Origin of the sequence: Specibacter cremeus (assembly GCF_003946885.1) — a bacterium.
Taxonomy (GTDB): Bacteria; Actinomycetota; Actinomycetes; order Actinomycetales; family Micrococcaceae; genus Specibacter; species Specibacter cremeus.
Genome location: NZ_RWKQ01000003.1, coordinates 1 through 55,324 on the forward strand (window position 1 = coordinate 1; position 55,324 = coordinate 55,324).

Genomic DNA, 55,324 nt, shown 5'->3' on the forward strand with positions numbered 1-55,324 from the left:
CAAACCACTACTGGCACACGCACCTAGACAGCATGGTCCTCATAGCTGCCGCCACGGTAGATGTCCTCGAATGTGTCCAAGGTCTTCGTCAATCCGTGACGGGCCACCATGTCGTGGCTGGCGGCGCCCATGGCCGCCCGGTCCTCGGGTGAGAGCCGGAAGATCGTTGTGATCTTCGCAGCCAGATCGTCGCTGTCATTGGGCCTGAACAGGTAGCCGTTGACGCCGTCCTCGACCAGGTGCGGCAGGGCCATGGCGTTGGCCAGCACCACCGGCGTCGAAGCGCTCATCGCCTCCAGCGACACGAGTGACTGCAGCTCGGCCGTACCGGGCATGACGAACAGGTCCGCCTTGATGTACGCGTTCCGCAGCTCCTCGTCGCTGACCAGTCCGTGGAACCTCACCCGGTCCCCCAGCCCCCGCTTGGCGGCCAGCGCCTTCAGCGCCTCCTTGACCTCGCCACCGCCGATCACCTCGAGGTGGATGTCCAGGTCCCGCGGCGTCTTGGCGATGGCCTCGATCAACACGTCGACGTGCTTCTCCTCGGCCAGGCGGCCCACGAACAGCACTGTCGGGTGCGCATTCTGCTCCACGACTTCCCCGGGCGCCAGCTCATAGTTGCTGGCCTCGATGCCGTTGGACAGCGGCAGCACCTTGCGCAGGAACGCGTGCTCGTGCATGGCCTTCGCGGCCAGCGGGGTCGGCGTCGTGACGACGTCGGCGCGGCCCATGACCTTGCCCATGTCGCGCCAGGACACCCGGCCCACGATGTCCTTCAACCACTGAGGGAACGGCAGGAACGGGTTCAGGTTCTCCGGCATGAAGTGATTCGTGGCAACGATGCGAATGCCGCGACGCTGCGCCTCGTACACCACGTGCTCACCGATCATGTAATGGCTTTGCACGTGCACCACATCCGGCCGGATGATGTCGAACAACCGGCTGATGTCCTTCTTGATCTCCCACGGCAGCGCGACGCGGAAGTATTCGTGCGTGGGCACGGACCGTGACCGCAGCCGGTGCACGGTCGCCTCGTCCCGGTGCTCGGTGAACATGGGCCCGGGGTCGGCCCGGACGGCCAGCACGTGCACGTTGTGTCCGCGGGCGGTCATGCCCTGGGCCAGCCGGAAGCCGAACTGCGCCGCGCCGTTGATGTGCGGCGGGTACGTGTCGGCGGCGATCAGGATCGTCAGCGGCCGCGTCGCCGCGTCAGGGGACGCGGCTGCCTGCGGATTGTCGCCCGGTGTTGAGGTCACGGATCAAACTCCTGGTGGATTCGTCGCACCCTTGCTGCCCGTACTTATTGCCCAACGTGACATGCGCGCCCGGGGCGGGTGCCGTCGTCGTGCTTTCAGGCAGCGCGCAAAGGCGCATGCTGGCTCCGCGGTCGGCGGGCGGTGGCCCTACGGTTTCGCGGTCTTGCGCTGGTCGGTCTTGGCCTCGGCCCGACGCTGGACCACGTCGGGATGATGCCTGGACAGCGCAACGACACCCACGATAGCAAGCAATGCCGCGCAGCCCATGGAAATCGCGGTCACGGCGGGCACGTCGGGACGCAGCTCTCCAAGGATGGTGATGCCGATGCCGATGCCGACCATCGGGTCGATCACGGTCAGCCCGGCGATGACCAGGTCGGGTGGGCCGCCGGCATAGGCGCTTTGCACGCACCAGCTGCCCAGCCCGCCGGCGACGGCGATCGCGATGACCGAATACCACTGCACGTTGAGCAGGAACAGGCCGTTCGGGTCGAACACCTGGCGGGAGATGATGCGTGTGAGCACCGCGACGAACCCGAACAACACGCCGGCGGAGAGGATGTAGAAAAATGCGCGGACCCGGTGCTTGAACAGCACCAGCACGGACCCGATGATGAGCACGACGACGGCGAGCAACAGTACCACTGTCAGCTCCTCTGCCGTCGTGACGTGGGTGCTCTCACGCACCACGCTCACGGCCAGCAGCACGAACAGGGCGCTGCCGGCCACGCAGGCGGAGATCGCCACGACCGTGGCGCGGTTGAGCCGGATGCCCTGGTCCCGGGAGTTGACGATCGTGGTGATGACCAGGGCGATGGCGCCGATGGGCTGGATGACGGTCAGCGTGCCCAGGGTCAGTGCCACCACGTTCAACGCCATGCCGGCGCCGAGCAGCAGCAGGCCCAGCACCCAGCGCGGGCTGCGCAGCAGGCGCATGAAGCCGGATTTCCCCAGGGCCAGGCCGCCGGTGTTGTTTTTGACCGCGCTGGACTGGCGTTGCGCGCCGAACGCGAGGAAGAACGCCGCGGCGACCGCGCAGGACACGGCCAGCCAGGTCATGCGGTGACCTCGCGGTGCTTGCGCAGAATGGCGACGAAGTAGTTGTACGCGGCGACGAGGTGGCACGCCATGCCGACCAGCAGGAACACCCACGCGAGCGTGGTGGTGAACTGCGAGTCGAGGGCCTTGGCCAGCAGCAGCATGGGTGTGCCGATGAGCAGGGTCGCCGTGCGTGTCTTGCCGATCCGGCTGACCGGCAGGTCGGGGTGCCAGTGGAACAGGGACAGGCTCGTCACCAGCAGGACGGCGTCGGGGATGACGAGCAGCAGCAACAGCCACAGGGGCGCGATGCCCGTCACGACGAGCGTGATGGCGACGGTGATCAGGGCCGCCCGGTCGGCCAGCGGGTCCAGGATCCTGCCCAGCACCGAGGTTTGGTGGAACTTGCGGGCCACGAAGCCGTCGATCCAGTCGGTGCCGCCCATCAACGCCAGCACGACGACGCCCCACCCGTACTCCTGCCGCCCGGCGACAAGCCACACGAACAGGGGGACGCCGCAAAAGCGGACGACCGTGATGATGTTGGGGACGGTGAAGATGGCGCGCGACGGGGCGGCCGAGGCGTCGGGGCCGGCTGGCATGGGCGGCCTAGGAGCGCAGCAGCTTGCGCAGCAGCACGATGACGGCTGTGGCGGCGCCGGCCAGGACGCCCAGGGACACCCAGTGCCCCTTCGCACCGTCGAGCACCTGCCAGACCGGGCCGGACTTCAGCCTCGACGTGACAGCCTCGCGGGCCTGGTCACCGAAGTAGGCGGCCTGCCGCCTCACGTCGGCCTGGGCCAACAGTTCGGTGCGCAGGACGAGCAGGTGGTGGCGCCGGGCGTCGGTGCGCTTCTTGAGCTCCGCCTCGGTGGCCGCCGGGCCGTGCTCGGCGGCCTTGGCTTCGCGCTCGGCCTTCGCCTTGGCCGCATCGGCGGCCTTGCGGGCCTTGCGCGCCTTGATCTCCTCCTTCGTGAGCTGTTCGGGCTCCAGCGTGGCCGGGTCGAACAGTTCCCCCTCCTTGAGGACGCCCAGGTCATAGCGGATGCCGTGCAATGCGGCGGACGGCTTGAGCGGCAGCGCCTTCTCCAGTTTCCGGGCCCCGACCAGCGCGCAGGCGGCCAGGATCACGAGGAACGCGGCCGAGACAAGGAGAGCGGACAACCACAGCGGCATGACGGTGGCCAGTCCGGCGATCGCGGCGACGACCAGGCCGATGACCAGCAGGCACAGGAATACGAGCGCCACGGCCAGGAACGCGGCCGCCACTCCCGCGCGCTTGCCCTTGTGCCGTAGCTCCTCCTTTGCGAGGGACAGCTGATCGTTGGCCTGTAGCGGCAGCAGGCGGGCGGCCGTCTTCATGGTATCGAGCAGCCCCGCAAGGCCCTGGGTCGCCGTTCCAGTCGTGCCATGACCGTTGTGACTGGCACTTGCCATGCGGACCGCCTCCATACGTGGGTTTCGCACTGTGCACGGCCAGCGGCCGGACAGCGGCCCGCAGGAGCATTCCCCCGCCGAACCATACGGACAAAATTACCATCCAACTCGTGACCGTGCCTTGCGCCGGCCGGCGGGATAGCGCATAGGATTTAACCCGGCGCCGATGCACTGTCGATCGACGCCGGGTTTCCCCATGAGTGTCTGACGCAGTATCCCAGTGCCGTGATCACAGGCACACCCGCAGTCGCACCAACACGCACCAGCAAATCCCCCCGGCACCGACGCCTTCGCACCCTTCCACGCCCATTTCACGCCACCAGCTCCTTGAGGACCCCAACGTGACCACCACCGCGAGCCACACCACCTCCCCGGGGGATTCGCTCAGCCGCCGCCAGAAGCTCGTCTACGTCCTGGTCCTGGGCCTGCTGACGGCCCTGGGCCCGTTCACCGTGGACCTGTACCTGCCGGCCTTCCCGATCATCAAGGAGGAGTTGGGAGTCAGCGCCACGGCCGTGCAGCTGACACTGGCCGCCACCACCATCGGCTTCGCCGCGGGTCAGCTGATCGTGGGTCCGTTCAGCGACAAGTTCGGCCGGCGCATGCCGTTGATCCTGGCCACGGCGGTGCACGTGCTGGCCTCGATCGGCGCCGCCATGGCACCCGATATCACGTGGCTGGGCATCTTCCGCGCCCTGCAGGGCATCGGCGCGGCCGGCGGCGGCGTCGTGGCCATGGCCATGATCCGCGACCTGTTCTCCGGCTACCAGCTGGTGCGCATGTTCTCCCGCATGTCGCTGGTCAACGGCATGGCCCCGATCCTGGCCCCGGTGATCGGCTCCCAGCTGCTGGGCATCATGGACTGGCCCGGCATCTTCTGGTTCCTGGCCGGTTACGGCTTCCTGGTGGTCGCCGCGGCCACGACGTTCATCATCGAAACGCTGCCGCCGGCCCGTCGGGCGAACGACGGCGAATCGGTCGCCTCCCGCTACAAGGCGGTGTTCTCCGACCGCATCTACGTGGGCACGCTGCTGATCGGCGGGTTGAACTTCGCCGCCCTGTTCACGTACCTGTCCGCGTCGACGTTCCTGTTCCAGGGCACCTACGGTTTCTCGCCGCAGGGCTACGGCCTGCTGTTCGCCATCAACTCGGTGGGGGTCGTGGCCGGTGTGCAGGTGGCCGCACGGCTCATGCGCCACCTGGGCTCCCAATGGGTCATGGTGTGGGCCACCGCGGCACAGGTGGTGGCGGCCGCCGCCATGGTGGTGTTCGACCAGCTCGGGTTCGGGTTGTGGGGTGTCATCGTGCCGCTGTGGTTCTTCATCGCGGCCACGGGCTTCATGTTCCCGACCATCCAGGTGCAGGCGTTGGCGCGGCACGGCAGGCAGGCCGGCACGGCCGCGTCCCTGCTCGGTGCGGCGACGTTCGGCTTCGCCGGCGTGATCACGCCCGTGGTGGGACTGATTGGGGTCAGGACGGCGACGCCCATGGGCATCATCATGGGCGGCTGCGTGCTGCTGGGCATCGCCTGCCTGTGGTTGATCGTGCGGCCGCGAATGGTGCCGGCCATCTGACCGGCCGCCCGAATCGGCCGGGGTGGTCACCAGGGCACACCCACCGCGGCGGCCGCCCTACATGTTCCGGAATTCATCGACGCCGCGCAATGCGTCGACAAAGTTCTCCGCCAGGTCCGCCGGGGCATCTTCTGCGCACAAGGCCATGAGCTTGCGGGTCAGCGCGATCTCCGGAACCTCCACCTCCACCACACCGGCGGGGCATTCGGTCATGGCCAGCTGGGGAACCATGGCCACACCATGGCCGGCGGCGATCAGGCGCAGGGTCGCGTTGAAGTCATCGCTGGAGGCCACCACGCGCGGATGCAGGCCCGCATTGGCCAAGACAAAGTCAAAGACATTGGCGTCGCTTGATCCGCGCAGGTGCAGGATCCACGGGACGTCATTCAATGCCTCCAGGCTCATGCGGGACCCGTGCGCGAATCCCCAACCGGCCGGCACCACCACCTTGTAGGGGTCCTCCCCCAGCCAGTGCCGACTCACCCCCTGCGGCAGCGCCAGGCCCGACTCCCCCACCTGGTAGACGATTCCGACGTCGAGCTCGCCGCCCACCCGCAGCCCGGGGACAACGGCGCTTGGCTCGCCAATGGAGATCTTGACCTGGACTGAGGGAACCTGCCAGTGCGGCATTTCCACGATCTGCGACAGCACGAATGTCGCCACCGAGGGAAACGCCCCCACGCGCAGCTCACGCACGGCACTACCGCCGGCGGCCAAACCCGCGGCCAGCAGGTTGTCGGCATCGCGGAGCAGCTTCAACGCCTGCTGGCCCATGGCGTGCGCAGCCTGCGTCGGATGGACGCTGCGGGCACTGCGCACAAACAGCCGAATGTTGGTGGCCTTCTCCAGTGCCGACATTTGCTGGGACACCGCGGACGCCGTGTAGCCAAGCCTGTTTCCGGCTGCCGTAAAGGAGCCAAGTCGGACCACTTCAACGAGCGTGCGCAGGTGGTTTAGGTTGAGCATAAGTATCCCTTGAAGTGAGCCTCGTGAACGATCGGTGTGGTTCACATCATATGTGCCCAATTTTCTCTTATGGTTGTTTGAGTCGTGGCAAATTCTTCCGCAGGCCGGTTCCCCGCGCGACACATTTTCACCTCCCATTGCATCATGAAGGATTAGGAATGCTTGAGCAACGTCTCTTCGTCAACGCCCAGTTTCACACGCTGTGGGCTCACCAGCCGCGGGTGTCAGCCGTTCTGACCCGCGGCGAGCGCATCGTGGCGATGGGCAGCCGGGAGGACCTTGCGGCGCATTCCACCGGCACCACGGAAACCATAGACCTCGACGGGGCCACCGTCATCCCCGGCCTGACGGATGCACACATCCACACCGCAAACTTTGCCCGCGAAATTGCAGCCCTGGACCTGCGCGGCACCCGCGATCTCGCGGACGCACTCGAACGCGTGCACAGCTACAGTGACGCCTGCCCCACCACAGCCTGGGTCTTTGGCGGACGCTGGGACTTCAATGCATGGGCGGTGCCCGTCCAGCCAAACCGTCACGACCTCGACGCCGTCACTGGTGGCCGCCCGGCGGCGCTGCCAAGCATCGACGGCCACACCATTTGGGCCAACTCGGCTGCCCTGGCCGCCGTCGGCATTGACGCCTCCACCCCCAACCCCGTGGGCGGGGAAATCGTCCGCGACGCCCACGGCGAACCCACGGGCATCCTGCGCGAAGCCGCCGGCGACAAGCTCGTGGACATCATGCACAGCGCCGAGGCCGGGGACCTTGGCACCCAGCTGATCGAGGCACAGCGGCGGTTGCTGGCCGTGGGGCTCACGGGCGTCCATGACTTCGACGGCGAGGACGCGCTGGCCTCCTACCGTGGCATGCGCGAGTCCGGACAGCTGGCCATCCGGGTGCACAAGGCCATCCCCATGATGGCCCTGGACCAGGCCATCGACGAGGGCCGGGCCACGGGCGACGGCGACGTGTGGCTGCGCACCGGCCCCGTCAAGCTGTTCTCCGACGGCGCGCTCGGCTCCCACAGCTGCCACATGAACGCCCCGTTCCCCGGCGAGGACGGCAACACCGGAATCGAGGTCATCCCCTACGGGGACCTGCGTGAATTGGTGCGCCGCGCCGCCGGTTCCGGGATCGGTGTCGCCACGCATGCGATCGGCGACCGGGCCAACGAGCTGGTGCTGGACGCCTATGCCGACCTGGCCAGGAACCCCCTGGACCCCCCGGCCAGCATGATGCGTCCCGCATCCCGGCTTCGCCACCGGATCGAGCATGCCCAGCACCTTCGCCCCGGCGACATCGCCCGCATGGCCCAGCTCGGCGTCATCCCCTCCATGCAGCCCACGCACTGCACCACGGACATTCCGCTGGCCTCCACCCTTCTGGCCGGGCGCGACCTGGCATCCTATGCCTGGCGTTCGCTGCTGGATGCAGGGGCGATCCCCGCCTTTGGTTCCGACGCGCCGGTGGAGCACCCGGACCCGATGTACGGCATCCATGCGGCCGTCACCCGGCAAAACGGCAGCCACGAACCCGACGGAGGCTGGCAGCCGGGCGAGTGCGTCACCGTGTCCGAGGCCATTGAGGCTTTCACCGCCGGTGCGGCCTACGCCTCCGGGGAGGAAGCTCACAAGGGACGACTGCGGCCGGGTATGCTGGCCGACTTCACGGCACTTGCCGCCGATCCGTTCACTGTGGCCACGTCCGAGCTGCGGGACATGCCCGTGCAGTCCACCACGGTGGGCGGAGTGGTGCGCTACCGCCGCAACCAATAACCACAATGCCCGGCCCTTTCCACTGTCCCCACCCCACGCCAAGGAGAACCACCATGAAAAACTTCCTTCCCCGCCCCTCCGCCAACCACCTGCGCACCGGCGCGCTGGCTTCCACGGCCCTGCTGGCCGTTCTTGCACTGACGGGCTGTGGAGGCCAGAGCCTGTCTTCCGCGAACCCCGCAACGCACGACGCCGGTGCCGGCTTCACCGCCGTCCCGGCACCGTCGGAGGACCTGGCCAAGAGCGTGATCGACGCCGTCAAGGCCGATCCGGCTTTGACGGCCAGCCTGCCGGCAGCCATCCAGGGCGCAGGCATCAAGATGACAACGTCCGAGGGCTACCCGCCCATGGAAATGTTTGCCACTGACGGCAAGACCCTCATTGGCGTGGACCCGTCGATGGGCCGGGCCATCGCCAACAAGCTGGGGGTGCCGCTGACCATCAACAATGAGGACTTCAACTCGCAGATTCCCGGCATCACGACCGGCCGCTACGACTGGATCATGTCGTCCATGACGGACAACGCCGAACGCCGCAAAACCGTCACCTTCGCTGACTACGTCCGTTCCGGCAACGGGTGGGTGGTCAAGGCCGGCAACCCGTCGGGCATGAGCGATGCCGCCAGCGCCTGCGGCAAGACGATCGCCGTGGTGGACAACGGCTCCTCGCTGACCTTGGCCGAATCCTATGACGCATCATGCACGGCGGCGGGCAAGAAGGGCGTGAACATCCTCAAGTTCCCCGGCGACCAGGAGGCGATCCTGCAGGTGCGCAACGGCCGCGCGGACGCCGGAATCAACGACTACCCGGTGGCCGCCTACCGAGCACAGACGTCCAACGGCGCGCTGGAAGCCGTGGCCATCAAGGGCGACGAAAGCCCGTGGGGCATTGCCATGAAACCGGAAAACAAGGAACTGGTCACAGCGGTTCAAAAAGCCTTGCAGGAACTGATCGACGACGGCAGCTACGCCAAGGTCCTCGCCGCCTGGAACGTCTCGAAGATGGCGGTTGGCACAGCCACCGTCAATGACGGCAAGTAAGGACCGTGATGAGAACATCCTCCCGGCCCAAGGAACTCAGCGGCCCCGACGGCACCCCCGTGCCCGTCGTCGCACTCAAGCACCGCGACCGCTGGATCGTCGGGACCCTGGCCCTGGTCGTCTTCGCCTGGCTGCTGTCCACCCTCGCCACCAACCCCAACATTCGGTGGAACAAGGTGGCGGAGTACCTGTTCTTCCCGAAGATCATCGACGGCATCTGGGTCACCCTGACCATCTCCGTGCTGGCCACGGTCCTGGGGCTGGTGCTCGGCATTTTGCTGGCGATCATGAAGCTCTCGCACAACCCCGTATTAAACTGGCTGTCCACGCTCTACATCTGGTTCTTCAGGGGCACCCCGGCGCTGGTCCAGCTCATCTTTTGGTACAACCTGGCGTTCCTGTTTCCGCGGCTTGTCATCGAAATTCCGTTCACCAACATCGGCTACTTCTGGAACACCAATGATGTGATGACCGGATTCAACTCGGCCCTCCTGGGCCTGGGCCTGAACCTTGCGGCGTACTTTGCCGAGACCGTACGCGCCGGCATCCAGGCCGTCGACAAGGGCCAGACCGAGGCCGCGTACGCCCTGGGCATGACGCCCGTGAAGCGCATGCGCGTAATCGTCCTGCCGCAGGCACTGCGCATCATCATTCCGCCCACCGGCAACGAGTTCATCTCGATGCTGAAAACCACGTCCCTGGTATACGTGGTGGCGGGCAATGACCTGATGACCAACGCCAGCCAGATTTACAAGCAAAACAACCTCATCATGGAGCTGCTGATCGTGGCATCCCTGTGGTACATGGTGATGACAGCCATCGCCACATTCTTCCAGTCCAAGCTGGAGGCCCGCTACGGCGCCGAAGCCGTGCGCCTGGTGCGCCGGCCCGGGTTTGTGCAGCGGGCGTTCTTGAAGCGCACGGCACAGCCCGCCATGGGCACTGCAGGAATCACGTTGACGGCAGATGACTCTGTCACGGCCGGGAAGGACCTCACATGAGCAACAAACTGCACGTGGAAGCCAACGGGGTCACCAAGTCCTACGGCACCCACCTGGTGCTGGCCGGAGTGGACTTCACGGTCAAGGCGGGCGAGGTCAGCTGCATCGTGGGACCGTCCGGTTCCGGCAAGTCCACATTCCTGCGCTGCCTCAACGCCCTTGAGTCCTACGACGACGGGACGCTGCTGGTGGAGGACCGGCACGTGGGGTACGAATACCGGGACGGCCGCTACTACGAATGGAACACGAAGCAGTTTGCCCAGTTCCGGTCGCGGATCGGCATGGTGTTCCAGCGCTTCAACCTGTTCGGACACCTGAGCGCCGAGGAAAACGTGGCCTGCGCGCTGGTCCAGGTGCGCGGCGTGGCAAAGTCAGCCGCCAGTATCCGCGCCCGGGAGGAGCTGGCCCGGGTGGGCCTGGCCGAACACTCGCACAAGCGCCCTCACCAGCTCTCCGGCGGCCAGCAGCAGCGCGTTGCGATCGCCCGGGCCCTGGCCATGGACCCCGAGATCATGCTTTTTGACGAGCCGACGTCGGCCCTGGACCCGGAGCTCGTTGACGAAGTGCTCGAGGCCATGAAGGAGCTGGCCCGTCAAGGCATGACGATGGTGGTGGTCACGCACGAGATGGGCTTTGCCTGCGAGGTGGCCGACACCGTGCATTTCTTCGACGCGGGCGTCATTGTCGAGTCCGGGACCCCGGCCGATGTGCTGGGCAACCCGCAGCGCGACCGCACGAAGGCGTTTCTGGCCAAGGTGCTCTAAAGCGCGTTTTCCACCCGCACCATGGCAAAAGCCCCGCACTCATGATGAGCGCGGGGCTTTTGCCGCAGAAAGTCAGCTGCCGGCCGGCCAGTCACCACGGCCGTGCGCCGGGGCCGACCCCATGGTTCTAAGCACCCTTGCAGGCGGCGCGCAGGCTGCCCTTGGGGGAATGAGCGCCGAACTTCTTGGACCACGTGATTTGCCCGTTTTGGAAATTCCGCACGCACCGTCCGTCACCCCTGGAAACTGCGCCGCAAGCAGGCGTTTATTCACGTGTTTCCCCAATCAAGTTTTCAGTGGCTTCTGCCACAAATACGTGGCCGGCAGCATCAACCGGCAGTCCTGCCGTCGTGGGAAACAAAAATCCCCGCACTCGTGGGAGTGCGGGGATTTTAGTTTTCGCTCCCCCGGCTGGACTTGAACCAGCAACCCTTCGATTAACAGTCGAATGCTCTGCCAATTGAGCTACAGGGGATCGCGCAGGAACAACGATAACAAAGGTTCGGCCGGTTGTGAAATCGGCGCCCCGGACCGGGTTCCGGCGCCTCAGGACACCCTCAGCTGCCGTCGCCGCGCAGTGCCCGGCGGCTGATTTCCAGCTGCATGAGCTCCTGTTGGAGGTGTTGGTAGGCGTCCGGGTCGGCGGCCGGATCCATGCGCTGCAGGGCGCCGAGGCGTTCGGCCTTCAGGCGGGTGATCTGCATCTCGAACAGTCCGCGCAGGATGTCCTTGCAGTAGCGGCGCAGCGTGTCGGGATTGGAGGCCGGCAGCGGGCTCAGGGCCAATTCGGCCAGCAGCGGCGTCAGTTCCTCGGGCAGGTGGCCGCGCACCATGTCCAGCCACTGGTTCGAGGCGGCGGGCACATGCCCGGCGGCGACAATGCCCCGGTGCACGGCCCGGTAGGCGGGCACCGCGAATTCGGAGGCGCCAAAGTGCTGCCAGTCCCCTTGGCTCAACAAGCCGGGCTGCTGCAGCACCACCTCCAGCGCCTCGCGTTCCATCCGAACCACCGGATCGTTCGGATCGGGGCGGACGTAGACGGGCTCCGGCACGGTCGCCTGGGCGTCCGGCGCCGACCCCCGCCCGTCCGCGGCGCGCCCGTCCGCGGCACGCCTGTCTCCGGTGCGTCCATCACCGGATCCCGGGTGGCCGGCACCCTGGTGGTCGCGGCGTTCGGCGGTCTTGACGGCCCGCAGGACCTCGTTCGGGTCGGCGATGCCGAGCCAGCCGGCCAGTTCCTGGCTGTAGCCGAGCCGGGTGGAGCCGTCACGGATCCGCGCCACCACCGGCGCCGACGCGCGCAGGCCCTGCACACGCCCCTCCACCGTGGAGAGGTCGAACCGGGCCAGTGTGGAGCGGATGGCGAACTCGAACAGCGGGCGCCGGGACCGGATCAGGGAGTGGACGGCGTCGTCGCCGCGGCGCTGGCGCAGCTCGCACGGATCGGCACCGGTCGGTTCCACCGCCACATATGTTTGGGCCACAAACCGCTGGTCTTCGTTGAACGCCTTCAGCGCCGCCTTCTGGCCGGCCGCGTCGCCGTCGAACGTGAACACCACCTCGCCGCCGGTGCCGTCGTCGGAGAGCAACCGGCGGGCCACCTTGATGTGGTCGGCGCCGAACGCCGTGCCACACGTGGCCACGGCCGTGTCCACGCCCGCCAGGTGGCAGGCCATCACGTCCGTGTAGCCCTCCACGACGACCAGCTGCCGCTTGCCGGCGATGTGCCGCTTGGCCAGGTCGATGCCGTACAACACCTGGGATTTCTTGTAGAGGACCGTCTCCGGCGTGTTCAGGTACTTGGGGCCCTGGTCGTCCTCGAAGAGTTTGCGCGCGCCGAAGCCGATCGTGTCGCCGGCAATGTCGCGGATGGGCCAGATGAGCCGGCCGCGGAACCGGTCATAGATGCGGTTCTGTCCGCCTGCGTTGGAGCTTTCGGAGAACATGCCCGTGAGCTTGAGCTCCTCCTGCGTGAACCCGCGCCCGGACAGGTGCTTGAGTAGCCCGTCCCAACCCTGCGGGGCGAAGCCGACGCCGAACGTCTCGGCCGCCATGCGGTCGAAGCCGCGTTCCATGAGGAATTGCCGGCCGGCCGCCGCCGCCGCCGTCTGCAGCTGGTCCCGGAAGAATTCGGCCGCGATCTTGTGGGCGTCGAGCAGCCGCTGCCGCCGGCCGACCTCCTCGCGCCGCGGACCGCTGCCACCATCCTCGTAATGCAGCTCGTAGCCGATCCGCCCGGCCAGCTTCTCCACGGCCTCGCCAAACGGGATGTGGTCGATTTTCTGGATGAAGGAGATGACGTCGCCGCTCTCCTGGCAGCCGAAGCAGTGGAAGAAACCCATCTGCGGGCGGACGTGGAACGACGGGCTGCGCTCGTCATGGAACGGGCACAGGCCCTTGAACGAGCCGATCCCGGCCGATTTGAGCGTGACGTAGGCATCGACGACTTCCTTCAGGTCCGTGCGCGCCCGCACCTCGTCAATGTCCTCACGTTTGATCAGCCCAGCCACAGAACGAGTTTACGTGCGAACCCCGACACCGGGCGCGGGTGGGCAGAATCACCTTGCCGATGCCCGGTTTCAAGACACGGCGCCGATAAACTTGACACGGGCCCCAACGGCGTGGCATCCACGTCCCAAACGCCCATCACGACCCAAGGACCCCGCACATGTTGTTGACCCCCGCCCGGAACCACGTCGGCACCGACATCCTCATGGCCCGCCACGGGCACGCCATCTCGTCGCTGCGCCTGGACCGACGGCACGGGCAGGTGGTGGCCGTGCTGGCCGACGGCACCATGGATGCGGCCCCGAACCTCATCGCCCCGGGCCTGCGCATGCCCGGCGCCCCCGAACCGCTGGACGCCGAAGACAAGAAGTTCCTGCGCCTGAGCGGCCTCGCCGCGCTGGCACTCGCCGCGATCGGCGCCGGCGTCGTCGCGATTCTGACGACCACGATGGACCCGGCCCTGCTGGCCCAGCTCACCGAGCAGATGAACTCCCTGCCCATGCCCTGACGCCCCTGCCCTGACACCGTCGGGCTGCTGCGCAAGCCCCGCTACAACAGCGTGCGGTGCGTTCCCACCAGCCGCTCATGCAGGGCCAGTGCCGACCCGTCCGTCAACGACGCGATCTGGTCGATGACGACGCGAAGGCGCGCGCCGTCGTCGTCCGCGTCTTCCCAGTCGGCGGCGAACATGGTTTCCAGGTGCCGCGGTCCGGTGGCGCTGAGCACGGCGACCAGTTCGCCGAGCACGTCCTGCTGGCGCTGGTAGATGGGCTGGCGGTGGTCGGTGGTCATGACGAACGTCGTGGCCAGGCCCTTCATGACCGCGATTTCCAGCGTGGTTTCCTCGGGCACGACGACGTCGGCCGCGTACCGCGTCAACCGTTGCGGCCCATAGATGGCCCGGGTTGCGGCGACCGCATTCTGGCAGAAGCGGCCGATCAGCTGGCTGGTCATGTCCTTCAGCGCCGCCATGGAGGCCCGGCTGCCGTCCGCGTGCCGCACCCACACATCCGTGCCCTCGAGCCGGGCCAGCGCGGCGTCGATGGCGGCCGGGTCGGTGTGCGGCAGGTACCACTGGCGCGTGTAGCCGACGACGCGGCTGCGCTGGTCCGCGCTGTCCAGCCACTTGAGCTGGACATGCCCGGCCACGATGGCGTCCTCGACGTCGTGGACGGAGTAGGAGATGTCGTCGGCGAGGTCCATGACCTGTGCCTCGATGCAGGTGCGGCCGGCCGGGGCGCCGTCGCGCAGCCAGGCGAACACGGGCAGGTCGTCGGCGTAGGCGCCGAACTTGCTGGTCCGGTCACCGCGGATGAGCGGGGCATCGGCCGCCAGCCACGGATACTTGCTGGAGGCATCGAGGGAGGCGCGGGACAGGTTGAGCCCGGCCGAGCCGCCGTCGGGGGTGAGCACCTTCGATTCGAGCCGGGTGAGCAGCCGCAGCGTCTGGGCGTTGCCCTCGAAGCCGCCGATGTCATGGGCCAGCTGGTTGAGCACGGATTCGCCGTTGTGGCCGAATGGCGGATGGCCCAGGTCGTGGGACAGGCAGGCGGTGTCCACCACGTCCGGGTCGCAGCCCAGGACGCGGCCGATCTCGCGGCCCACCTGCGCCACCTCGAGGCTGTGCGTGAGCCGTGTCCGCACGAAATCGTCGGTGTCCGGGGCCACCACCTGGGTTTTTGCACCCAGGCGGCGCAGTGCGGACGAGTGCAGCACGCGGGCGCGGTCGCGTTCGAATACGGAGCGGACCGTCGATTTCGGCGCCTCCTCGACCCAGCGCTGGGTGTCGTGGGCGTTGTAGTAGGTCTCGGCGGCCTGCGCGGGGGTGGACATGCCCCCAGTTTAGGGGTTGGAGCGGCACGGGTTGGGGTGCTGTCCGGAAAACCCTCGCGTCACCCGGGGTGGCCGGGTGACGCACCCGCACCACCGGCTGGGGAAGACCTGGCAGGCCGCATGATGGCCACGGCCGCGGGGATGCTGCCAATGAGCAGCAGAGCCAGGGCAAGACCGCCGACGGCGACGCGCCCGGTGCCGTGGAAGGCAAAGGCGGCGATCGTGAGGGGGCTGCTGGCGATCAGGGCCCCGGCCGCCCAGGCGGGAATGAGCCGGGCCCGGCGCAGGGCGATGCCGAACATGACGTAGGCGACCAGGTGGCAGGCCACATAGACGATGAGATAGCCACCCATCACGGCGTCGTTCGTGAACCGGTCCAGAAGCCCCGCATACATGGTGGGCCCGGGCATGCCGGCCATGGCGATGGCCAGGTCGTCGAGGGCGGCCAAGGCCGAGAACGGCAGCCAACCGACCACGCCGAGAATGCCGGCGATCGTGGCCTGCCAGGGTGTGTGCCGGTAGGCAAGATACCCCAGGGCCACGGCGCCCAGCGGCAGCAGGTAGGAGGCGGCCACGAAGGCGATCACATGCACGGCGTTGGCAGCCGGGTTGGCGGTGGCATTGGCGTCGAGGGTTGCCGCACCCGTGCCGTGGATGGCCGGGGCCAGCAGCCCGCCGACCAGATAGCCCAGGGGCCCGCCCACGATCGCGACGGCGCCGACAATGCGCAGCAGTCGCTCGTGTCCGGGCATCTCCGGCGCCCTCATGGGGTCTCGTCGAGGAACCGGAGCAGGAACGGCAGCGTGGCGCACATCGGTCCGAGGTCGTCGCCGCTGGCGTAGACCTCGCCCAAGTAGTCCCCGTGGGCGCCCGGCACGATCATCAGCCGGCTTCGCGGGATTGCGTGGGACATTCGCACCGCGTGTTCGGGCCTGATCACGTCACGGTCCGCGACCAGCACCAGCGTCGGGGTGGCGATGGTGCCGAGCTGCTCGTCTGTCCAGCCGGGAAAGCTCAGCATCCGCTGGCTGTCGAGCACGAATAGTCGCTCCAGGTGTCGCGGGTCAGGATTGAGCCGGCGATCAATGTCCTTATAGACCTCGGGCATATCCTCGACCGTCGCATCCTGAAGCCCCTCCCAGAAGCCGTCGATCATGGCGTCGCGGGTAAAGAACGTCGAGGCGGCGATCAGCCGGTGCACCAGCGCCGGATGTTCCATGGCCAGAGCGAGCGCCGTGTGCCCGCCGGCGCTGAAACCAAGCACGTCGGCGCTCGGCACATCCAGCTGCCGCAGGACGGCTGCGACATCCTGGGCCGAGTGTTCCGCGGTGAGCGGTCGGTCAATGGGGGCCGTGTGGCCGTGGCCCTCCTCCTCGACGGCGATGACCTGACGCGTTTCGGCAAGAACGGGAATGAGGTGGCGGAAATTCGAGTCGATGGTCGACCCGCCGCCATGGACCAACAGCAGCGGCACCCGGCCCGGTCGGGTGTCGCCGTGCACCTCGTAGTACATCCGGAGCGGACCGTTCTGTGCATAACCGCGTGCGAAAGTCACGCGCCCACCCTAACCACCAGTAGCGGCCGTTTGGCAAGAGTCATGCGCCGGCCGCTCCAGCCAGCCGCGGTGGGGGTGTCCAGTTTGCATCAAGAGTTGAATCCGTTGAGAGTCCGGGGGCCTGCGAGCTCTACATCTCGACAGCGTGGCTATCCATGTAAGTGCCAGGATGCTGGCCGGTTCGGTCGGGCGAGTCAAGCGGTTCGGTCGGGCGAGTCAAGCGGTTCTGCAGATCAGGGCGGTGTTGCCGCGGTGTTGCCGCCCAACACCACCCTGATCTGCGGAAACGCGCCGCCCCCAGGCGACAACAGTGGGTTCCGTCGTCGGATTCCGCCCTCGAACGAGTCTGACACACACCGAGGGAGTGGGTGTTCCGGGGCCTTCAGCGCGGCAACCGAAGGCTGCTTCCACACTGGCACTTACATGGATAGCCACTTTCGACAAACAAGTCCTGTAGTGTCCTTCAAAACTAAGGGGGCACCGGTGGATCATCGCAAACGAACCATGATCCGGACGGCAATGTCGGTTATGGCCGGCGTGATGGCGGCCGCCGCGTTGGCATCCTGCGCCGTGGTTGGCGCGATTCCGGAGACCAGCGCGGTCCAGGCCCGGGCCACGGAGTATGCCAAGGCGGCCGGGATCAACATTTCTCCGGTGGTCTTCACCCGGTCCACGGCACCCGCAGGCAGCCCGGCGACCACGGTGGACGGGAGCCGCGACGTTCGCTGCTACTTCCTGGCCGACCTGACGACCACCCATCGGGACCCCGCCGCGGCCGGCGTAATCATCCCGCCGTACGTGAGCGTTGCGGGCCTCACCACCGCCGACGCTTCCTCACCGGCCGATGCGGCCAAGGCCTGCGCCCAATCGTGGGACACCGGCTTCATGAATCCGGCCGGCATCACCAACGACCTCATCCCCCAGGGATTTGCGAGCCCGACCGCCAGCACGCCCGCGCCGAATGGCGCCACGAGAGACAAAAACGGCAACTTGCTGCCGCCGAAACCAATCAACCTGCCCGGACAGCCTCCCATCACGCTGGAGGTACGTGGGTACTACATCCCGCCGCTGATGACCTGCGTGGTTGACGGTGCCGCCGCCGTGATCCCCGGTCCGGGTGAAGTCTGCGCCACGCTGGGCATCCCGGCCCTCAAGAAGTGACGGACAGGTCTCGACAGGCTCGACCAACGACGGACTCGACCAACGACGGGCTCGACCAACGGGGCCTATCCGCCGGAGACGTCCAGTTCAGCCCCGGCGAGTTCCACCTGCTGGGCGCCGCTCATGTACCGGTCCTTGAGCCAGCCGTCGGGCAGGGCGGTGCGCTTGGGCGTGCCGGCCCGCCCGCGCGGACCCTCGGCGTCCACGCCGGGGTACGGGACATCCATGTCGAGCTGGTCGAGCAGTCCGCGCAGCACCTCGAGGGTGGGCACGGTGGCCAGTTTGGTGCGCAGGTCGCTGCCCACCACATACCCCTTGAAGTACCAGGCCATGTGTTTGCGGATGTCGCGCAGCGCCTTGTTCTCATCATCGAACGTGTCGATGAGCAGCTCGGCGTGCCGGTAGACGGCCGCCGCAACCTCGCGCAACCCCGGCCGGTGCCGGGCGTCGCTGCCCTCGAACGCGGCCATCAGGTCGCCGAACAGCCACGGCCGGCCCTGGCAGCCGCGCCCGACCACCACGCCGTCGACGCCGGTCTGCCGGACCATGGCGATAGCGTCCTCGGCACTCCAGATGTCGCCGTTGCCCAGCACGGGCACGTCCGGCAGGGTCTCCCGCAGCCGGGCGATCGCGGACCAGTCGGCCTTGCCCGAATAGAACTGGCTGGCTGTGCGCCCGTGCAGGGCCACCGCCGCCACGCCGCTGTCGCGCGCGATCCGCCCGGCCTCCAGGTAGGTCAGGTGGTCGTCGTCGATGCCCTTGCGCATCTTGATCGTCAGCGGGATGTTGCCGGCGGACGCCTCGCGCACGGCCGTCTGGACGATCGAGGTGAACAGGTCGATCTTCCACGGCAGCGCCGCTCCCCCGCCGCGCCGGGTCACCTTCGCGACCGGGCAGCCGAAGTTCAGGTCGATGTGGTCGGCGCGGTCCTCCTCGACCAGCATGCGCACGGCCTGGCCCACGGTGACCGGGTCCACGCCGTACAACTGGACGGAGCGAATCTTCTCGTCGTCGTCGTGGCTGATGATGCGCAGCGATTCGGGCGTGCGCTCCACCAGCGCCCGGGACGTGACCATCTCCGAGACGAACACGCCGCCGCCATGCTCGCGACACAGCCGCCGGAACGCCGTGTTCGTGATCCCGGCCATGGGTGCCAGCACCACGGGGGTGTCCACCGTGATGTTGCCGAGCCGCAGCGGTGGCAACTCGAGCTTGGTGCTGCTGGCGGGGATGTCTGTAACGGTCACCCGTCCATTCTCTCAAAAGCGTCCAAATCCGGCTCCCCCGACTGATGTGCGGTGCGCCCCCGATGATCGACCGAGATCGGGCGGGCGGGCCTGGGCCCACGGCCGCGGGGGTCCCGGAAAAGCAGGCGGCACGGTGGCCAGCTCGCATGATTTAGACTCGCTAGTCAGGGGCGCCGCCCCGGAGGCAGCCACGGAACCACCGAAGACCAACCCAGGAGCACCCGCCATGCCAACTATGTCCAGGACGAAGCGGGCCATCCTGGATGCGGCCCTGGAGCTGGGCGCCCGCAACGGCATCTCGGGCACCACCATGGACGACGTGGCCGAGCGCGCCGGCGTGGCCAAGGGCAGCGTCTATTACAACTTCGCGTCCAAGGACAAGCTCTTCGAGGAGCTGCTCACCTCCGGGGTGGCCTCGCTGTCCGCGGTCTTGCATGAGGCCCGCGTCTCGGCGGGCGGCTGGGCCGGCGTGGAGGACATGGTGCGCTCCATGCTGGCGTTGATCGCCGGCAACCGGTCCCTGGCCAAGCTCATGGCTGCCGAGATCTTCCGCACCGACCGGGCCTGGCAACAGACCCTGTTCGTCCTCCGGCGCGAGGCATTGACCGAATTCGTCGAGGCGATCCGCCCGCTCGCACCGGCCGACGACGGGCAGCGCCTGCTCATGGCCTCGAGCATCTTCGGCGCCACGCTCATGGGTGGGCTGGAGTGGTTGCTTTTCAGCCCGGAACGCCCGCTGGACGAGGTCGCCGCCGCCATCCTGTACCCGTTCACGGGCAGGCTGGCCGGAAAAACCGGCTAGAACCTGCGGCTAGGGTCTGTCTTGTGAATCATCGGAGCCAGAGGATGGTGGCGGCGAGGAGGATTTCGGAGCAGTAGGTAGGCGGCGCGTTTGGCGTAGCGGGTGGCGAGGTCGCGGAACTGCTTGAGCCGGTTGAAGCAGCGTTCGACGACGTTGCGCTGCCGTTATTCCTCCGGGTCGAAGGCGGGCGGCCGCCCGTCGGCGCAGCGCCGCCCGGGTGGAGGGATGCGAGTAGGCCTTGTCCGCCAGGACCGCCTCGGGCCGGGACCGGGCCGGCCGCCACCTTCCCTGCGGATGCTGATCCCGTCCAGCAGCGGCAGCAGCTGCGGGTTGTCCCCGTCCTGGCCCGGGGTGAGGATCACGCCCATCGGCAGGCCCCACCCGTCCACGGCCAGGTGGATCTTGCTGCTCAGCCCGCCCCGGGAACGCCCACTCCCGTCGCCGTCCACTGCGATGGCTTCGTTTCCGGGCTGGCAGCCCCCTTTTTTCGGGCCCCGGCGGCGTGCCGGTGGGCACGCACGATCGTGGAGTCGATGCTGAGGATCCACTCGACCTCACCGATGGCGTCGTCCTTGACGACCGCCTCGTCCAGGATCCGCTGCCAGGTCCCGTCCAGGGTCCATCGGCGCAGCCGCTCGTGCGCGGTCTTCCAGGGTCCGTAGCGGTCGGGCAGGTCCCGCCAGGGCGCGCCGGTGCGCGGCTTGAACAGGATCGCGTTGATCACCTGGCGGTGGTCCCGCCACTGCCCGCCCCGCCCGGAGACCGGCAGCGGCGGTTCGATCCTCGCCCACGCCCTGTCCGTCAGTTCTCCTCGGCCCACCATGCGACAGGTTTAACACACCCCGTGAATGATTCACAGGACAGACCCTAGCCCGGAAACTCCCGCTATGAAACAGGCCCGCGGGGAGCGAACATGATCACAGCCACCCCCGCAACACAGATCAGAGATCCGATGACATCCCAGCGGTCGGGCCGGAACCCGTCGAAGGCCATTCCCCACACCAGGGACCCCGCGACGAAAACACCGCCATAAGCGGCCAGGATCCGCCCGAAGTGCGCGTCGGGCTGCAAGGTCGCAACGAAACCGTACAGGCCCAGGGCAACGATCCCGATCCCGGCCCACCACCAGGCACGGCCCTCCCGAACCGCCTGCCACACCATCCACGCGCCGCCTATCTCGGCGACAGCAGCCAGAATGAACAGCAGCACCGACTTTGCAATGGTCATGATCCTCATCATGCCGCACGTTCGGAGACATCCCACGGCGGCCCGAACCTTGGTTGCGGGACGGGTCCTTCATTGGCATTCCAACGTGACTGCACACCCGGGCGCCTACCCTGTGACTGTTAATTGGCGGTTAAATAGCGGCTTGGTTTGGCGGTTTTTCGGTCCCGTTTAGGGATCGCCCGCCGACAAGACGGTCACCCCAAAGCGAATGGGGACCTGGGTTCGTACGTTCCAGGGCTGGCCGTAGGTGTCCACTTTACAAGCGTTGTTCCACCAAAATCGTGTCCCGCCGGAAGCCGGCCTTGTCGTGATGGAGCAGTCTGGGATGGTTCTCGGGGAAGATGGACGCCTGGTGCGTCCACTAGCCGAGGCCCCTCCCCGCTCCTACGGCGAAACGCCCCGCCCGCCGATGCAGTCAACCGCCGCGGCTCCACGCCACGGGGAGACGGCCGCACGGCCCGTAGGCTTGGATTCCATGAGGCCTGGCAGGCGCGGATAGGCTCGAACCATGCTCAGCACCATCGCCGGCGCCGCTGGCATGTTCGCGGGAACGAACATCGATGACATCATCGTTTTGACCACACTGTTTCTGGCGTCGGCCGGCGGCAGCCCCCGACCATGGCACATTGTCCTCGGGCAATATCTCGGCTTCAGCGCGCTGATCGGGCTGAGCGTCGTGGCCGCCCTTGGGCTGGCCATCATCCCCGATGAATGGGTGGGTCTGCTCGGTGCGGTGCCACTGGCCATTGGCCTTCTCGGACTGGTCCGGGCCTTGCGCCGGAAAGATGAAGGTGAACGCAAGAGCGCCTTCGCCGGGATCGGGCTGGCCGGGATCATCGGCATCACCGTATCCAACGGGGCCGATAACATCGCCGTCTACGCGCCGGTGTTCCGCACCATGGCGCCGCCCGAGACCGTGCTGACCATCCTGGTTTTTCTTGTCCTCGTTGCGGTCTGGTGTGTGCTGGGCCGGCTCATCGGCACGCACAAGAAGGTCTCAGACACCCTCAAGAGCGTGGAGCACTGGCTCGTCCCGTCCGTCTTCATCGGGTTGGGACTGATCATCCTCCTCAGCTCCGGCTCGCTGGCTCGTCTGATCGGCCTGACCGCGTAGCCGGGGTGGCCGGGCGCCGCTTCTAGACAGCCAGGTGCGCTTTTGCGGCTCAAACCAATGCAGCAACAGACTGACCGTAATCGGCAGTTTCCGTGCAACGTATCGGACGGCGGCGACGCGCCCGGCAAAACATGCACGAAACCGTTTGTGACTATTTCCTTCGTTTGGCGGTTTTAGCTGATGCCAATGACGAGGGTGGACCGGGCCGCTTCGATGACGTCATCGGTGATCGTGTCGAGTTCGTTGATTTTCATAGCGCGTTCGACCTGGGTGAAGAGCCTGTCGAGATGCCGGGTCCGCTCGGGAACCATCGCCTACTGACGGCCCTCCAGCAGCGCCTCGAACTCGGCCGTGGTGCCCACGTACCACTCAGAGATCATCTTCGGCTTGCCGTCCACCCAGCCCAATTGGCGCAGGTACCGGTACGGGCGGCCGTGAATGACCTTCTTATACAAACTCGCCATGCTTTAGGTCATGGGCCAACTCGGAGGCAAAATCAAGCACAGAACCGGCGTGTCACAAGGGAAAGCGGCTCATTGGCCCGGTGAACAGCCCCCAAAAATCCACGATCCTCGGAAACTCAAGCTAGAGCAGCCAGCCGTTCTCTTCCGCGATGTGCACGGCCTCGGCCCGCGTCCTGGCCCCCGTTTTGCCCATGGCGCTGGACAGGTAGTTGCGCACCGTGCCCTCCGAGAGGAATGTGGCCGTCGCGATCCCGGCCACCGTCCCGCCCTGGCTGGCCGCCCGCAGCACGTCGGTCTCCCGCTCGGTCAGGGGGCTCTCGCCGTTTGTGAGGGTCTCCGCCGCCAGCGTCGGATCGACGACGCGCAGCCCGGCCGCGACCTTGCGCACCGCATCGGCCAGCTGCCGGGCCGGGGTGTCCTTGACGACGAACCCGGAGGCACCTGCCTGCATGGCGCGGCGCAGGTAGCCGGGCCGGCCGAACGTGGTCACCATGAGCACGCGGCAGTCGGGTGCCGCGGCGCGCACGGCGGCCGCCGCGGCGATGCCGTCCAGCCCCGGCATCTCGACGTCGAGCAGGGCCACGTCGGCGCCGTAGTGGACGACGGCGTCGCTCACCTCATCGCCGCGGCCCACCTCCGCGACGACTTCGATGTCGTTTTCCAGCCCGAGCAGGGCGGCGAGCGCGCCGCGCACCAGGGCCTGGTCGTCGGCGATGACAAGTCGGATCATGCTCGAAGCCTAGCCTGCGCCGGTGATTGAGCTTGTCGAGACCGGGTGATTTCGGCAAGCTCAACCACCGGGTTTCGGCAAGCTCAACCACCGGGTTTCGACAAGCTCAACCACCGGGTTTCGACAGGCTCAACCACCGGGGCCGATCACAGCTGCAACCTCAGCCGGTAGCCGCCCAGCGTGGAACGGCCCACCTCCAGCGTCCCGGCCGCGGCCGCGACGCGCTCGGCCAGGCCGGCCAGGCCGTTGCCGCCCGACGTCCCGGCGACGGGGGCGGCGGGACCGGTGCCGTCGTCGTCGATCTGCAGGAAAGCGGCACCAAGGGTCACCACGCATCGGCCCGCGCCGGCGTGCCGGATCACGTTGGTGACGCCCTCCCGCAGCACCCAGCCGAACAGTTCCCGGTTCCGGGCCGGCACCACGTCCGCGGCGCCGGGCAGGTCCGCGTCGATGCCGGCGGCGACCAGTGCCGTGCGCGCATTGGCCAGTTCGGAGAGAATGTTGACGCCGCGGTAGCCGCTGACGGTGGCGCGCACGTCGTCGAGCGCGCCGCGGGCCAGGTCCTCCAGGTCGGCGACCTCGGCGGCCGCCTTCTCCGGTGCCGTCTCCAGCAGCCGTCCGGCCAATTCCGCCTTGACCGCGATGACCGTCAGGGAATGGCCGAGGATGTCGTGCATGTCGCGGGCCACCCGGTTGCGTTCTTCCTTGACGGCCAGTTCGGCCAGCTGGTGCTGGGTCAGGCGCAGCACGCGCACGGCCTCGCGCTGGCGGGCGAACGCGGCCACCATGGCGCCGACGCTCACGATCACGGCCGGCTGGTTCAGCGCCTCCGTAAACGGGGCCCCGCCGCCGAGCCCCACGGCCAGGGCCGCGACCCCGAGGAACAGGAGCGTGGCCGTGGTGATGCGCCGGCTGTTGCCCTGCATGCCGCCGGCGACGGAAACGAAAATCCACAGCCAGGTTCCGGCCGCCCCGAACCCCCGATAGGCCAGGAACGGCAGGCTGAGCGCGAACAGCAGGGCCAGCCACCCGATGCGGACGGGAACGGTCCGCCCCCAGCTCAGCGGCGGCACGATGACGAAGACGGCCAGGAACGCCAGCGCATTGGCCAGCACCAGGGCGCGTTCCCCAGCCGTCATGCCCGAATGGACGATTCCCGGCACCACGGTCACCAGCCACACGGTCACGGCGACCGCGGCGCCGAAGAACCAGCGGCGCGGGCCCCGCTGCCGCCAGGCCCCCCGCAGCGGGTAGCCGGTGACCGAATAGATGGAGAGGGTGGGGTCCGTATCCGCGCGCGGGCGGCCCCCGAGCCGCGCGTCGTCCTGCGTGCCGGCGCCCGGGATGCCCTGGCGCCAAAACCCACGACCCGCGCCCGGTGAGCCGGCGGCGGAAGGCGGCGGGCCGGCGTCGTTCATTCGATCGCCGCTTCGATCACCGTGCCGTTGGCGGATGGACATGGTCCCACCTTAATGCGTGAACAGCGGCGCGGACGCCCCAGTGGACGCCCGCGCCTCGATCGTAAAGCGGCTCAGACCCGCTTGGTGTCGCGGCGGAACGCGAGCGCGGAGCCGATGGTGAAGACGGCCAGCCACACGACGACGTTCACGATCCACATCCAGTCGAAGTCGCCCGTCAGCGGGCTGCGGGCCAGCTGGCCAAGCCCGTATGTGGGCACGAACTTGGCGATGTCCCCGAACGTTTTGCCCATGACGGAGATCGGGACGAACAGCCCGCCCAGCATGGCCAGCACGGCCAGGATGGGCCCGAGCAGCTGCATCACGTTCGCCGACGGCACCAGGTAGCCCATGAACAGGCCCAGCGCGGCGAACGTCAGGGACCCGAGCCAGGCGACCAGGCCGGCGACCAGCCAGATCTGCCACTCCATCCGGATGCCGAACGCGGCGCCCACCAGGAACTCGGTCACCACCGACAGCAGTGCCAGTGACAGCGACGAGATCGCCTTCACGGCGATGTACGCCGCCGGCTGCAGCGGGGTCAGGCGCAGCTGGCGGCTCCAGCCCAGTGCCCGTTCGACGGCGACCATGCTGCCTGCCGCCGTGGCCGCCGTCATGGCGCCGTACACGGCCAGGCTGATGAGGATGTAGCCGCCATAGGATTGCCCGTTGGGCAGGTGCTGGTCCTTGTTGGACAGGCCGAAGAGCAGGAAGAACACGGCCGGCATGAGCAGCGTGAAGATCACGGTGCGCTTGTTGCGCATGAGCCGCTTGATCTCGATGCGCACGAACGTCGGGTTCAGCCCGCCGGCGGCGGGGACGCGCCGGTCCAGGGAGACCCGGTCGGTGGTGGTGATGGCACTCATGTCAGTGTCCTTCGGTTGGTGCGGGCGCGTCGTCGCCGGTCAGGGCGACGAACGCGTCCTCAAGGTTGTTGGAGGTGATCTCAAGGTCGACGGCGGCCGTGTGGCCCAGCAGGTAGCGGGCGACGGCGTCGGAGTCCTTGGTGTGGATGCTGATGCGGCCCGCCCGGACGCTCACCGAGTCCACCCCGGGCAGTGCGGCCAGGGCGGGCTGGTCGGCATGGTCGAGCCGGGCCGTGACGGTGCGCCCGGCGGCCAGGTTCTTGATCTCCGCGGCGCTGCCGTCGGCGACGATGCGCCCACGGCGCACCAGGACGATCCGGTCCGCGTAGCTGTCGGCCTCCTCCAGGTAGTGCGTGGCGAACACCACCGTGCGGCCGCGGGCCGCATCCTGCCGGATGGCCGTCCAGAAATCGCGCCGGCCCTCGACGTCCATGCCGGTGGTCGGTTCGTCCAGGATCAGCAGGCCCGGGTCGGAGAGCAGGGCCATGGCGAAACGCAGCCGCTGCTGCTGCCCGCCGGAGCACTTCTCGACCAGGCGCCCGGCGATTTCGGCGATGCCGGCCCGCTCCAGCACCTCGTCAACGGGGCGGGTATCGGCGAACAGCGTCGCCGTCAGTTCGAGCGTCTCCCGGACGGAAAGGTCCTTGAGCAGCCCGCCGGTCTGCATGACGGCGGACACCTGGCCGCGGGCGATGGCGCCCCGCGGGGTGTTGCCGTAAATGCTCACCGTGCCGCTGTCCGGGACCGAGAGCCCCAGCAGCATGTCGATGGTGGTGGTCTTGCCGGCCCCGTTCGGGCCCAGGAACGCGACGATCTCCCCGGGCTTGATGGCCAGGCTGACGCCGTCGACCGCCTTCACGGTCTTCGCGGACGCCGCGCCTTTCGAGATGCCGCCTTTCGAGGTGCCGCCAAACGACTTGTGCAGGTCGACGGCGTCGACGGCGAGGGGCGCGGTGGTGGCGCCGGCGGTGGCCGGCCGGGTGGATGTCTGGGTGTTGTTCATGATGGTCCTTTGCTCGAGGGTGCGGGCAGGGTTAGACGGCCGAAACCGGGACGGGCTGCTGCTGGGCCGCGGCGCGGGCCAGGGTGGCGACGCGCTGGGCGGCGAGCGTGATGCCCAGGTAGAGCAGGAGGGACGCGGTCCCCAGCCCGGCGGCCGCGGCCTGCGTGCCGGCCGGTGCAAGGATGGTGCCGAGCCGGTCAACGCCCAGGTGGATGGCCAGTCCGGCCATCCACAGGACGACCGTCACCCAGTTGCCCTGGCGCATCAGCCGGCCCTCGGCGCGCCAGACGCGCACCAGCCGGCCGCGCCACCAGCCGAACACGGCCGCCGAGGCGAGCCCGATGACCATGGCCGCCCAGGCCTGGGCCGGGATGGCGGACTTTGCCGCCAGGTTGCCGATCTGGACCAGCCCGGCCGCCGCCAGCACGAGCATCAGCGCGTACGGCCGCTGTTCGGCGATGGGCCGGGCCTGGAGCTGGCGGTACAGGATCCAGGCGAGGGCGGCGATCGCGAGGAGGATGGTGAGAATGCCTGACTGGTTCATGACGTGCTTCCTGTGTTCGGTCTGGCCGGCCGTGCGGGCCGATACCTTCATGCTCCCCTCGCGGGCCCCGCTTGACCGCACACGTTCGTCACCTGCTGCCCATGACATTTGTCACCGGCCGGCCGGCGCCCATTGCCCGCTTCCCCGTCTTCCCCACACAATGGACCATGACGGTCTACCTGCGATCACTGGAGACGGCGGTTCCGCCCACGGTCCTGGTCCAGCCCGAGGCACGGGACGTGTTCGCCGCCCAGCCGGGGTTGACCCGGCTGGGCCAGCGCCTGGTCCGGGCCTGTTTCGACGCCTCCGCCATCGACACGCGGCACACGGCCGTGGCGGAGATGCGCGCCGACGACGACTCCGCCGATCCCGTGTTCTTCAACGCCCGCACCCGCCTGCTGCTGACTCCGAGCACGAAGGCGCGCAATGACGTATTCGTGCCGGAGGCGACGAAACTGTTCGTCGAGGCGGCCGGCAAGGCATTGGCGGCCTGCGACGGCGTGGACGCCGCCGACGTCACGCATGTCATCACGGTGTCCTGCACGGGCTTCTTCAATCCCGGCCCCGACTACAAGGTGGTGCGGGCACTCGGCCTGGACCCGGGCGTGCAGCGCTACCACCTCGGCTTCATGGGCTGCTACGCCGCGTTCCCCGCCCTGCGCGCCGCCAAGGCGTTCTGCGAGGCCGACCCGTCCGCCGTCGTGCTGGTCGCCGTCGCCGAACTGTGCTCCCTGCACGTGCGCACGTCCAACGACCCGGACACGATCCTGGGTTCGTCGCTGTTCGCGGACGGCGCGGCGGCCGGCATCGTCACGGCCCACGCCCCCGCGGTCGGCGCCACCGCCCTGGCCCTGGACCACTTCGAAACCACACTGACGCCGGTGGGTGAGGAGTCCATGGCCTGGAACATCGGCGACCACGGCTTCGAAATGGTGCTGGGGACATACGTGCCGCACATCATCGACGAGCACATCGTCGGCGCGCTGGCCCCGCTGCTGGCCCACGAGCCGGAGCTGACCGGGCGGCCCTATCTGGACATCACGCATTGGGGCATCCATCCGGGCGGGCGCAGCATCCTGGACAAGGTCGAGGCGAAACTCCAGCTCACCGAGTCCCAGCTGGAGCCGGCCCGCGAGGTGCTGCGCCGATTCGGCAACATGAGCAGCGCCACCGTCCTGTTCGTGCTCAAGCACATCCTCGACCTGCCGGCCATGGCGCCCGCCGAGCGCGTGTGCGCCATGGCCTTCGGGCCGGGCCTGACCGTGGAGACCGGGCTGTTCACCAAGCTGGCGCCGGCCCGTCGCTGATGGCCGGGGGTGGGGCGCCGTCCGGGCCGTTCCCGGTTCCCCACGGGTTGCGCGCCCGGGCCGTGGACGCCGTGGAGGAGATGGACCGGCCGGACTGCGACCCGCGCCGGCTCGAGCGCACGTACGCGCAGTTCCGCGTGGTGAACGCCGTCGTGGCCGGGTGGCGGCGGCTGTACGCGACCCGGCTGCGCCCGCTGCTGGCGGGAACCGCGAATCCCACGCTGCTGGACGTCGGCTGCGGCGGCGGCGACGTGGCCCGGGCGCTGGCCCGCTGGGCGGCGCGGGACCGGCTGCGGCTGGACATCACGGCCGTCGATCCGGACGGCCGTGCGCTGGCCTTCGCCGCCCGGCAGCCGCCGCTGCCGGGGCTGGTGTTCCGACGGGCCGGCACGGCCGAGCTGGTCGCCGAGGGCGCCCGGTTCGACGTGGTCGTCTCCAATCACGTGCTGCATCACCTGGACGAGGCCGCACTCCGGCAGCTGCTGGTCGATTCGGAAGAGCTGTGCCGGGGCGCCGCATTCCACAGCGACATCTCCCGCAGCCCCGCCGCCTATGCGTTGTTTTCCGCCGGCACGCTGCCGTTCTTCCCCGGTTCCTACATCCGCCGCGACGGGTTGACCTCGATCCGGCGCAGTTACACGGCCGCGGAATTGCGCGCGGCCGTCCCGCCGGACTGGACGGTGGAACGGGACGGGCCGTTCCGCAACCTGCTCGTTTTCCGTGCCGAGTCCGGCCCCGATGCTTGACGTCGTGATTGTCGGCGGCGGGCCGGTGGGCCTGTGCCTGGCCGCCCTGTTGCTGCGTGAGCGCCACAGCGTCCGGGTGCTGGAGCGGCGGGGTGCACCCGGCACCGATTCGCGCGCCATCGGCATCCACCCGCCGGCTTTGCACGTCCTGCGGGACGCCGGCGTGCACGACGCCCTGCTGCGTGAAGGAGTCCGGGTTCCCGGGGGTGTGGCCCGCAGCCGCGGCGGCGTCGTGGGCTCCGTCTCCTTCGCCGCCAGCACGCCCGCCAACCCGTTCGTGCTGACCATCCCGCAGGCACGAACCGAGGCATTGTTGGCCCGCCGCGTCGACGCACTCGATCCCCGGGCCCTGGTCCGTGGCGCCGTGGTGGTGGGGCTCGACGACGGCGGGCAGGTCACCGTCTCCGCGGGAGGCCGCGGGATGACGTACCGGGCCCGCCTGGTCGTGGGCGCCGACGGCGCCCGGTCGACCGTCCGGGCCGTGGCCGGCATACGGGTGCGCGGCAGGGACTACCCGGACAGCTACCTGATGGGCGACTTCGCGGACACGGGCGACGACGGCGTCCTGGCCGTGCTGTACCTGGAGGCGGGCGGCATCGTCGAATCCTTTCCGCTGCCCGGGGGCATGCGGCGCTGGGTGGCCCACACGGACACCACCTTGCACGGGGCCACGGCCGCGCAGCTGGCCACGCTGATACGACGCCGGACCGGCGTGTCGCTTGAGCCGGAAACGAACACGATGCTCAGCCCGTTCACCACCCGGGTCCGGCGCGCGGAACGGATGGTGAGCGGCCGGATCATCCTGATCGGCGACGCCGCCCACGAGATCAGCCCCATCGGCGGACTCGGCATGAACCTGGGCTGGCTGGACGCCGCGGCGCTGGCCCCCGTCATTGGGGCGGCACTGGCCGGCCACGACCCCGGCCCCCTGCTGGCGGCGTTCGACCGGACCCGCCGCCGGGCGGCCGGCCGGGCGGTGCGCCAGTCCGCGCTGAACATGGCGTTGGGCCGCCCACTGCCGGGGCCCGTGCTGGCCGCCCGCAACGCCGTGCTGCGGCAGGCATTCGGCGCGCCGTGGCTGAACACCCTGGCCGCGCGCAGGTTCAGCATGCAATGAGCGGGCCCCGTGGCGGTGCGGGCTACTCCCCCAGCACCAGGGTTTCATGGCGGACCGTCGCCGTGCCGGCCGCTATCAGTGGCTCGACGACGGCGGCCACGGCCGCCGCGGAGTCGTCCAGTTCCAGCCGCACCGGGTGCTGGTGCGCGATCAACGCCAGCAGGTCCCGCAACGCGGCGGGGGCATCCTCGCCGGCCAGGGCCGGTTCCACACCCAGGAACACCTCGGAGGGGACGTCCGGATCGCCCTGGCTGTAGCTGATGGCAAACGCCTGGATCCGGCCCGGCCGGCTCGGCGCAACGGCCTGGCCGAACGCGCTGGCCGGTTCGGCCCGCAACACGATCGCCCCGTGCGCCCCCGTGAGGTCGTCGAGGAACAGGCGCTGCACCGTCCCTGGGGCCAGCGGCCCGGTGGGGTCCCAGGCGTGCACGGCCTCGTAGTAGCGGCCCACCACGTCGGTCAGCTCCACGGACCCGGTGGCCAGGTCCTGGATGCGAGCCGTGGCGGCCTCCTCGGACCCGTCCCCGAAGACCGGCAACGTCAGGGCGCCCGGTCCCACCACCACGAGCCGGCTGCGCTGCAACGCCTTGAACCCGCACGCGCCGGCGAACGCCGCGCCGGCGGTGCCGGGCGCGACCTTGGTGCGCAGCGCCGTCGTACCGGCCAGCCCGGCGGCAACGGCGGCGTCGGCCTCGGCACGGAGCATGGCCAACAGCGTGGCCCCGACCCCGGCCCGCCGGTGGTCGCGCGCCACCTCGACATACGCCCACAGCCGTTGCGGATGCAGCGCGGTGGAGTAGACGACGGCGGCGGCCACCGGGATGCCCTGGTCCTCGGCGACGATGGTGCGCCGCCACGGGTTGGCATCGGCGGCCGGCGCCAGCGCGCCCCGGAACTGCGTGTCCGTGGGCGACGCGGGGTCGCCCCAGATCTCCAGCAGCGCCAGGTCGTCGCCGTCGCGCCATGGCCGGTACGTCAGCTCAGCCATGCGCGCCTAGGCGCCCAGCAGGCGCGCGGCCAGGTAGGCCTGCACCTTGTCCAGGGAGACGCGCTCCTGGCTCATGGTGTCGCGTTCGCGGATCGTGACCGCCGCGTCCTCCAGCGTGTCGAAGTCGACCGTGATGCAATAGGGCGTGCCGATCTCGTCCTGGCGGCGGTAGCGGCGCCCGATCGCCCCGGCGTCGTCGAAGTCGATGTTCCAGTGCTTGCGCAGCCGGTTCGCCAGCTCCTTCGCCTTCGGGGACAGCTCCTCGTTCCGGCTCAAGGGGAGCACCGCGGCCTTGATCGGGGCCAGGCGCGGATCCAGCCTCAGTACGGTGCGCTTGTCGACGCCGCCCTTCGCGTTGGGCGCCTCGTCCTCGGTGTAGGCGTCCACCAGGAACGCCATCATGGACCGGGTCAGGCCGAACGACGGCTCGATCACGAACGGGGTGAAGCGCTCGCCCGTGGCCTGGTTGAAATAGGACAGCTCGGTGCCGGAGGCCTTCGAGTGCGAGCCGAGGTCGTAATCGGTGCGGTTCGCCACGCCCATGAGCTCACCCCATTCGGAGCCCTGGAAGCCGAACTTGTACTCGAAGTCGATGGTGCCGGCCGAGTAGTGCGCGCGCTCGTCCTCGGGGACGTCGAACTGGCGCATGTTCTCCGGGTTGATCCCCAGGTCGATGAACCAGGCCCAGCAGGCGTCAACCCAGTGCTGGAACCATTCGGGGGCGTCCTCGGGGGCGGTGAAGAACTCGATCTCCATCTGCTCGAATTCGCGGGTGCGGAAGATGAAGTTGCCGGGCGTGATCTCGTTGCGGAATGCCTTGCCGATCTGGCCGATGCCGAACGGCGGCTTCTTCCGGGCCGTGGTCAGCACGTTGTTGAAGTTCACGAAGATGCCCTGCGCCGTTTCGGGGCGCATGTAGTGCATGCCGGCGTCGTTGTCGACGGGGCCGAGGAACGTCTTGACCAGGCCGGAGAACATCTGCGGCTCAGTCCACTGCCCCTTGGTGCCGCAGTCGGGGCAGGTGATCTCATCCATGCCGTCCTGCGGGTCGCGGCCCTTCTTCACCACGAACGCATCGATCAGGTGATCCTGGCGGTGGCGCTTGTGGCAGTTGGTGCACTCGACCAGCGGGTCGGTGAACGTGGCGACGTGACCGGAGGCCTCCCACACGGCCTTGGGCAGGATGATGGCGGAATCCAGGCCCACCATGTCCTCGCGCCCGCGCACGAAGGTCTGCCACCATTCGCGCTTGATGTTCTCCTTCAGCTCCGTGCCCAGCGGCCCGTAGTCCCAGGCCGAGCGTGAACCGCCGTAGATCTCACCGGCCTGGAACACGAATCCGCGTCGCTTGGCGAGTGAGATGACCTGGTCAAGTTTGGACTGGGGCGCCACTGAGTACTCCTATAGTTCACGAGGCCGCTGGGTGCGGTCCGTCCGGTGATCCAGCCTACCGGCCCGCCTGCCGGCATGCCCATTTCGGCGCCCGTTACGGACTTCCGCGCCCGTTACGGAAGAGGCGGTTCCGGCCGCAGCACGACGCAGGTGGGGCTGCCGACGGACAACCGGTGCACGGGTTCCGGGCCGGGCACACCGTCAGCATCCAGGGCCAGGATGCTGACGGTGTGCGACCGCTCGTTGGCGACGAGGATCCGGCCCTGCGCGACGGCGAAGTGGCGCGGCCACGCGCCGCCGCAGGGCACCGAGCCCAGGCGCCGCGGCGGTTCCCCGGCCGCCAGCCCGGACACGTCGAGGGTGACGATCGTGTCCGCGCCCCGGACGGACGCATACAGCCGGGACCCGCTCAACTCGACATGGGACGGGAGGGAGCCGGCCGAGGCCAACGGCACGCGGTGCAGCCAATGCCACGTTCCCTCCCCGGCCGGACCGGTTTCACGGCGCAGCACGTGCAGGTTCGAATCGAGCTCCCCGGCCACCAGCAGGAAATCTCCCTGGAGGGCCACATGCCGTGGGCCGGTCCCCGGGGGCAGCCGGGCGGAGTCCAGCAGCCGGGCCGTGTCGATGGCGTACTCGTCGACCCGGTCCGCGCCCAGGTCGCTGACCAACAGCGTGCCCCAGGGGGTGACCGTGGCCTGGTGGGCGTGCGAGTCGTCCTGCCGCCCCGGTACCGGCCCGGACCCGGGATTGGCCAGCAGCACGGGGTCGGCGCCGTCCGGGGACAGGATGACCGCCGTGCCGGAGGAGTAGTTCGCCACGAACACCCGGTCGTGCTCCGCCACGACATGGCAGGGGTCGGCGCCGCCGGTCGGGACCCGCCAAAGGATGGCCAGCGTGGTGGGGTCCAGCGCCACCAGCTGCCCGTCGCTGACCTCCTCGACGGCGTAGAGCACGTCGCCGGCGTCGGCCAGGAACGAGGGGTTGCGCACCCCGGCGCTGGTGCGGGTCGCGACCGGGTCCGGCAGGCCGCCGTCGTCCATGGGGAAGAGGCTCACGCCGGCCCCGGACCCGGGATCGGTATAGGAGCCCACCAGCAGCGCCGCCATGCCCGAAGTAGTCATGGCACAACGCTAGTACCACCGCGGGCGCCCCGGCACCGGATACGGCAGAATGGACGCATGACTTCCCCCGTAGACCTGCCCATCCGCGACGACATGATCCGGCTCGGCCAACTGCTGAAGCTGGCCAGCCTGGTGGAGGACGGCGTCGAAGCGGCGGAGCTGATCCGCAACGGCATGGTCAAGGTCAACGGCGACATCGAGGAACGCCGTGGCCGCCAATTGCACGACGGCGACACCGTCACCGTGGGTGCCCAGACGGTGCGGATCCGCACGGGGTCGTAGCCGGCCTATGCGTCCGCCAGTGGGAGGGCGACCTGCCCGATGTCGACTTCGTCCTCGGCAACGTGCCTGCCCTCGGCAGCGTCGCGCGACTCCACCACGACGAGTTCCGCGGCGACACCAAGTCCGGCGGCAAAGGCGGGGAACTTGTCGTGCAAGTCAACCAATACCCGGGTGCCACCGGACCCCCTCGCCGGCCCCATCACCACCGCGATCACGGACTCTTGTGTGTGAGCGACAGCAGCAGCCGCGACGTGGAGATCACGCGCCGCAATACTGAGCGTCAACTCGTCAACCGGGTCCCCCACCTCTTCAAGCAGTGCCTTGCGGAATCGTGCCGCCTCGATGTCCACATTGTCGTAGGCCAACCTGTCGGACACGGGTCGCGTTCCTTTCATCAGGGAACCAGGATGCTGGCAATTGTACGCTTCTCCTCCGGCCCCACCCAGGGAGCGGTGCTCAGGTGCTTCAGGACGCTCAGTCCGCTCTGCCTTCGGCGGGGATCCGTCGAATGCAGGTTGTCTGCGGCCCAAATGAACTCCCGCCACCATTGGTCGCGGCCCGTGAATTCGCGAAACCGGATGTCGTCCAGCTTTTCCTTCCGCCGCGCTTCGGTGAGGTTGGCCCTGTACAGCTTGTTCGCGTGGGCCCGGGTCTGGCTGCCTTGGCGGGCAGCGATCACGGCGGCGATGATTGCCGCCCCCAGCGCAAGCACGGAGGAAATGATCGCTGCCCAGACCTGCGGGGCGGCCAGCAAGTCATCGACGGCGCCCGCCACCTCGATGGAAACCATGCCCGAATGCTACGCCATGGCGCGCTTCGCGATGCCGTGATCGACCGCACCGGTGATTTCGACAGGCTGATTTCGATGCTCAATCACCGGTGGTCGAGCTTGTCGAGACCCTTCACCTGATTTTGACAGGCTCAATTACCGGGCCGGGGTGAGGACCTTCATCGACAGGAATTCCCGTACGTGCGCCATCTCCTGGGCGCTGATCCCGTGCCACATGCCCGTGTAGAGGACCTTCGTCAACGTGGTGTGGTCCCGCAGCCAGGCATTCGTGTACTCGACCGACTCGGCCGGGATCACCGGGTCGGCCTGGTCGCGTCCCCAGAAGATCTCCGGCCTGGCGGCCTGGACGGCGGCATCGTCGAAGTATGGGTCGGCGCCGGCGTCGACGACGAACCCGGACAAGCCGACGACGGCGGTATAGGCGTCCGGGCGTCGGCGCAGCAGCGAGGTGGCCAGGCACATGCCCTGCGAGAAGCCCAACAAGGTCACGGACGAGTGCGCCCCGCGAACCGACTCCAGCCAGGCGTCGACGGTGTTGACGGTGACCTTCACCGCGTCGAGCGAATAGGACAGGTCGTTGCGCAACGGGAACCAGGCGTACCCGGGACCGGCCTGCTGGCCGGCGCGCACCGAGGCCACCGTGAACTCGCCGGGCAGTTGGGCGGCCAGCCCGAACAGGTCGGCCTCGTCGGCGCCGTAGCCGTGGAACATGACCAGCAGCGGCGTGCCGGCGCGCTCGGATTCGGGGCGCGACCAAAGGACCGTGGGGATTTCACTCATGGCCACCATCCTTTCACGCCGGAAAACTGCGCTCGCGTAGGCGGGCGCCGTCGGGCAGGATGGGATCCGTGACTGATGAACGAATCCAGAACAATGGCGGACCCCAACCCGGGCGGCATCCCTGGACCCGGTACGTGGCCATGGGCGACTCCTTCACCGAAGGCATCGGCGACCCCGAGCCCGGCAGCCCGGGCGGGCACCGCGGCTGGGCCGACCGCGTGGCCGAGCAGCTGAGCCTGGGCCGGGACGACTTCCGCTACGCCAACCTGGCCATCCGGGGGCGGTTGTTGCAGGGCATCCTGGATGAGCAGCTGGAACCGGGCCTGGCGTTGAACCCGGACCTGATCAGCATCTCCGCCGGCGGCAACGACCTGCTCCGCCCGGGTTCCGACCCTGACGTGCTGGCCGAGAAGCTCGACGCCGCCGTGGGCCGCATGACCGGTGCCGGCGCCACGGTGGTGCTGTTCAACGGGCCGGACATCGGCGACACGCCAGTGCTGGGCATGGTCCGGGGCCGGGTGGCCATCTACAACGAGAACCTGCGCACCGTGGCCGCCCGGCACGACGCCGTCATCGCCGACATGTGGTCGCTGCGACAACTCAAGAACCCGCAGATGTGGGCCGAGGACCGGCTGCATTTCTCGCCGCTGGGTCACCACACGATCGCGATCATGGTGCTCGACGCACTGAACGTGCCCCATACGCTGGCCCCGCTGGTGCCCGACCCGCTGCCCGCCAAGTCGTGGACGGAGGCCCGCAGCGAGGACCTCGTCTGGGCCAAGGATTTCCTGGCCCCGTGGGTGTTGCGCCGGCTGCGGCACCGCTCCTCCGGCGACGGCATCCTGCCCAAGCGGCCCACGCCGGGGCCCGTGACCAGCCCGGCGTTCGGTCCCGGCATGCCGCCGGGCGCCGCCGAGTGACCGGCCGGCTGGACGGCGGATTGGCCCGTCGCATCCCGGCCCCCCGGGCTTAGGATGGAAGCATCTAGTGAAACGGACCGAGGTGTACGGTGTTGGGCGCAATCGGACTGGCGGTGCTGCCGGCGGCGGCAGGCGATCCGGCATGGCTGCCGGCACTGTGGCCGCTGCTCATCCTGCTGGTCATCGTCATCGGCACCATCAACAACCGAATGACGCGCCGGCGCCGGCAACCGGGTCCGCCACAGCCTCCCATTGGCCGTCCCGGGTACGGGCAGCCGGTGCGCCGCCAGCCCGTGAGGCCGCAACAAATACAGCAGCAACCCGGGCCGCCGGCGGTCATCGCACCCAACGCGCCATTCCGCGGCACACTGCTCAACGGCATCCCGATCCCCGGCTCGGCGCCCAGGCGGACCGGGCACGCCGAATCGGCATCCATGCAGCGGATGCTGATCGAGCAGGACCTCAAGGGCCGGCTGGACGCCCTGGACACGGCCCGGCGCAGCGGCCGGATCACGGCCGAGCAGTACGCGTCCCAACGCGAGGCGATTTTCCGGACCTTGTGACCGGGTCTCGCCAAGCACCGGGCCCAGACTCGACCACCGGTGATTGAGCTTGCCGAAATCACCGGGGTCTCGACAGGCTCGACCACCGAGACGGTCTCGACCACCGGAGACGTCAGGCGGTGAAGAACGCCCGTCCCAGCAGTTCACCGACGACGGCGGCCTCGGTGAGGAACCCGTCGTGGCCAATGTCGGAGTCGATGTACTGCACGGCCACGGCCCCGGGCAGCGCCGCCGCCAGTGCCTCCGACTGGGCCGGCAGGTACAGCCTGTCGCTGGTCACGGCCGCCACCAGGAACTCGACGCCGGCGGCCGCCGCCAACGCCTCCTCGAGACCGCCCCGGTCACGGGCCACGTCATGGCTCATGAGCGCCTCGGTGATGGCGATGTAGCTGTTCGCGTCAAAGCGGCCCACGAGCTTGCGGGCCTGGTGGTCCAGGTAGCTTTCCACCTGGTACCGGTCCGCGGCACTCACGCCGTCACCGGCCGCGGCGAACCGGCCGTGGCTGACCGGGTTCTCCCCCGCCTGCCCGACGCGGCCGAACCGGGCGTCCAGCTCGTTCTCGGACCGGTAGGTGATGTGGGCTATCCGCCGGGCCAGGCCCAGGCCCGCAGTGGGCGCCACGCCGTCGTAATAGTCCCCGCCGGCGAAGTGCGGGTCCTGCCGGATGGCGAGCACCTGCGCCTGGGCGAAGGCGATCTGCTCGGCCGTGCTCGCCGCGCAGGATGCGACGACGGCGCAGCGGGCCACCCGGTCCGGGTATGTTGCGGCCCACTCGAGCGCCCGGGCGCCGCCCATGGACCCGCCGATCACCGCGAACCAGGCGTCGATGCCGAGCTGGTCGGCCAGCCGCGCCTCCGCCCGGACCGAGTCGCGGATCGTCACGAACGGGAAACGCGACCCGTACGGCCGGCCGTCGGCGGCGATGCTGGACGGGCCGGTGCTGCCGTAGCAGCCGCCGACCATGTTCGCGGCGACGACGAAGTACTTGTCCGTGTCGATGACCATGCCGGGGCCGACCAGCCCCTCCCACCAGCCGTCCTCCTCCGAGTCGCCCCGGCTGACGTGCGTGCTGCCGGTCAGCGCGTGCTGGATGAGCACGGCGTTGGAGGCGTCCGCGTTGAGCGCGCCCCAGCACTCGAACGCCAGCGTCACCTGCGGCAGCACGCCGCCGGCCTCCAACGGGATGTCCCCGACGGTGATCGAGCGCAGCACGCCGCCGCCCTGCCCGACGGGCGCGGACCAGGCCGGGCCGTCGGGCTCGGCCGGCCCGTCCACATCGACATCGGGAGAAATCACGTCTTGCTGCACAATCCTCACGCCGATTTGGCTGCCCGGAACCCGGCCTCGAGGTCGGCGATGATGTCGGCCACATTTTCAATGCCCACGGACAGGCGGACCAGGCCGGGGCGCACGCCGGCGGCCAGCTGCTGTTCCGGGCTCAGCTGCGCATGCGTGGTCGACGCCGGGTGGATCACCAGGGAGCGCACGTCACCGAGGTTCGCCACATGGGAGTGCAGTTCCAGCCCGTCAACGAAACGCCGGCCGGCCTCCGCACCGCCCACGATGTCGAACGCGATGACGGCGCCGATGCCGTTGGGCCCGTACTTGCGCCCGCGCTCGTACCACGGGCTCGACGGCAGGCCCGCGTACGCGACGGCCTCGACGTCGTCGTGCGCCTCCAGCCAGTGGGCGACGGCGACGGCGTTGGCGACGTGCCGTTCGACGCGCAGGCTCAGCGTCTCCAGGCCCTGGGCGATCAGGAACGCGTTGAACGGGGCGACGGCGGAGCCCAGGTCGCGCAGCAGCTGCACCCGGGCCTTCAAGATGTAGGAAAGGTTCGCGCCGAGCGCCCCGCCCTCACCCAGGTCGCAGCCGAACACGAGCCCGTTGTACGTCTCATCCGGGGTGTTGAAGCCGGGGAACCGCTCCGGGTCCTTGGTGTAGTCGAACGTGCCGCCGTCGACGATCACGCCGGCGATGGCGCTGCCGTGCCCGCCCAGGTACTTGGTGGCCGAGTGAATGACGACGTCGGCGCCCCACTCGAGCGGGCGGACCAGGTACGGGGTGGCGAGCGTGTTGTCGACCAGCAGCGGCACGCCGGCCTCGTGGGCGATCGCGCTGATGCCCTCCAGGTCGAGCACGTCCTGGCGCGGGTTGGAGACCACCTCGCCGAAGAACGCCTTCGTATTCGGCCGGACGGCGGCACGCCAGCCGTCAAGGTCGTCCGGATCGGCGACGAACGTGACGTCGATGCCGAACTTGCGCAACGTGTGCCCGAGCAGGTTGACGGTGCCGCCGTACAGGCTGGGGCTGGCCACGATGTGGTCGCCGGCCTCCGCGATGTTCAGGATCGCGAACGTGGTGGCGGCCTGGCCGGAGGACAGCAGCAGCGCGGCCACACCGCCCTCCAGGCTGGCGATGCGCTGCTCCACGGCTTCCTGCGTCGGGTTCCCGATGCGCGTGTAGATGGGCTCCAGCTCGGCCAGCGCGAAACGGTTCGCGGCGCTCTCGGCCGACGGGAACACGAACGACGTCGTCTGGTAGATCGGCAGGGACCGGGCCCCGGTGGCCGGGTCCGGCGTCTGGCCGGCGTGGATCTGGCGGGTTTCGAATGACCAACCGTTGCTCATGGGGTACTCCTCCACATTCCGGGTCCTGCGACGACAAACCCACCGGCATCACGAAGGACGGCCGATGGGCCTTGTGGCGTATCGAGGCCCGCGCTTGTACCTGGACCGGACGGTCCAGGACCTGGTCTTCACCCGGGGCACCCCACCGCGGAAAGGAGGGTTGCCGGTCAGCGAGCCGGGGCTTGACGCTGACACTCATGACCTGCGTCCAGTCTCGGAGACCAGCCGTCACGCACGCAACTTTGTGACGCCTATATGACCCCGACCCGGTCCAACTAGTGGACAGTAGTTGCTCGTTTCGAGCGGGTTTCGAGCATCTACTGCCCACCAGTTGGGAGAGTCAGCGGCCCAGGCCGGCCTTGCGCAGCGCCTCGGCCATGGCCGTGTTGGCGGGGGCGGGCGCCTTGCGGTCATCACCGGGACGACCACCTCCCGAGCGGCCCGCGCCGCTGCCGCGCTGGTTGTCCGCGCCCGGCCGACCACCGCCGGACGGCGACCGGCGCGCGGGGCTGCGGGCGCCGTCGTCGTTCTTCGCACCATTCTTCGCGCCGGGCTCGTCGTCCAGCCGCAGCGACAGCGAGATCCGCTTGCGGTCCGGTTCCACCTCGAGCACCAAGACGTGCACCACCTGGCCGGACTTGACGACCTGGCGCGGGTCGGACACGAAGCTGTTGCTCATCGCGGACACATGGACCAGGCCGTCCTGGTGCACGCCGATGTCGACGAACGCGCCGAACGCGGCCACGTTGGAGACCGTGCCCTCGAGGATCATGCCGGGGCGCAGGTCCGTGATCTTCTCAATGCCGTCGGCAAGGGAAGCGGTCTTGAACCGCGGGCGCGGGTCCCGGCCCGGCTTCTGCAACTCGGCGACGATGTCCTTGACCGTGGGCAGGCCGAATTGCCCGTCCACGTAGGCCGACACGTCCACGGATGCGGCGGCGGGCACCCCGGCGGCCAGGTCTGCCCCGGCCGCGCCGACGGCGGCCAGGATCTTCCGCGCCACCCCGTACGCCTCCGGGTGCACGCTGGAGGCGTCCAGCGGCTCGGCGCCGCCGGTGATGCGCAGGAAGCCGGCGCACTGCTCGAACGCCTTCGGGCCCAGCCGGGCCACCTTCAACAGGTCCGCGCGGCGGGCGAACGGCCCGTGCTCGTTGCGGTGCGCCACGATGTTCTCGCCCAGCACCGCGCCGACGCCGGCGACCCTGGACAGCAGCGCCGGGGAGGCCGTGTTCAGGTCCACGCCCACCGCGTTCACGCAGTCCTCGACGACGGCGTCAAGGGAGCGGTCCAGCTTGGCCGGGGTGAGGTCGTGCTGGTACTGGCCCACGCCGATCGACTTCGGCTCGATCTTCACCAGCTCGGCCAACGGGTCCTGCAGGCGCCGGGCGATCGACACGGCGCCGCGCAGCGACACGTCCATGCCGGGCAGTTCGGCCCCGGCCAGGGCGGATGCCGAGTACACGCTGGCGCCCGCCTCGGAGACCACAAGCTTGGCGACCTGGCGTTCCGGGTTGCGGCGCTTGAGTTCGGCGAGCAGGTCGCCGGCCAGCTTGTCCGTCTCCCGGCTGGCCGTGCCGTTGCCGATCGCGACCAGCTCGACGTTGTGCCGCTGCGCCAGCGCGGCCAGCGTGGCGAGCGCCTCGTCCCACTTGTTGGCCGGGGCGTGGGGGTAGACCGTGGCGGTGGCCATGACCTTGCCGGTGCCGTCGACGACGGCGGCCTTCACGCCCGTGCGCAGGCCCGGGTCCAGCCCGAGCGTGGCGCGGTTGCCGGCCGGGGCGGCGAGGAGCACGTCGCGCAGGTTGGCGGCGAACACGCGCACGGCCTCCTCCTCGGCGCCCTGGAACAGGCGCACGCGCAGGTCCACCTGCAGCCGGGTGAGGATGCGGGTGCGCCAGGCCAGCCGGGCGCTCGTGACCAGCCACGTGTCGGCCGGGCGGCCGCGGTCCTCGATGCCCAGCGCGTGCGCCACGGACGCCTCGTAGGCGGCGCGGGCCGTGGCCTGCGCGGCCGTGTCGCGCGGATCGGACTCGGCCAGTTCGAGCGCCAGCGCCCCGTCCTTCTCGCCGCGCAGCAGCGCCAGGACGCGGTGGCCGGGCAGCTTCTCGGGCACCTGGGCGAAGTCGAAGTAGTCCTTGAACTTGGACCCGGCGTCCTCCTGCCCGGGCTTGACGGCCGAGTGCAGCCGTCCCATGGTCCACAGCCGCTCCCGCAGCGTGCCGACGAGGGCGGCGTCCTGGCCGGCCCGCTCGATCAGGATCGCGCGGGCGCCGGCGAGCGCGTCGTCGCCGGTCCCGACGGCGTGTTCGGGGTTCAGGTACGTGGCGGCCAACTCGTGCGGGACCCTCGTCGGGTCGTCGAGCAACGCGTCGAGCAGCGGTTCCAACCCGGCCTCGCGCGCCAGCGACGCCCTCGTCTTGCGCGTGGACTTGTACGGCAGGTACAGGTCCTCCAGCTCCGCCTTCGTCGCGGCCGCCTCGACGGCCGCGCGCAACGTCCCGGTCAGCTTCCCCTGCGCGTGGATGGCCTCGAGCACGGCGGCGCGGCGCGCCTCCAGCTCGCGCAGGTAGCGCAGCCGCTCCTCCAGGTCGCGCAGCTGGGCGTCGTCGAGCGTGCCGGTGACCTCCTTGCGGTACCGGGCGATGAACGGCACGGTCGCGCCGCCGTCGAGAAGTCCGACGGCGGCGCTCACCTGCGCGGTTCGCACCCCCAGTTCCCGGGCGATGGCCGCGCAGATGCGGGCCTCGAGCGCGGCGGCGTCCGGCAGGGACAACGGTTCGGGGGCGGTGGCGGCACGGGTCTCAGTCACTGTTCAATTGTGCCGCATCAATTGTGCCGCACGTCCGGGCCGGGGCCCGGACGCCTCCCCGAACCCGGACATCCGATGTGAGTTAGGCAACGCTAAGTCGAGAGGCGCATCACAAAGTGCCAAGATGGGGGCATGCGCATGGATCACGTTTCTTACGCCTGTGAATCAGATGGATTGGCTGCAACGACGGAGCGAATCTCCTCCGCCCTCGGGGTCGAGGCGGTGCGCGGCGGCGTGCACCCGCGCTTCGGCACCCGCAACATGATCATCCCGCTCACCGACCACCACTATCTTGAGGTCGTTGAGGTGCTGGACCACCCGGCGTCGGACAAGGCGCCGTTCGGCCAGGCCGTGCGGGCCCGCTCGGCGGCCGGCGGCGGCTGGATGGGCTGGTGCGTCGCCGTGGACGACCTCGCCCCGTTCGAGGAGCGCCTGGGCCGCAGCGCCGTGCCCGGCAACCGCAAGTTCCCCGATGGCCAGGAACTGGTCTGGCAGCAGATAGGCATCAAGGGGCTCATCGCCGACCCGCAGGTGCCGTACATGCTCAAGTGGGAGGGCGACCCCTCACTGCACCCGTCGCTGGCCCGCCCCTCCAACGTCCGGCTCGCCTCGCTGACCATTGCCGGCAGCGCCGAACGCGTCACCGCGTGGCTGGGCGAACCGGTGGAGTCGCCGCTGGAGGACGTGGCCGTGGAGTGGATCGCCCCGCGCGGCACGCCAGGCATCATGTCCGTCACGTTCGAGACCGCGACCGGCCTGGTCACGATCTGACCCGCTCCTCCGGTGATTGAGCCTGTCGAAATCACCCCGGGTCTCGACAGGCTCGACCGCCGGTGATTAAGCCTGTCGAAATCACCCCGGGTCTCGACACGCTCGACCGCCGGTGACTGAGCCCGTCGAAATCGGTCTCGACAAGCTCGACCACCGCGGTGACTATCCGAAGCCGAGCGCCGGCCCCAGCGTGAACGCCGCAATGTCAACGAGCGCGTGGGCGATCACGAGCGGGGCGAGCCGGCCGAACTTCTTGTAGACCCAGCAGAACAGCAGGCCCATGAGGAAGTTGCCCACGAACGGGCCGAACCCCTGGTACAGGTGGTAGCTGCCGCGGATCAGGGAACTGACCAGTGCCGCGGCGATCGGCCCCAGGCGGAGCTTGTCGAACCTGTCCAGCAGGTAACCCACCATGATGGTCTCTTCCAGGACACCCTCACGGATTGCCGAGATCACCAGGATGGGGATCGTCCACCAGTAGGAGTGCAGCGCACTGGGGATGATCTGCGTCGTCACGCCCAGTGCCCTGCCCGCGGCGTACAGCCCCAGCGACGGAACACCGATGACAACGAGCAGCCCGAGCGCGCCCAGCCCGTCGCGGACGGGGTGCCGCAGGTCCAGCCCGAGCCGGCGGAACGTCGACCGTCCGGGAACGGCCAACAGGTAGAAGACCAGGAACACCGGGACCACGGCGAAGAAGATGTCCAGCAGCTGGTAGGTCAGGTCGAAGTACTCGCGGATGCTGCGCACCGCGTTCAACGTGGACGTCCCGTGCGCCAGCGGCGCCCGGGTCAACTTGTCGATGAGCTGGACCACCGAGTACACGGCCGACTGGCCCAGCGACAGGCCCAGCACGATCAGCACCTCGACGACCAGCCTGCGCCGCGACCGGGTGCCCCATCCGTCGGTGGCGAGGTCGGCGGCGCTTGGCGAGACGGAATCGGACATGTAAGCAATCATGCCCGGAAAGTGGGGGAGCGACGTAGGTGGGCGGCGGGATAGGCTGTCCCCCATGAGCGCGCCGCAGCAGATCATCATGGTCCGGCACGGCCAGTCCGCGGCCAACATTGACCAGACGATCTACAACCGGGTGCCCGACTACCGCATCCCGTTGACCGCGCTGGGCCGGGAGCAGGTGGCTGCGGCCGGGGAGAACCTGCGCCGCCAGCTGGACGGGCGCAAGGTGTGCGTCTACGTCTCCCCGTACCTGCGCGCCTACCAGACACTCGAGGAACTGCGGCTCGGCGACCTCGTGGACCGGGTCATCGAGGAGCCGCGGCTGCGCGAGCAGGACTGGGCCAACTTCCAGGACCCGGCGGAGATCGCCGACCAGAAGGAGTTGCGCAACGCGTACGGACACTTCTTCTACCGGTTCCGGGACGGGGAGTCCGGATCGGACGTCTACGACCGGGTCTCCTCCTTCATGGAGACGCTCTACCGGCACTGGGCCAAGCCCGGTTACGCCCCGAACACGCTGCTGGTCACGCACGGGCTGACCATGCGCTTGTTTTGCATGCGCTGGTTCCACTGGTCGGTGGAGTACTTCGAGTCGTTGAACAACCCGGGCAACGCCGAGATCCGCACGCTGGTCCGGCACGGCGACGCGTACACGCTGGACACGTCCTTCGACCAGTGGGCACCGGCGGACCCGTCCAGCACCGTGCTGGACGCCCCCGAGCTGCGGTGGTGACGAGCCGCCACGGCCCGACCGGAGTCAGGCGTCCGGGTAGGACGCCGCCGCAACGATGACCTCGGTGCCGGACTCTTCGAACGCGAGGCGCTGCTCGGCCGTGATCCCCGAATCGGTGATGAGCCGCTGGAACCGGTACCCCTCCATGGTGGCGAACGCGCGCTTGCCGATCTTCGACGAATCGGCCAGCATGTACGCGTGCGCCGCCCGGCGGGCCATGACCGAGTTGACGGCCGCCTCCCCCTCGTCGTTGATCGTGGGGCCCACACCGGGCTCGATCCCGTTCACGCCGATGAACGCGATGTCCAGGGCGACCTTCTGCAGGATCGTGTCCGTGTACGGGCCGACGAGCTCGTAGGAGCGGGCGTTGACGATGCCCCCGGTGACCATGATCTTGAAGTTCGGCCGCACGGCCAGCTGCACGGCGATGTTCAGCGCGTTCGTCACGACCGTGAGCGTGGGCCGGTTCGACGGTTCCATGAGGTCGGCGCGGGTGGCCAGCACCTGGGCCAGCGCCGTGCTCGTCGTGCCGCCGCACAGCCCGATCACGGCGCCCTTCGGGATGAGTTCGCTGGCGGCGTGGGCGATCGCCGTCTTCTCCACGGCCCGGTCATCGCGGTTGTACCGCCCGGGCAGGTCGTAGGAGACCGAGCCGGCGCTCGCCCCGCCGCGCGTCCGTGTGAGCAGCCGCTGGGCGGCCAACGAGTCCAGGTCGCGCCGGGCCGTGGCCGGGGACACGGCCAGTTTCGACACGATCGCCTCCACCTCGACCTGGCCGGCCTCGGCGAGCAGGTCCATGATGGCGGCCAGTCGTTCGGTCCGGTTCATCCGCATCCTCCTTGCATAGGGTCCAGCATAGGGTCCAGCGCTGCGATCGGCTGGTCGTGTGCCACGCTACCGGGCCGTCGCCGCCCCCGCGAACAGCCGCAACAGGCGGGCCGCCTCGGGGGCCAGCGCGGCACGCCCGGCGGCCAGGTATCTTCGGGAGTCCACCACGTCGGGGTGCGCGTCGAGGTACTCGCGCACGGCGCGCGTGAAAAACCCGTTCAGGTGCGTGGAGACGTTGATCTTGCGCATCCCGGCGGCAATGGCCGCCACGAGCACGGCGTCGGACACGCCCGAGGACCCGTGCAGCACCAGCGGCACCTCCAGCGCGTCCTTCAACTCCGCGATGCGTTCCAGATTCAGCGACGCGCTGCGTTCGGTCATGGCATGCGAAGAGCCGACGGCGACGGCCAGCGCGTCCACGCCGGTCGCCTCGACGAACGCGGCGGCCTCGCCGGGGTCGGTGAGGACGCCGGGCGCATGGGCGCCGTCCTTGCCGCCGACCTTGCCCAGTTCCGCCTCGACGTACACGCCGCGGGCGTGCCCGTACCCGGCCACCCGGCGCGTGGCCGCCACGTTGTCCGCGTACTCGAGGTGGGCGCCGTCGAACATGATGGAGCCGAACCCGAGGTCGACCGCCTGGCGGGCCAGCGCCTCGTCCTCGGCGTGGTCCAAGTGCACGGCCACCGGCACGGTCGCCGTGCGGGCGGCGGCCAGCGTCGCGGCGGCGACGGGTTCCAGGCCGCCATGGTACCTGGCGCAGTTTTCCGAGATCTGCAGGATGACCGGGAGCCCTGCGGCCTCGGCGCCGGCGATCAGACCCTCGATGGTCTCCAGGTGGATGACGTTGAACGCGCCCAGGCCGGTGCCCGCGGCGGCGGCCGCATCCATCAGGGCCCGCGTGTTGGTCAGGCCGTTCGTCACATTCGTGTTGGTCAAGGCAGTGGTCCTTGCTGGTCGGCGAAGCGGTGTTCGGTGATGGTGAGTTGGTCGGCCAGCTCGGCGTGCCGGTCGGAGATTTCCCCGGCCCCGGGGGCGAGCACGGCGGCGGCGCTCCAGGCGGTGGCCCGGCGCACCAGCTCGACGAGGTCGGTTTCGCCGTGGGCGAGGGCGACGGCGGCCGCGCTCACCGCGGCGTCTCCCGCACCGGTGGGGTTGCCGGCCAGCGGCGCTGGCAGCTTGGCCTGCACGTACGTGCCGGGGCGGGCGGCGTCGAAGCCGAGCATGCCGTCCGCCCCGACGCTGACGAGCACGCGCCGGGCGCCCAGGGCCAGCAGCTTGCCGGCCGCGGCCACCAGATCCGTCTCCCCCATGGCGTCGCGCAGCTCGTGGTTGTTGGGCTTGAGCAGGTCGGCGCCGGCGCGAGCGGCGGCCAGGATGCCGGGCCCGGACGTGTCAATGATGGCGGGCACGCCGGCGCCGTGGGCGAGCGTCACGAGCGCCGGGTAGAAGTCGGCCGGCGCCCCGTCGGGCAGCGAGCCGGCGCCGACGAGCACGCCGGCGCCCTGCAGCCGGTCGACGACGGCGGCGGCCAGCGCCTGCCAGTCGGCGGGCGCAAGCGCCGGGCCGCGTTCGTTGAAGATGCTGGTCAATCCGGAGACCGTGTCGACCAGGGCGATGGTGCGCCGGGTCGGCGCCGCGACGTCGACGAGCGTGTGCGGGATGCCGGCGGCGGCCAGGTCGGCACGCAGCTGCCCGCCGGTGTCGCCGCCGGCCGTGGCGATGGCCCGGGTGGCGAAACCCTGCCGGTGCGCCACGCGGGACACGTTCACGCCCTTGCCGCCGGCCCGCACCAGCGGCGCGTCGACCCGGTGCGAGCCGCCCGGGTCGATGCCGGCCACGGTGTACGTGAGGTCGAGCGCCGGGTTCGCGGTGACCGTCAGGACGACGGGTTCGCGTTCCTCAGCCAACGGGCACCCCCGCCAGCAGGTCCCGGGCCTTCAGGGCCGAGCCGATGAGTCCGGCGTTCTCGCCGAGGGCCGCGTGCACGAACTGCGGGCGGCGGTGGAACGTGAGCAGCTCATCAACCCGCGCGGCCAGCGGCTCGAACAGCGCCGCGCCGGCCATGGACAGTCCGCCGCCGAGCACCACGGTCTCCGTGCCCAGCATGGACACGCACTGGGCCACATTGAACGCCAGCGCGTCGACGGCCTCGCGCCATACGCGCGCCGCCGCGCCGTCGTTCTTCCGCGCCAGCTCCAGCACCGCCTTCGCGCCGTCGACGACGGTCCCGGTGGCGGCGGTGTAGCGGCGGGCGATCGCGCCGGCGGAGGCGAGGGATTCGAGGATGGCCAGCGTTCCGTCCGGGGCGGGGACCAGGGCGTGGCCGATCTCCCCGGCGAACCCGCCGCCACGCACGCGCCGGCCGTCGCACAGCACGGCCCCGGCGATGCCGGTCCCGATCACAAGGACCAGGACGTCGGTGCGTCCGGCGGCGGCGCCGATGCGGAACTCCGCCTCCCCGGCCATGGCGACGTCGTGGCCGAACGCGACCGGCAGCCCGACCAGCCCGGTGAGCCGGTCCCGGAACGGGTAGTCGCGCCAGCCGAGGTTGGCCGAGTAGACGCCCGTCCCGGTCTCCTCGTCGACGATGCCGGGCACGGTGACGCCGACGGCCGCGATGGCGGCGTCCGGATGGGCGGCCCGGTAGGCGGCGGTGAGCTCGGCGATGCGCGCCGTGACGGTGTCGCCGGTGTTCGGCCCGTCCAGCGGGGTGCGGTGGCGTTGGAGGTCGCGCACGTCGGTGTCCCGGCCCTTCGGTGAGCCGTCGAGCGGGCCGGCGACCAGGCCGACCTTCATGTCGGTGCCGCCCACGTCGAAGGCGAGCACGGTCTCAGGGGCTGGCGCCGCCGGGTGCGGTGTGGTCATGCGAGGCTCCCTATTGGTCCAGGATCACCGATCGGGTCAGGTTGCGCGGCAGGTCCGGGTCCAGGCCGCGGGCGCGGGCGCGCTCGAGCGTGACACGGTGGACGCGGGCCAGTTCGGCCAGCGGGTGCTTGCCAGTGTTAATGTACAGCGCCCCGGTGACGGCCACGTCGGCGTCCAGCCCGGCGGGCTGCTCGCCGAACATCCAGGTGACGCGGTTCGGGGCGGCGATGGAGATCGGGCCGTGCCGGTATTCCTTCGCCGGGTACGACTCGGTCCAGCCCTGCACGGCCTCGCGCATCTTCAACCCGGCCTCGTGGGCCAGCCCGACCGTCCAGTTGTGGCCCAGGAACGTGAACTGCTCGGCGTCGATGAGTTCCTGCCCGACGGGGGCCGTGACGGCGGTCTTCGCGTCCTCGACGGCCTGGGCCAGGTCCATGCCGACGCTCGTGAGCAGGTAGGCCAGCGCCGTCGTGGCGAAGCGGGTCTGCACCACGGACTGTTCGTCGGCGTAGGGAAGTTCGACGACGGCGTCGGCCAACGTCATGATCGGCGAGGTGGTGTCGCCCACGAGGGCGACGGTGCGCACGGCACCCTTCAGCTCGGCCAGGATCTCGAGCACTTCGGTGGTGGTGCCCGAGCGGGTGATGGCCACGACGGCGTCGTAGCCGCGGTTCTTGCCGAGGAACGCCTCGGAGGCGGCGAACGCGTCGGTGACGCCCTTGCCGGCGGACTCGCGCGCGGCCGCGTAGCTTTGGGCCATGAACCAGGACGTCCCGCAGCCGATGACGGCCACGCGGGCGCCGTCGGCCGGGAGCAGGTGCTCCGCCGTGCTCTGGGCGATGGCGCGGGCCCAGGCCTCGGGCTGGCTGGTCAGTTCGGCGTCCATGTGGGCGCCGAGGGTGGTGGTTTCGCTCATGCTGGGGGCACTCCTTGGGGCGGGGCGCGCCGCGTGGGGAGGCGGCGCGGGATTGACGGGCTACTTGATCACATCATAGCATCAGGATGATCGAAATACATGGTTAAACGTCATCTTCAATCATTGACTTTGGGTGCGTCCGTGCCCCGCGCGTCCGGTTTGCGCGAGTTCGGGCCTGGCCCGCTTGGCCGAGGCTGGGCGGCACTGAACAAGCGGCCCGGGCCCGAGTATGCGGCCTCCCGATCGACAAATGGCTATCCATGCAAGCGCCAGTGCGCTGAGCCCAACCCTTCTGCGCATCGTTCGAGGCGGAATGTTGCGCAGAAGGGCCTCCTGCGCAACATTAGATCCGCAATCGTGCGCAGAACGGTTGGCGTAACTGTGGGCGCTGCGGCCACCCCATCACCTTCATCACGTCTGTGGAGCGTCGTCCTGGGCGTGCAGGTGGGCACGCTCCCCGTCGTGGTCGAAGATGGTGAGGATCTCCACGGGTCCGTTATGGGCGCCGATGGCGTGCGGAACCATGGTCGAGAACTCGGCCGCGTCGCCTGCTTGGATCAGGACGGTTCGCTCACCCAGTCGCAGGCGGGCCGTGCCGGACAGCACGGCGAACCACTCGCGGCCGGGGTGCACGCTCCGGTGCTCCGGGCCGGCGGGCCGTTCGGCGGTGATGCGCATCTTCGCCACCGTCGCACCATGGAGCGTGTCCTCGCGGGACAGGAGCCAGGTGGTCAGCCCCGGCGTGTGTTGGGGCTGAGGCCGGATGACCACGTCCTCGTCTTCGGTGGACTCGACGAGTTGGTCGAGCGTGGTGCCAAGCGCCCTCGCGATGGGGACCAGCTGGTCGAGGGCGATCCTACGGTGCCCGGTCTCGATGCGGCTCAGGGTGGACGGGCTGAGGTAACAGCGCCCGGCGAGGGCATCCAGGGACCAGCCGCGGGTCAAGCGCAGGGCACGGATGCGTTGGCGGATCACGCCATCCAACGGAACTTCTTGCGTCATGCGCAATACTGTATGCCATTTGCGCAGAATGTGTTTAGCCTGGAAGGCATGACACAACACTCCCACCGCCACGCCGGCGGATCCTCACACGAGCACTCGCAGCACCACGAATCCGGGCTGGCGGACCTGCTGGACCTGGATGCCGCGATGTTCGGCTCCCACCTGGAGGGGGTGACCACCTGGGCACGGCAGCACGCTCCGGAGACTCCGCGCACCGTCGTCGACGTCGGGGCCGGGACGGGCAGCTGGAGCCTGGCGCTGGCGCGGCGCTTCCCGGCGGCCGGCGTCGTCGCGATCGACAAATCGCCGGCGATGCTCGACCGGGTCCGGGCGGCGGCACTCGGGCAGGGACTGGCGGACCGGGTGGACACCGTACACGCCGACTTGGACGACTCCTGGCCGGCGGTCGGTGCGGCGGACATCGCGTGGGCGGCCTCCTCCTTGCATGAGGTCGCCGACCCGGACAGGGTGCTGAGGGACATCCGCACCGCCCTGGCACCCGGCGGCCTGCTGGTGGTCGTCGAGTTGGACACCCTGCCGCGCTTCCTGCCCGACGACGTCGGACTGGGCCGGCCCGGCCTGGAGGCGCGCTGCCATGAGGCCCTGGCGCGGGCGGGCTGGAACGCGCACCCGGACTGGCGGGGCCCCATGGAGCGGGCCGGCTTCGAGATCATCGAGCAGCGCCGCTTCGCCGTCGAGGCGCGTCCGGATCCGCTGGTCGCCGAACGCTACGCGCGGGCCTACCTGGGCCGCATTCGCCACGCCCTCGACGGCCGGTTGGCCGCCGAGGACCTGAGCACCCTGGACCACCTCCTCGCGGGCGAGGACCCCGGTGCCCTGCTACGCCGCGGGGACCTGGCGGTGAGTGCCAGCCGGACCGCCTGGGCGGCCCGGCAACAATCAACATCCCACCGGGGCCGACGCGGCCGCAGGGATCGGCTCGATGAAGGAGACACTCCATGAACCTTGAAAAGATGCATGATGTCGGGATCGTCGGAGGTGGTGCCGCGGGTTTGAGCGCGGCCGTCGCCTTGGCGCGATCCCTGCGCTCGGTGGTCGTCGTGGATGGCGGCGACCCGCGCAACGCTCCCGCCGCCGGCGCGCACAACGTCCTCGGGCACGACGGAATCGCGCCGGCGGAGCTGATGGCGGGCGGGCGACGAGAGGCGGAACACTACGGGGCCCAGATCCGCCGGGGCCGGGCCATCGCCGCGCGCCGTCGCAATGGCGGGTTCGAGGTGGATCTCGCCGGCGGCGGGAGTATCCGGGCGCGTCGGCTCCTGCTGGCCACGGGGCTGACCGACGAACTCCCGGCTGTCCCCGGTGTCCGGGAGTTCTGGGGACGGAGCGTGCTGCACTGCGCCTACTGCCACGGGTGGGAAGTGCGCGGGCGCCGCATTGGTGTCCTCGGCACGAGCCCCCTCAGCGTCCACCAGGCTTTGCTGTTCCGGCAGCTCAATGATGACGTCACGCTGTTCCTCAACACGATGCCCGCCCCGGGCGCGGAGGCATCGGAGCAGCTGGCCGCCCGGGACATCCGGGTCGTGCACGGCGCTGTCGACCGGCTGCGCGGTGACAACGATGCCGTGAGCGCCGTCGTGCTCGACGACGATCGGGAGTTCCCGGTGGACGCGGTGACGGTGGCGCCCCGGTTCCTTGCGCGGGCAGAGCTGTACGAACAGCTCGGCGGAACGCTCGTCGAGCACCCGCTCGGCGCCTTCATCGCGACTGGCCCGATGGGGCTGACGGACATCCCCGGCGTTTGGGCGGCGGGGAACGCCAGCGGCCTCGGAGCGATGGTCGCCGCCGCAATGGGAGCAGGGGTTGCGGCCGGCGCCGCTATCAATGCAGATCTCGTGACCGAGGATGCCGAGGCCGCCGTTCGAGCGCGAGCGGAAAGGACCGCACCTTCCACGGAAACGCGTGACGACGCGGTTGCACAGTGAACTGTGCTCGGTGAACTGTGTTCCGTGAACTCCGACACGAGCTGGACGCACCCCATCAGCAGGGGTGCGTACGGTGTCAGCCCCCGTGTGCAGGGCCCGGCTCGGACGGGGCCAGGCCGGCGAGCCGTTCAATGATGCGCAGCCCGGCCGGGGTGCCCGGCCAGTGGCGGCGCAGCGGCTCGGGCCCGGCGGAACGGAGCAGGGACCGCAGGACCAGGGCGACAATGATCACGTCGTCCGCGTAGCCGATCACCGGCAGGAAATCCGGGACCAGGTCAAGCGGCGAGACCAGGTAGACCAGCAGCAGCGCGAGCTTGATCCGCACGCCGCGGGGCACGGCCCTGTCCGCCGCGAGCCGCCGGACCACCCGAAGCAGGTCGGGCAGCAGGCGCAGGGCATCCTTCATCTCGACCGTTTCCGGATGCCGCCGGGCGTAGACCCACAGACCGAGCAACAGCACCACGTAGACGCCGAGGAGTCCGGCCAGGATTCCCAGAAGCACATCCCACCAGGCCACGGCGCTACGCCCTGGGCCCGGGCGATGCCGACTCGGCCGGTGCATGCAGGGTCGCATAGACACTGTCGGCATAGCCATCAAAAACCGTGGCGCACTGTCGCAGCAGCTCATCGGCGGCCTCTGCCTCGGGCAGTTCAAGGACGTCACGGCTCTTCAGTTCCCGGTACCAGCGACGCAGCCGGTCCAGGCTCTGCTCTTCCTCCTCGAGCTCGGCAAGGGTGAACTTCCCATTGCGGATCTCCTTGGCGATCTCCGCCTCGAACTTCGCGCAGTCCCCGGCGAACTCCTGCCACTCGTCAAGGCGCAGCCCCGTGAAAGCCGAACGCAGCGCGTCCTCGCCGGGGGCCTGCGCCCCGCCGGTGGGCAGCACCAGCACATCCCCCGAGCCACGGCCGGCAAGTTCGACCACCTTCGCCACGGCGGCCGAAAAATGCGGGGTGTCGGGGACGGTCCAAACCCCCGAGGAGACCGGGGCCGCACCGATTTTCCGCAGCTCACGCCACACGCCGACGCGTGTCCGGGAGGTTTCGCCTGTCAGTCGGACAATGAGCAGCAACCAGTTCATGAGTGGATCATACCCGATACATTCCACTTGTAACAATCGTTACAAGGCGGAACCGACAGACAAGTAGACCGTGGCGCACGCTTGGCGCACGCGTGTCAGGGGTGTGATTGCCAGACGCCGAAGCGATTTCCTTGCGGATCACCCAGATGGGCAAAGGCGCCCGTATCGATCGCGGTCTTCGGCAGGAGCACGGTCGCCCCCAGCGTCACCGCCTTCTCCACCGCGTCGTCGACGCTGTCGACGTGGACGTAGAAGATCGCCCACCCGCCGGCACCCATCGAGCTCGTGTCCATGAGACCGCCGGCCTGTCCATCGACCATGCGATACCCGGCCTCGCCGGCGCCGCCGATCGGCCAGTCGAACAGGTCGCCATAGAACTTCCCTGCCCCCTCCGGGTCGCCACTGCCAATCTCAAAGTAGTCAACCGTATTAGCCATTGCCGTTCCTTCCCTCGCCCGCCACCATCATGGTAGGCGCGCACCGACGCGGCACTCAATGGTTCGCGGCAAGGTGGCCGGCCGGGCACCATGGGCGATCCGTAACATCGGCGCAAATCCCCCGACAGCCTTGTCACGCACCGGGAGGGGTGACATAGTTTCGACTGTTATCCATAACATAGGCGGCTCCGGCAACGCCGAAGCCGCCTTCCGAAGAGGCACCAACGCCCCCTAAGGACATCGCATGATCTCCACACCACAGTCCACTCTCCCGGACCGCCGGGCCTCCCGCGGACCGCGCGACCGACGTGCCGCCCTGGCCCGGACGCTGGCGACGGCCGTCACCACGGCGTCCCTGGTAGCGGCACTGAGCGTAGGAACCGGAGCGGTTGCCGCGCACGCCGCCCCGGACTCCTCCGGCACGCCCATCACACCCAGCCAGTACACGCTGATCGGCGCCGACTCCCAGTCGCCGGCCTACCCGGCCCCGCCCGCCTTGGACGGCACGGCCGTCGGCGCCTTCGACAACGACTACTCCTCGCAATGGACGGTCGCGTACAAGGTGGTCAACGGCGTCGGCGTGGCCGACCCCATGCCGCACTGGATCTCCTGGGACGTGGGCGGCTCGTTCACGCTGACCGGTCTGGACTACTCCGTGAAGAACCAGGCCAACGGGCCCATCAAGGACTTCAAGGTTTTCGCCACGAACGACCGCGCCATCGCCACCGACCCGAAGGGCGACTGGGGCGCGCCCGTCGCGACGGGCAGCTTCGTCCAGCCGACCAGCAACACCCAAGTCCAGACGGTCCTGTTCAACAGCCCGGTCAAGGCCCGGTATGTGAAGTTCGAGGCCGATAGCGCCGTCAACGGCAGCAACAATGCGTCGGCATCCGAGCTGCGCGTACGCGCCACCGGCGACACCACGCCGCAGCCCGTTCCACCCGCGCCGCCGGCCGATCCGGCCACCCCCGTG

General features: G+C 69.3%; 56 protein-coding genes, 1 tRNA gene, 3 pseudogenes and 1 riboswitch (1 of these 61 cut by a window edge). Of the genes and pseudogenes, 20 read left to right on the forward strand and 40 right to left on the reverse strand.

The window, feature by feature from the left end:
• Positions 1–23: 23 nt before the first annotated feature.
• The 4 genes from EJC77_RS01400 to EJC77_RS01415 form a co-directional block, all read right to left on the reverse strand.
• Positions 24–1,256 (reverse strand): glycosyltransferase, encoded by a 1,233-nt coding sequence (locus EJC77_RS01400; RefSeq protein ID WP_125609796.1) that lies wholly within the window; start codon positions 1,254–1,256, stop codon positions 24–26.
• A gap of 147 nt (positions 1,257–1,403) precedes the next feature.
• Positions 1,404–2,315 carry a DMT family transporter gene (locus tag EJC77_RS01405; protein ID WP_125609797.1) on the reverse strand — a complete coding sequence of 304 codons (912 nt, stop codon included), beginning with the start codon at positions 2,313–2,315 and terminating at the stop codon, positions 1,404–1,406.
• The gene (locus EJC77_RS01410) at positions 2,312–2,896 is read right to left on the reverse strand and encodes a CDP-alcohol phosphatidyltransferase family protein (protein ID WP_125609798.1); all 585 of its coding nucleotides are present in this window, start codon (positions 2,894–2,896) and stop codon (positions 2,312–2,314) included. Before EJC77_RS01410 ends, EJC77_RS01405 begins: the two co-directional genes overlap by 4 nt.
• A 7-nt stretch (positions 2,897–2,903) precedes the next feature.
• The gene (locus EJC77_RS01415; RefSeq protein ID WP_240629644.1) at positions 2,904–3,731 is read right to left on the reverse strand and encodes a phage holin family protein; all 828 of its coding nucleotides are present in this window, start codon (positions 3,729–3,731) and stop codon (positions 2,904–2,906) included.
• Positions 3,732–4,072: 341 nt separating this feature from the next.
• Between EJC77_RS01415 and EJC77_RS01420 the strand changes: the two genes are divergently transcribed.
• Positions 4,073–5,305, forward strand: a complete 1,233-nt coding sequence (locus tag EJC77_RS01420) for a multidrug effflux MFS transporter (protein WP_125609799.1) — start codon at positions 4,073–4,075, stop codon at positions 5,303–5,305.
• 57 nt (positions 5,306–5,362) lie between these two features.
• Here EJC77_RS01420 and EJC77_RS01425 read toward each other — a convergent pair whose 3' ends face one another.
• Positions 5,363–6,271, reverse strand: a complete 909-nt coding sequence (locus EJC77_RS01425; RefSeq protein ID WP_164520273.1) for a LysR family transcriptional regulator — start codon at positions 6,269–6,271, stop codon at positions 5,363–5,365.
• Positions 6,272–6,429: 158 nt separating this feature from the next.
• Between EJC77_RS01425 and EJC77_RS01430 the strand changes: the two genes are divergently transcribed.
• The 4 genes from EJC77_RS01430 to EJC77_RS01445 are packed head-to-tail and all read left to right on the forward strand — an operon-like array spanning position 6,430 to position 10,854.
• Positions 6,430–8,049 (forward strand): amidohydrolase, encoded by a 1,620-nt coding sequence (locus tag EJC77_RS01430; protein ID WP_125609801.1) that lies wholly within the window; start codon positions 6,430–6,432, stop codon positions 8,047–8,049.
• Between the two features lie 53 nt (positions 8,050–8,102).
• Positions 8,103–9,089, forward strand: coding sequence for an ABC transporter substrate-binding protein (locus EJC77_RS01435; RefSeq protein ID WP_125609802.1), 987 nt, complete (start codon positions 8,103–8,105; stop codon positions 9,087–9,089).
• Positions 9,090–9,097: 8 nt separating this feature from the next.
• On the forward strand, positions 9,098–10,090 hold the full coding sequence (locus tag EJC77_RS01440; protein WP_125609803.1) for an amino acid ABC transporter permease: 993 nt from the start codon (positions 9,098–9,100) through the stop codon (positions 10,088–10,090).
• Positions 10,087–10,854, forward strand: coding sequence for an amino acid ABC transporter ATP-binding protein (locus EJC77_RS01445; protein WP_125609804.1), 768 nt, complete (start codon positions 10,087–10,089; stop codon positions 10,852–10,854). Before EJC77_RS01440 ends, EJC77_RS01445 begins: the two co-directional genes overlap by 4 nt.
• 127 nt (positions 10,855–10,981) lie before the next feature.
• Here the strand turns inward: EJC77_RS01445 and EJC77_RS21490 are convergent.
• From EJC77_RS21490 to dnaG, 3 genes and pseudogenes are all read right to left on the reverse strand, one after another.
• A pseudogene (locus tag EJC77_RS21490) lies at positions 10,982–11,089 on the reverse strand (hypothetical protein); the annotation flags it as partial.
• Positions 11,090–11,256: 167 nt separating this feature from the next.
• Positions 11,257–11,329 (reverse strand) — tRNA-Asn (locus EJC77_RS01455).
• Between the two features lie 82 nt (positions 11,330–11,411).
• Positions 11,412–13,364, reverse strand: coding sequence for a DNA primase (gene dnaG / locus EJC77_RS01460; RefSeq protein WP_125609806.1), 1,953 nt, complete (start codon positions 13,362–13,364; stop codon positions 11,412–11,414).
• A 158-nt stretch (positions 13,365–13,522) separates the two neighbouring features.
• On the opposite strand from dnaG, the gene EJC77_RS01465 reads away from it, so the two are divergent.
• Complete coding sequence (locus EJC77_RS01465; protein ID WP_125609807.1) at positions 13,523–13,870, forward strand: hypothetical protein; 348 nt, start codon at positions 13,523–13,525, stop codon at positions 13,868–13,870.
• A gap of 41 nt (positions 13,871–13,911) precedes the next feature.
• On the opposite strand, the gene EJC77_RS01470 is transcribed toward EJC77_RS01465, so the two are convergent.
• From EJC77_RS01470 to EJC77_RS01480, 3 genes are read right to left on the reverse strand one after another with little or no spacing between them, the layout of a single operon-like run.
• Positions 13,912–15,195 (reverse strand): deoxyguanosinetriphosphate triphosphohydrolase, encoded by a 1,284-nt coding sequence (locus EJC77_RS01470; protein WP_125609808.1) that lies wholly within the window; start codon positions 15,193–15,195, stop codon positions 13,912–13,914.
• Between the two features lie 59 nt (positions 15,196–15,254).
• Entirely contained in the window at positions 15,255–15,947 is a 693-nt protein-coding gene (locus EJC77_RS01475; RefSeq protein ID WP_125609809.1) for a hypothetical protein, read from the reverse strand.
• An 11-nt stretch (positions 15,948–15,958) separates the two neighbouring features.
• Positions 15,959–16,750 carry an alpha/beta fold hydrolase gene (locus EJC77_RS01480; protein ID WP_240629645.1) on the reverse strand — a complete coding sequence of 264 codons (792 nt, stop codon included), beginning with the start codon at positions 16,748–16,750 and terminating at the stop codon, positions 15,959–15,961.
• Positions 16,751–17,173: 423 nt separating this feature from the next.
• Here EJC77_RS01480 and EJC77_RS01485 point away from each other — a divergent pair, with 423 nt between their 5' ends.
• Positions 17,174–17,911 (forward strand): hypothetical protein, encoded by a 738-nt coding sequence (locus EJC77_RS01485; protein ID WP_125609810.1) that lies wholly within the window; start codon positions 17,174–17,176, stop codon positions 17,909–17,911.
• Positions 17,912–17,976: 65 nt separating this feature from the next.
• On the opposite strand, the gene dusB is transcribed toward EJC77_RS01485, so the two are convergent.
• On the reverse strand, positions 17,977–19,158 hold the full coding sequence (gene dusB / locus EJC77_RS01490; RefSeq protein WP_125609811.1) for a tRNA dihydrouridine synthase DusB: 1,182 nt from the start codon (positions 19,156–19,158) through the stop codon (positions 17,977–17,979).
• A 226-nt stretch (positions 19,159–19,384) separates the two neighbouring features.
• Between dusB and EJC77_RS01495 the strand changes: the two genes are divergently transcribed.
• On the forward strand, positions 19,385–19,960 hold the full coding sequence (locus EJC77_RS01495; protein WP_125609812.1) for a TetR/AcrR family transcriptional regulator: 576 nt from the start codon (positions 19,385–19,387) through the stop codon (positions 19,958–19,960).
• Between the two features lie 28 nt (positions 19,961–19,988).
• On the opposite strand, the pseudogene EJC77_RS01500 reads toward EJC77_RS01495, so the two are convergent.
• Together EJC77_RS01500 and EJC77_RS01505 are read right to left on the reverse strand one after the other, a co-directional pair.
• Positions 19,989–20,783, reverse strand: a pseudogene (locus EJC77_RS01500) (IS5 family transposase).
• Positions 20,784–20,845: 62 nt separating this feature from the next.
• Positions 20,846–21,187, reverse strand: a complete 342-nt coding sequence (locus EJC77_RS01505; protein WP_125609813.1) for a YnfA family protein — start codon at positions 21,185–21,187, stop codon at positions 20,846–20,848.
• Between the two features lie 508 nt (positions 21,188–21,695).
• Between EJC77_RS01505 and EJC77_RS01510 the strand changes: the two genes are divergently transcribed.
• Positions 21,696–22,301 (forward strand): cadmium resistance transporter, encoded by a 606-nt coding sequence (locus EJC77_RS01510; RefSeq protein WP_125609814.1) that lies wholly within the window; start codon positions 21,696–21,698, stop codon positions 22,299–22,301.
• A gap of 173 nt (positions 22,302–22,474) precedes the next feature.
• Here EJC77_RS01510 and EJC77_RS01515 read toward each other — a convergent pair.
• The 7 genes and pseudogenes from EJC77_RS01515 to EJC77_RS01540 form a co-directional block, all read right to left on the reverse strand.
• A pseudogene (locus tag EJC77_RS01515) lies at positions 22,475–22,594 on the reverse strand (AAA family ATPase); the annotation flags it as partial.
• A 21-nt stretch (positions 22,595–22,615) separates the two neighbouring features.
• The gene (locus EJC77_RS20250) at positions 22,616–22,765 is read right to left on the reverse strand and encodes a hypothetical protein (RefSeq protein ID WP_164520274.1); all 150 of its coding nucleotides are present in this window, start codon (positions 22,763–22,765) and stop codon (positions 22,616–22,618) included.
• Positions 22,766–22,886: 121 nt separating this feature from the next.
• Positions 22,887–23,495, reverse strand: coding sequence for a response regulator transcription factor (locus EJC77_RS01520; protein ID WP_125609815.1), 609 nt, complete (start codon positions 23,493–23,495; stop codon positions 22,887–22,889).
• Positions 23,496–23,641: 146 nt separating this feature from the next.
• Positions 23,642–24,955: a sensor histidine kinase gene (locus EJC77_RS01525; RefSeq protein ID WP_125609816.1), complete on the reverse strand. Its 1,314-nt coding sequence runs from the start codon at positions 24,953–24,955 to the stop codon at positions 23,642–23,644.
• 71 nt (positions 24,956–25,026) lie between these two features.
• Positions 25,027–25,818, reverse strand: coding sequence for an ABC transporter permease (locus tag EJC77_RS01530; protein WP_125609817.1), 792 nt, complete (start codon positions 25,816–25,818; stop codon positions 25,027–25,029).
• A gap of 1 nt (position 25,819) precedes the next feature.
• Positions 25,820–26,821: an ABC transporter ATP-binding protein gene (locus tag EJC77_RS01535; protein ID WP_125609818.1), complete on the reverse strand. Its 1,002-nt coding sequence runs from the start codon at positions 26,819–26,821 to the stop codon at positions 25,820–25,822.
• 31 nt (positions 26,822–26,852) lie between these two features.
• Positions 26,853–27,365, reverse strand: a complete 513-nt coding sequence (locus tag EJC77_RS01540) for a hypothetical protein (protein ID WP_164520275.1) — start codon at positions 27,363–27,365, stop codon at positions 26,853–26,855.
• Between the two features lie 167 nt (positions 27,366–27,532).
• Between EJC77_RS01540 and EJC77_RS01545 the strand changes: the two genes are divergently transcribed.
• Genes EJC77_RS01545 through EJC77_RS01555 form a run of 3 tightly spaced genes read left to right on the forward strand, consistent with a single transcriptional unit; the run spans position 27,533 to position 30,535 of the window.
• The gene (locus EJC77_RS01545) at positions 27,533–28,672 is read left to right on the forward strand and encodes a type III polyketide synthase (protein WP_125609904.1); all 1,140 of its coding nucleotides are present in this window, start codon (positions 27,533–27,535) and stop codon (positions 28,670–28,672) included.
• Positions 28,672–29,418 (forward strand): class I SAM-dependent methyltransferase, encoded by a 747-nt coding sequence (locus EJC77_RS01550; protein WP_125609820.1) that lies wholly within the window; start codon positions 28,672–28,674, stop codon positions 29,416–29,418. Before EJC77_RS01545 ends, EJC77_RS01550 begins: the two co-directional genes overlap by 1 nt.
• A complete protein-coding gene (locus EJC77_RS01555) occupies positions 29,411–30,535 on the forward strand; it encodes an FAD-dependent oxidoreductase (RefSeq protein ID WP_125609821.1) in 1,125 nt (374 codons plus the stop codon). The genes EJC77_RS01550 and EJC77_RS01555 overlap by 8 nt, the downstream gene beginning before the upstream one ends.
• A 22-nt stretch (positions 30,536–30,557) precedes the next feature.
• Here the strand turns inward: EJC77_RS01555 and EJC77_RS01560 are convergent, their stop codons facing one another.
• The 3 genes from EJC77_RS01560 to EJC77_RS01570 all read right to left on the reverse strand — a co-directional run bounded on the left by EJC77_RS01560 (position 30,558) and on the right by EJC77_RS01570 (position 34,039).
• The gene (locus tag EJC77_RS01560; RefSeq protein ID WP_125609822.1) at positions 30,558–31,523 is read right to left on the reverse strand and encodes a GNAT family N-acetyltransferase; all 966 of its coding nucleotides are present in this window, start codon (positions 31,521–31,523) and stop codon (positions 30,558–30,560) included.
• A gap of 6 nt (positions 31,524–31,529) precedes the next feature.
• Positions 31,530–32,915, reverse strand: coding sequence for a glycine--tRNA ligase (locus EJC77_RS01565; protein ID WP_125609823.1), 1,386 nt, complete (start codon positions 32,913–32,915; stop codon positions 31,530–31,532).
• Between the two features lie 113 nt (positions 32,916–33,028).
• The gene (locus EJC77_RS01570; protein ID WP_125609824.1) at positions 33,029–34,039 is read right to left on the reverse strand and encodes a lactonase family protein; all 1,011 of its coding nucleotides are present in this window, start codon (positions 34,037–34,039) and stop codon (positions 33,029–33,031) included.
• Positions 34,040–34,096: 57 nt separating this feature from the next.
• Here EJC77_RS01570 and EJC77_RS01575 point away from each other — a divergent pair, with 57 nt between their 5' ends.
• On the forward strand, positions 34,097–34,321 hold the full coding sequence (locus EJC77_RS01575; protein WP_125609825.1) for an RNA-binding S4 domain-containing protein: 225 nt from the start codon (positions 34,097–34,099) through the stop codon (positions 34,319–34,321).
• Between the two features lie 5 nt (positions 34,322–34,326).
• Here the strand turns inward: EJC77_RS01575 and EJC77_RS01580 are convergent, their stop codons facing one another.
• From EJC77_RS01580 to EJC77_RS01590, 3 genes are all read right to left on the reverse strand, one after another.
• Complete coding sequence (locus EJC77_RS01580; RefSeq protein ID WP_125609826.1) at positions 34,327–34,698, reverse strand: hypothetical protein; 372 nt, start codon at positions 34,696–34,698, stop codon at positions 34,327–34,329.
• A gap of 17 nt (positions 34,699–34,715) precedes the next feature.
• A complete protein-coding gene (locus EJC77_RS01585; RefSeq protein WP_125609827.1) occupies positions 34,716–35,111 on the reverse strand; it encodes a hypothetical protein in 396 nt (131 codons plus the stop codon).
• A gap of 135 nt (positions 35,112–35,246) precedes the next feature.
• The gene (locus EJC77_RS01590; protein ID WP_420820286.1) at positions 35,247–35,900 is read right to left on the reverse strand and encodes an alpha/beta hydrolase; all 654 of its coding nucleotides are present in this window, start codon (positions 35,898–35,900) and stop codon (positions 35,247–35,249) included.
• Between the two features lie 50 nt (positions 35,901–35,950).
• Between EJC77_RS01590 and EJC77_RS01595 the strand changes: the two genes are divergently transcribed.
• Together EJC77_RS01595 and EJC77_RS01600 are read left to right on the forward strand one after the other, a co-directional pair.
• Positions 35,951–36,811, forward strand: coding sequence for an SGNH/GDSL hydrolase family protein (locus EJC77_RS01595; protein WP_125609829.1), 861 nt, complete (start codon positions 35,951–35,953; stop codon positions 36,809–36,811).
• Between the two features lie 92 nt (positions 36,812–36,903).
• The gene (locus EJC77_RS01600) at positions 36,904–37,374 is read left to right on the forward strand and encodes a hypothetical protein (RefSeq protein WP_125609830.1); all 471 of its coding nucleotides are present in this window, start codon (positions 36,904–36,906) and stop codon (positions 37,372–37,374) included.
• A gap of 112 nt (positions 37,375–37,486) precedes the next feature.
• Here the strand turns inward: EJC77_RS01600 and metX are convergent, their stop codons facing one another.
• The 3 genes from metX to EJC77_RS01615 form a co-directional block, all read right to left on the reverse strand.
• Positions 37,487–38,650: a homoserine O-acetyltransferase MetX gene (gene metX, locus EJC77_RS01605; RefSeq protein WP_125609905.1), complete on the reverse strand. Its 1,164-nt coding sequence runs from the start codon at positions 38,648–38,650 to the stop codon at positions 37,487–37,489.
• A 38-nt stretch (positions 38,651–38,688) separates the two neighbouring features.
• Positions 38,689–40,005 (reverse strand): bifunctional o-acetylhomoserine/o-acetylserine sulfhydrylase, encoded by a 1,317-nt coding sequence (locus EJC77_RS01610; protein ID WP_125609831.1) that lies wholly within the window; start codon positions 40,003–40,005, stop codon positions 38,689–38,691.
• Positions 40,006–40,090: 85 nt separating this feature from the next.
• Positions 40,091–40,208: riboswitch (SAM riboswitch) on the reverse strand.
• A 137-nt stretch (positions 40,209–40,345) separates the two neighbouring features.
• The gene (locus EJC77_RS01615) at positions 40,346–42,778 is read right to left on the reverse strand and encodes a Tex family protein (protein ID WP_125609906.1); all 2,433 of its coding nucleotides are present in this window, start codon (positions 42,776–42,778) and stop codon (positions 40,346–40,348) included.
• Between the two features lie 168 nt (positions 42,779–42,946).
• Here EJC77_RS01615 and EJC77_RS01620 point away from each other — a divergent pair, with 168 nt between their 5' ends.
• Positions 42,947–43,585: a VOC family protein gene (locus EJC77_RS01620; RefSeq protein ID WP_125609832.1), complete on the forward strand. Its 639-nt coding sequence runs from the start codon at positions 42,947–42,949 to the stop codon at positions 43,583–43,585.
• Between the two features lie 162 nt (positions 43,586–43,747).
• On the opposite strand, the gene EJC77_RS01625 is transcribed toward EJC77_RS01620, so the two are convergent.
• Entirely contained in the window at positions 43,748–44,533 is a 786-nt protein-coding gene (locus EJC77_RS01625; protein ID WP_125609833.1) for a CPBP family intramembrane glutamic endopeptidase, read from the reverse strand.
• A gap of 64 nt (positions 44,534–44,597) precedes the next feature.
• Here EJC77_RS01625 and EJC77_RS01630 point away from each other — a divergent pair, with 64 nt between their 5' ends.
• A complete protein-coding gene (locus EJC77_RS01630) occupies positions 44,598–45,275 on the forward strand; it encodes a histidine phosphatase family protein (protein ID WP_125609834.1) in 678 nt (225 codons plus the stop codon).
• A 24-nt stretch (positions 45,276–45,299) separates the two neighbouring features.
• On the opposite strand, the gene EJC77_RS01635 is transcribed toward EJC77_RS01630, so the two are convergent.
• The 6 genes from EJC77_RS01635 to EJC77_RS01660 form a co-directional block, all read right to left on the reverse strand.
• The gene (locus tag EJC77_RS01635; RefSeq protein ID WP_125609835.1) at positions 45,300–46,103 is read right to left on the reverse strand and encodes a DeoR/GlpR family DNA-binding transcription regulator; all 804 of its coding nucleotides are present in this window, start codon (positions 46,101–46,103) and stop codon (positions 45,300–45,302) included.
• Positions 46,104–46,169: 66 nt separating this feature from the next.
• Positions 46,170–47,039 carry a class II fructose-bisphosphate aldolase gene (locus tag EJC77_RS01640; protein ID WP_276309041.1) on the reverse strand — a complete coding sequence of 290 codons (870 nt, stop codon included), beginning with the start codon at positions 47,037–47,039 and terminating at the stop codon, positions 46,170–46,172.
• Positions 47,036–48,010 (reverse strand): 1-phosphofructokinase family hexose kinase, encoded by a 975-nt coding sequence (locus tag EJC77_RS01645; protein WP_125609836.1) that lies wholly within the window; start codon positions 48,008–48,010, stop codon positions 47,036–47,038. The genes EJC77_RS01640 and EJC77_RS01645 overlap by 4 nt, the downstream gene beginning before the upstream one ends.
• A complete protein-coding gene (locus tag EJC77_RS01650) occupies positions 48,003–48,968 on the reverse strand; it encodes an ROK family protein (protein ID WP_125609837.1) in 966 nt (321 codons plus the stop codon). The genes EJC77_RS01645 and EJC77_RS01650 overlap by 8 nt, the downstream gene beginning before the upstream one ends.
• Before the next feature lie 10 nt (positions 48,969–48,978).
• Positions 48,979–49,884, reverse strand: coding sequence for an SIS domain-containing protein (locus EJC77_RS01655; RefSeq protein ID WP_125609838.1), 906 nt, complete (start codon positions 49,882–49,884; stop codon positions 48,979–48,981).
• Between the two features lie 411 nt (positions 49,885–50,295).
• The gene (locus EJC77_RS01660) at positions 50,296–50,886 is read right to left on the reverse strand and encodes a helix-turn-helix domain-containing protein (RefSeq protein WP_125609839.1); all 591 of its coding nucleotides are present in this window, start codon (positions 50,884–50,886) and stop codon (positions 50,296–50,298) included.
• 48 nt (positions 50,887–50,934) lie between these two features.
• On the opposite strand from EJC77_RS01660, the gene EJC77_RS01665 reads away from it, so the two are divergent.
• Together EJC77_RS01665 and EJC77_RS01670 are read left to right on the forward strand one after the other, a co-directional pair.
• Positions 50,935–51,849, forward strand: coding sequence for a class I SAM-dependent methyltransferase (locus tag EJC77_RS01665; RefSeq protein ID WP_125609840.1), 915 nt, complete (start codon positions 50,935–50,937; stop codon positions 51,847–51,849).
• Positions 51,846–52,832 (forward strand): NAD(P)/FAD-dependent oxidoreductase, encoded by a 987-nt coding sequence (locus EJC77_RS01670; protein WP_125609841.1) that lies wholly within the window; start codon positions 51,846–51,848, stop codon positions 52,830–52,832. Before EJC77_RS01665 ends, EJC77_RS01670 begins: the two co-directional genes overlap by 4 nt.
• A 76-nt stretch (positions 52,833–52,908) precedes the next feature.
• Here the strand turns inward: EJC77_RS01670 and EJC77_RS01675 are convergent, their stop codons facing one another.
• From EJC77_RS01675 to EJC77_RS01685, 3 genes are all read right to left on the reverse strand, one after another.
• Positions 52,909–53,349 (reverse strand): YkvA family protein, encoded by a 441-nt coding sequence (locus tag EJC77_RS01675; protein ID WP_338069447.1) that lies wholly within the window; start codon positions 53,347–53,349, stop codon positions 52,909–52,911.
• Positions 53,350–53,353: 4 nt separating this feature from the next.
• Complete coding sequence (locus tag EJC77_RS01680; RefSeq protein ID WP_125609843.1) at positions 53,354–53,914, reverse strand: Chromate resistance protein ChrB; 561 nt, start codon at positions 53,912–53,914, stop codon at positions 53,354–53,356.
• A gap of 95 nt (positions 53,915–54,009) precedes the next feature.
• Positions 54,010–54,351, reverse strand: coding sequence for a VOC family protein (locus EJC77_RS01685; protein WP_125609844.1), 342 nt, complete (start codon positions 54,349–54,351; stop codon positions 54,010–54,012).
• 244 nt (positions 54,352–54,595) lie between these two features.
• On the opposite strand from EJC77_RS01685, the gene EJC77_RS01690 reads away from it, so the two are divergent.
• Positions 54,596–55,324, forward strand: partial view of an endo-alpha-N-acetylgalactosaminidase family protein gene (locus EJC77_RS01690; protein ID WP_125609845.1) — the beginning only. 3,888 nt of this gene lie beyond the right edge of the window; 729 of the gene's 4,617 nt are visible here — the first part of the coding sequence; the start codon lies at positions 54,596–54,598; its stop codon lies off the right edge, out of view.

Coding starts and splice junctions, on each gene's coding strand:
- EJC77_RS01405 (WP_125609797.1), bottom strand. CDS start 2,315: ATGACCTGGCTGGCCGTGTCCTGCGCGGTCGCCGCGGCGTTCTTCCTC.
- EJC77_RS01410 (WP_125609798.1), bottom strand. CDS start 2,896: ATGCCAGCCGGCCCCGACGCCTCGGCCGCCCCGTCGCGCGCCATCTTC.
- EJC77_RS01415 (WP_240629644.1), bottom strand. CDS start 3,731: ATGGCAAGTGCCAGTCACAACGGTCATGGCACGACTGGAACGGCGACC.
- EJC77_RS01425 (WP_164520273.1), bottom strand. CDS start 6,271: ATGCTCAACCTAAACCACCTGCGCACGCTCGTTGAAGTGGTCCGACTT.
- EJC77_RS01430 (WP_125609801.1), top strand. CDS start 6,430: ATGCTTGAGCAACGTCTCTTCGTCAACGCCCAGTTTCACACGCTGTGG.
- EJC77_RS01435 (WP_125609802.1), top strand. CDS start 8,103: ATGAAAAACTTCCTTCCCCGCCCCTCCGCCAACCACCTGCGCACCGGC.
- EJC77_RS01440 (WP_125609803.1), top strand. CDS start 9,098: ATGAGAACATCCTCCCGGCCCAAGGAACTCAGCGGCCCCGACGGCACC.
- EJC77_RS01445 (WP_125609804.1), top strand. CDS start 10,087: ATGAGCAACAAACTGCACGTGGAAGCCAACGGGGTCACCAAGTCCTAC.
- EJC77_RS01465 (WP_125609807.1), top strand. CDS start 13,523: ATGTTGTTGACCCCCGCCCGGAACCACGTCGGCACCGACATCCTCATG.
- EJC77_RS01470 (WP_125609808.1), bottom strand. CDS start 15,195: ATGTCCACCCCCGCGCAGGCCGCCGAGACCTACTACAACGCCCACGAC.
- EJC77_RS01475 (WP_125609809.1), bottom strand. CDS start 15,947: ATGCCCGGACACGAGCGACTGCTGCGCATTGTCGGCGCCGTCGCGATC.
- EJC77_RS01485 (WP_125609810.1), top strand. CDS start 17,174: ATGGATAGCCACTTTCGACAAACAAGTCCTGTAGTGTCCTTCAAAACT.
- EJC77_RS01495 (WP_125609812.1), top strand. CDS start 19,385: ATGCCAACTATGTCCAGGACGAAGCGGGCCATCCTGGATGCGGCCCTG.
- EJC77_RS01505 (WP_125609813.1), bottom strand. CDS start 21,187: ATGACCATTGCAAAGTCGGTGCTGCTGTTCATTCTGGCTGCTGTCGCC.
- EJC77_RS01510 (WP_125609814.1), top strand. CDS start 21,696: ATGCTCAGCACCATCGCCGGCGCCGCTGGCATGTTCGCGGGAACGAAC.
- EJC77_RS20250 (WP_164520274.1), bottom strand. CDS start 22,765: ATGGCGAGTTTGTATAAGAAGGTCATTCACGGCCGCCCGTACCGGTAC.
- EJC77_RS01520 (WP_125609815.1), bottom strand. CDS start 23,495: ATGATCCGACTTGTCATCGCCGACGACCAGGCCCTGGTGCGCGGCGCG.
- EJC77_RS01525 (WP_125609816.1), bottom strand. CDS start 24,955: ATGTCCATCCGCCAACGGCACGGTGATCGAAGCGGCGATCGAATGAAC.
- EJC77_RS01530 (WP_125609817.1), bottom strand. CDS start 25,818: ATGAGTGCCATCACCACCACCGACCGGGTCTCCCTGGACCGGCGCGTC.
- EJC77_RS01535 (WP_125609818.1), bottom strand. CDS start 26,821: ATGAACAACACCCAGACATCCACCCGGCCGGCCACCGCCGGCGCCACC.
- EJC77_RS01540 (WP_164520275.1), bottom strand. CDS start 27,365: ATGAACCAGTCAGGCATTCTCACCATCCTCCTCGCGATCGCCGCCCTC.
- EJC77_RS01545 (WP_125609904.1), top strand. CDS start 27,533: ATGACGGTCTACCTGCGATCACTGGAGACGGCGGTTCCGCCCACGGTC.
- EJC77_RS01550 (WP_125609820.1), top strand. CDS start 28,672: ATGGCCGGGGGTGGGGCGCCGTCCGGGCCGTTCCCGGTTCCCCACGGG.
- EJC77_RS01555 (WP_125609821.1), top strand. CDS start 29,411: ATGCTTGACGTCGTGATTGTCGGCGGCGGGCCGGTGGGCCTGTGCCTG.
- EJC77_RS01560 (WP_125609822.1), bottom strand. CDS start 31,523: ATGGCTGAGCTGACGTACCGGCCATGGCGCGACGGCGACGACCTGGCG.
- EJC77_RS01570 (WP_125609824.1), bottom strand. CDS start 34,039: ATGACTACTTCGGGCATGGCGGCGCTGCTGGTGGGCTCCTATACCGAT.
- EJC77_RS01575 (WP_125609825.1), top strand. CDS start 34,097: ATGACTTCCCCCGTAGACCTGCCCATCCGCGACGACATGATCCGGCTC.
- EJC77_RS01585 (WP_125609827.1), bottom strand. CDS start 35,111: ATGGTTTCCATCGAGGTGGCGGGCGCCGTCGATGACTTGCTGGCCGCC.
- EJC77_RS01590 (WP_420820286.1), bottom strand. CDS start 35,900: ATGGTGGCCATGAGTGAAATCCCCACGGTCCTTTGGTCGCGCCCCGAA.
- EJC77_RS01595 (WP_125609829.1), top strand. CDS start 35,951: ATGGGATCCGTGACTGATGAACGAATCCAGAACAATGGCGGACCCCAA.
- EJC77_RS01610 (WP_125609831.1), bottom strand. CDS start 40,005: ATGAGCAACGGTTGGTCATTCGAAACCCGCCAGATCCACGCCGGCCAG.
- EJC77_RS01620 (WP_125609832.1), top strand. CDS start 42,947: ATGCGCATGGATCACGTTTCTTACGCCTGTGAATCAGATGGATTGGCT.
- EJC77_RS01625 (WP_125609833.1), bottom strand. CDS start 44,533: ATGTCCGATTCCGTCTCGCCAAGCGCCGCCGACCTCGCCACCGACGGA.
- EJC77_RS01630 (WP_125609834.1), top strand. CDS start 44,598: ATGAGCGCGCCGCAGCAGATCATCATGGTCCGGCACGGCCAGTCCGCG.
- EJC77_RS01635 (WP_125609835.1), bottom strand. CDS start 46,103: ATGAACCGGACCGAACGACTGGCCGCCATCATGGACCTGCTCGCCGAG.
- EJC77_RS01650 (WP_125609837.1), bottom strand. CDS start 48,968: ATGACCACACCGCACCCGGCGGCGCCAGCCCCTGAGACCGTGCTCGCC.
- EJC77_RS01655 (WP_125609838.1), bottom strand. CDS start 49,884: ATGAGCGAAACCACCACCCTCGGCGCCCACATGGACGCCGAACTGACC.
- EJC77_RS01660 (WP_125609839.1), bottom strand. CDS start 50,886: ATGACGCAAGAAGTTCCGTTGGATGGCGTGATCCGCCAACGCATCCGT.
- EJC77_RS01665 (WP_125609840.1), top strand. CDS start 50,935: ATGACACAACACTCCCACCGCCACGCCGGCGGATCCTCACACGAGCAC.
- EJC77_RS01670 (WP_125609841.1), top strand. CDS start 51,846: ATGAACCTTGAAAAGATGCATGATGTCGGGATCGTCGGAGGTGGTGCC.
- EJC77_RS01680 (WP_125609843.1), bottom strand. CDS start 53,914: ATGAACTGGTTGCTGCTCATTGTCCGACTGACAGGCGAAACCTCCCGG.
- EJC77_RS01685 (WP_125609844.1), bottom strand. CDS start 54,351: ATGGCTAATACGGTTGACTACTTTGAGATTGGCAGTGGCGACCCGGAG.